A 57,671-nucleotide genomic window follows, 5' to 3' on the forward strand; every position below is an offset into this window, starting at 1 on the left:
GCACGCCGAGGAACGCGGGAGCGTCGACGTCCTCGAGCGTCGCAGGTCGCACGGGCAGGTCCCAGCCGTCGCCGCGGGGCGTCGCGAGCGAGTCCGGCAGGGCGCGTACCCCGGTCCAGCGGGGGTCGCCGGGCGGCACGACGCCGCCGAGCTCGCCGCGGGCGAGCGCGCCGGCGTCCGGGCCGGGTGCGTCCGCAAACGGCACCTCGACCTCGCGGGGCACGCGCCCGACGCCGGGCGCGAGGACGGGCCACCCGTCCTCCCAGACGACCGGGAGGAGGAACGTCTCGCGGCCGAGGTTGTAGTGGTAGCCGCCGTAGGGTCGCATGCCGAGGCAGACCGCCCACCAGCTGCCGTCGGCGGCCTCGACGAGGTCGGCGTGGCCGATGCCGACGACGTCGACGTCGTGGCCGAGGTGCCGGTGCGTGAGCACCGGGTTGGCCTTGTTGCCCTCGTAGGGCCCGGTGACGTGCTGGGCGCGGGCGACGGACACGGCGTGGTGGTACTCGGTGCCGCCCTCCGCGGCGACGAGGTAGAACGTGCCGTCGATCTCGTAGAGGTGCGGCGCCTCGGCCCAGACGGCGCCGCGGACGGCGCCGTTCCACACGACGTGCTCGTCGCCGACGAGCCGCTGCTCGGTGAGCGAGTACTCGCGGACCCACACCTCGGTCTGGTGGAACCAGTCGGGTTCGTGCTCGACGAGTCGGGTGCCGTGCATCCAGGCGCGGCCGTCGCTCGTGAAGAGGATCGACGGGTCGATCCCGGCGACGTCGAGCCAGACGGGTGCGGACCACGGGCCGGCGGGGTCGGTGGCGGTGACGAGGAAGTTGCCGCCGCGGGCGTCGTCGGTGGGGTCGACGAACGTGCACACGACGTAGAACGTGCCGTCGTGGTGGCGGATCGTCGGGGCGTAGAGGCCGCCGGAGGACGGGACACCGGCGTAGTCGATCTGGTCGGTGACGACCGCGCCGACGTGCTCCCACGTGACGAGGTCGCGGCTGCGGAGGATCGGCAGCCCGGGCAGGTACTCGAAGGTCGAGACGACGAGGTAGTAGTCGTCGCCGACGCGGCAGATCGAGGGGTCGGGGTGGCAGCCGGGGAGCAGGGGGTTGGTGACGACGGTCATGCGTCGACCTCCTCGTGGGTGACGGTGACGAGGCGTGCGTCGTCGGCGGTGATCTCGTGGACGGGGCCGGTGAGCCGGACGGTGGCGCGGGGTGTCGCGGTGCCGGGGACCTCGACGTCGTGGCGGGCTGCGGCCGAGACGATCGCGCCGCCTGTGGAGTCGGCGGGCCGGCCGAGGGTCGAGGCGGCGGCGTGGTCGCCGACCCAGATCTCGACGTCGCCGGGCTCGACGACCCGTCGCAGGTCGCGTCCTGCGAACGCGAAGCGGGCTGCGGGGACGTGGAACGTGAGGCGTCGGGCCTCGCCGGGGGCGAGGTCGACGCGCTCGTAGCCGAGTAGCTGGACGACGGGGCGGGGCAGCGACGCGTGGACGTCGCGGCCGTAGACCTGGACGACGTCGGCGCCTGCGCGGGCGCCGGTGTTCGTCACGGTGACGGTGATGTCGAGCGTGCCGTCGGTCGTGGCGGTGGGGCTGACGACGAGGTCGTCGTGCGTGAACGTCGTGTAGGACAGGCCGAAGCCGAAGGGCCGCACGGGCGTCGGGTCGGCGGACGTCACGTCGGACGGTCCGCCGAGCACGGGGTGGAGGTACGTGAAGGGCTGGGCACCGGCGGCCCGGGGCAGGGAGACGGGCAGGCGGCCCGACGGGTTCTCGCGGCCGGTGAGGACGTCGACGATCGCATGGCCGCCCTCCTCGCCGGGGAAGAACGCCTGGACGACGGCGGCCGGTCGGGGGCCGTCGCCGTCGAGCGCCCACGCGAGCTCGTAGGGGCGTCCGGTGAGGACGACGAGGACGACGGGTGTGCCGGTCGCGACGAGCTGTTCGACGAGCTCCCGCTGGACGCCGGGGAGGGCGAGCGACTCGACGTCGTTGCCCTCGCCGACGGTGCCGCGTCCGAAGAGGCCGGCCTGGTCACCGACGACGGCGACGACGAGGTCGGCGGTGCGTGCCGCGTCGACCGCGGGGCCGACGTGCGTGAGGTCGTCGCCGGTGACGTCGCAGCCGCGCTGCCGGACGATGTCGACGCTGTCGCCCCAGGCGTCGGCGAACGCGTCCGCGACGGTCGGCAGGGTGATGCCGGCGGGGGTGCCGGGGTGGTGCGCGAGGACGTGGTTGACGAACGAGTAGCAGCCCATGAGCGCCTCGGCGCGGTCGGCGTTCGGTCCGACGACGAGGACGCGACCGCCGTCGGGGCGGGCGAGCGGTAGCGTGCCGTCGTTCGTGAGGAGCACGAGCGAGCGGGCGGCGAGCGTGCGCGCGATCGCGCGGTGCTCGGCGCTGTCGAGGTCGACGTGCGTGGGGGGCTGGCCGTCGAACGCGTCGGGCTCGAGGAGTCCGAGCTGCTCCTTGGCTGCGAGGACGCGGCGGACGGAGCGGTCGACGTACGCGATGTCGAGCTCGCCGGAGCGCACGGCGTCGGCGAGGGGCTCGAGGTAGGCGTCGCCCGTGGGGAGCTCGACGTCGATGCCAGCGACGAGCGCGAGGCGCGCAGCCTCGGCGCGGTCGGCGGCGACGCGCTGCATGACCTCGAGGAACGCGACGGAGAAGTAGTCGGCGACGACGGTGCCGTCGAATCCCCACGTGTCGCGGAGGAGACCGGTGAGGAGCGCGGGGTCGGCCGCGACGGGCATGCCGTCGACCGTCGAGTAGGAGTTCATGACGGAGCGGGCGTCTCCGTCGCGCAGTGCCATCTCGAAGGGTGGCAGGTAGATGTCGGCGATCTCGCGGGGGCCCATGGCGACGGGGCCGTGGTTGCGGCCCGCGTCGGCGGCGGAGTACCCGACGAAGTGCTTGAGGGTCGCGTGGACGCCGCGGGACTGCAGGCCACGGACGAACGCTGTGCCGATCGTGCCGACGAGGTACGGGTCCTCGCCGACGCACTCGTCGACGCGTCCCCAGCGGGGGTCGCGCACAACGTCGAGGACGGGCGCGAGGCCCTGGTGGATGCCGAGCTCGCGCATCGACTCCCCGATCGACCCGGCCATGCGTCCGACGGTGCCGGGGTCGAAGGACGCGCCCCAGGCGAGAGGCGTCGGGAACGTCGCGGCCTGCCACGCGGCGAGCCCGGTGAGGCACTCCTCGTGGACGATCGCCGGGATGCCGAGGCGGGTCTCGCGGACGAGACGACGCTGCTCGTCCCACAGCCAGGCGGCGCGCTCGACGGGGTCGACGGGCCGGGTGCCGTAGACGCGCGTGTAGTGGCCGAGCCCGTGCCGCGTGATCTCGGGCAGGAGGTCGGGGGCCTTCTGCCCGGCGGTCATCTCGGACTGCATGGGCGCGACGGTGCCGTTCTGGTCGAGCCAGTAACCGACGAGCTGGGCGAGCTTCTCGTCGAGCGTCATCCGTGCGAGCAGGTCGTCGACCCGGGAGGTCGTGGGGGCCGGCGCGGTCGTGGCGGTGGCGGCGGGGGGCGTGAGCGGCTGGGTGGTGCAAGCGTCGTCGGCCACGGTGTGTTCCTTCGATCGATGGTGCGTGGGGGTGGGGCGGCCGTCCGGGCCGGGGCCCGGACGGCGCTGTCAGCCCTTGACCGCTCCGGTGAGACCGCCGACGATGCGGCGCTCGAAGAGCGAGAAGAAGATGAGCGCGGGGATCATCGACAGGGACGTGAACGCGAGGACACGGGCGGTGTCGACCGAGTACTGCGACGCGAACGCCTGGACGCCGAGCGGCAGCGTGTACATCGACTCGTGGTTGAGGATGAACAGCGGCAGCATGTAGCTGTTCCAGCTCGCGACGAACGCGAGGATGCCGACGGTGACGACGCCCGGCACGGACAGCGGCACGACCATGCGGAAGAAGAACCCGAGCCGTCCTGCGCCGTCGATCGCGGCGGCTTCCTCGAGCTCCTTGGGGATGGCGCGGAGGAACGGCACGAGGATGATGACGGTCGTCGGCAGCGCGAACGCGATCTGCGGCAGGATGATGCCGCCGAGGGAGTTCGCGAGGCCGAGGTCGCGCACGAGGATGTAGAGCGGCGTGATGGCGACGGTCATGGGGAACATGAGTCCGGCGGCGAACAGGGAGTACATGGCGTTCGAGCCGCGGAAGCGGTAGCGCGCGATGACGTAGCTCACCATGACGCCGAGGACGACGACGCCGAGGGTGGTGGCGATGCCGGCTACGAGCGAGTTGCCGACCTGCTGCCAGAAGATCGACGACGTGAGGACGTCGACATAGTTGGAGACGACCCACGGTGCCGGCAGTCCGGAGGGGCTCTCGGTGATCTGCGCGTTGGTGCGGAACCCGCCGATGATGATGTAGGCGATGGGTGCGAGGCAGAGGCCGACGAGCAGGTACGCGACGACGTAGGTCATCGGCCCGGCCTTGGCGAGCGCCCCACCGTTGTCGGTGCTGCGGCGCGCCGTGGCGCGCGACGGGGACGTGGCGACGGCGGTCATCGGGCCTTTCCTTCCGTGATCGCGCCCTCGGTGTCGCGTCGGAGCACGAACCGCTGGTAGGTGAGGGCGATGACGAGCGAGATGAGGAACAGGAGGACGGCGACGGCGTTGCCGAAGCCGTAGTTCCCGGCGTTGCGCCCGTTGAGGACCATGTAGGTCGCCATCGTCGAGGTGCCGGCGGTCGCGGCGACGTACTGGCCCCAGATGATGTAGACGAGGTCGAAGAGCTGGAGCGACCCGATGATCGAGAGGAACGCCCAGATGCGGACGGTGGGGCCGAGGAGCGGCAGCGTGATGCGACGCTGCGTCGCCCAGTAGCCGGCGCCGTCGATCGCGGCGGCCTCGCCGAGCTCCTCGGGGATGCCCTGGAGGCCGGCGAGGAAGAGGATGACGGCGAAGCCGATGTACTTCCACGTGATGATGAGCATGAGCGACCAGATGGCGATCTTCGGGTCGGACAGCCAGTCGACGGCCCAAACGGGCAGGCCGATGCGCGTGAGGAAGTCGTTGACGGCGCCGGCGGTCGAGAGCATGAGGCTCCAGCCGGTTCCGACGATGACCTCGGAGACGACGTAGGGCACGAAGATGAGCACGCGGACGAGCGAGCGGCCGCGGAAGCGTCGGTTGAGCAGGAGTGCGAGGCCGACGGCGGCGGGGCCCTGGAGCACCAGGGACATGACGACGATGAACGCGTTGTTGCTCAGCGCCTCATGGAACGTGGGGTCCTGGAGGATCGTCAGGTAGTTCTCGAAGCCGACGAAGTTCGTCGGCTTGCCGTAGCCCTTCCACTTGAAGAAGCCGTAATAGGCGGCGAGGACGACGGGAAGGATGACGAACGCGAGGAAGATCGCGATCGCGGGCCCTGCGAGCAGGGCGATCTCGAGGCGCTTGCGCCAGTCGGCGCCGCGGCCACCCCCGGCCCGACGGGCGGTGCCGCGGGCCGAGGGTGGCGTGGTGCCACCCTCGGCCCCGGCAGGGGTGGACGACGGCGTGACGGCCCGGCGGCGGGTCATGGTGTCACGCGTCGTCACGGTCACTCCTTGGCGGCTGCGTCGACGACGGCCTTGACGACACCGGCGGCGTCTCCCTTGCCGGCGAGCATGTTGACGACCGCGGTGTTGAGGGCGTTGCCGACGTTCTGGCCGAGGAGCGTGTCGAGCCAGACGGTGACGTACGGCGCCTTGTTGTACGACTCGAGGATCGACTTGAGGGCGGGCTCGGTGACGACGCCCTGGGCCTCCTGGCTCGCGGGGAGCGTGTGGAACGCGTTGGCGTAGCCCTCCTGGTACTGCTTCTGCATGAAGAAGTTGAGGAAGGCGGTGCACTCCTTCTTGGGTGCGTCGGCCGAGCAGGAGAAGCCGTCGACGCCACCCATCATGGCGCCGGGGGCGCCAGCGCCGCCGTCGATCGCGGGGAAGGGGAACCAGCCGAGGTCGGCGAGGGGCTTCTCGTCAGGGGTGAGGGAGGCGATGACGCCGGGGTTCCAGGCGCCCATGAGCTCCATCGAGGCCTTGTGGTTGGCGAGGAGGCCGGCGGAGGAGCCGGCGCCCTGCTGCGCGGAGGTCGTGAGGAAGCCGTTGTTGAAGGGCTCGGTCTTCGCGAAGGTCTCGAACTCCTGGGCGGCGGTGAGCCAGCAGGGGTCGTCGAAGGCACGCTCGGCGGCGACCTTGGCCATGGTGTCCTGCGAGCAGGCGCGCAGAGCGAAGAAGTAGTACCAGTGGGCGGCAGGCCAGGCGTCCTTCGCGCCGAGCGCGATGGCCTCGGCGCCGGAGTCCTGGACCTTGGTGACGACGTCGGAGAGCTCGGCGAGGGTCGTCGGGGTGGCGCTCACGCTGGCGGCCTCGAAGAGGTCCTTGGAGTAGTAGATGCCGCCGGGGAGGACGGCGGTCGGCATGCCGTAGACCTTGCCGTCGACGCTGAAGGCGCTGAAGCCGGCGTCGCCGACGGCGGTGCGGGTCGCGTCGGTGATGGCGTCGGTGATGTCCATGACCTGGCCGGCCTCGACGACGTCGGCGAGCTTGCCGCCGCCGCGGGCCATGAAGATGTCGGGGGCGTCACCGGAGTTGAGGGCGGTCTGGAGCTTGCCGTCCATGTCCTCGTTCTGGATGGCCTGGATCGAGATCTTCACGCCGGGGTTGGCCTTCTCGAAGTCGGCGACGGTCGACTCCCAGTAGGCCTTGCCCTCGCCGGTCGTGGAGTTGTGCCAGAACGTCATGCTGACGTTGCCGTCGGCGTCGGTCCCGGGGTTGGTGTCGCCGCCGCAGGCGGTGAGCGCCAGGGTGAGTGCCGCGGCCGTGGCCGCGATCGTTGTGAGCTTGCGTGCACGCATCAGTCGTCCTCCTCGTCGAGTGGGCTGATCGCTGTCTCGCCCACCGTTGAGCGAGTGCGTCATGCTCACCGTGACACACGGTTCCACACGTCGTCAATCGTTATCGATAACGTTTTCGATAACGTTATCCGTGGCGCAGGTCACACTATGCTGTCATCCGCGTCCCCGCTCGGTCCGCGCCTCCCCGAGCGGTACAGTCGGACGCGTGCGAGCCCCTGGACGAGTGACCATCGGCGACGTCGCGCGTCACGCGGGCGTCTCGGTCGCCACCGTGTCCAAGGTCGTCAACGACCGCTACGGCGTCTCCCCCGCGACCGTCGCCCGCGTTCAGCAGGTCGTCGCCGAGCTCGGCTACGAGTCCTCGCTCGTCGCCCGCAGCCTGCGCGGCACCCCGACCCGCGTCATCGGCATCCTCGTCGCCGAGTTCGAGCCGTTCTCGACCGAGATCCTCAAGGGCGCGTCCGAGGCCGCGCTCGGCACCGGCTACGAGCTCCTCGCATTCTCCGGCGCCCTGAGCCGCGCCGACTCCGTCGGCTGGGAGCACCGTTCCCTCGCACGACTCGCGGGAACCCTCGTCGACGGCGCGATCCTCGTCACCCCGACGGTCGTCGACCCCCGCCAGACGATCCCCGTCGTCGCGATCGACCCCCACACCGGACCCGCCGGCCCGCCGACGATCGACTCCGACAACCTCGCCGGCGGCCGCACCGCGACCGAGCACCTCCTCGGCCTCGGCCACCGGCGCATCGGCCTGCTCGCGGGCCGCCCCGACCTTGAGTCCTCCCACCTGCGCGAACGCGGCTACCGCGAGGCGCTCGACGCCGCCGGGATCGCGTTCGACCCGGACCTCGTGCGCGTCGGCTCCTACCGCGCCGAGCAGGCCAGCTCCCCCGCCCGTGAGCTCCTCACCCTCCCCGAACGGCCCACCGCGATCTTTGCGGCCAACGACCTCTCCGCGCTCCGCACGATCGAGGTCGCCCGCGAGCTCGGCCTCCGCGTCCCCGAGGACCTCTCCGTCATCGGCTTCGACGACATCCCCGAGGCTGCGGCGGCCACGCCGCCGCTCACGACGGTCGCCCAGCCCCTCCACCGCATGGGCGCCGAGGCGCTGCGGCTCGTCCTCGACCTCCTCGAAGGGCGCGAACGGGAACCGCACCTGCGACTCCCGACGTCGCTCGTCACCCGCGCCAGCACGGCCCCGCCAGCGGTCTGACGGGGCCGGGTCAGCCCCAGGCGGCCGGCGCGAGCTCGTACGGTGTGAGGTCAGTGAGCTCGTCGGGGTCGACGACCATCTCGTAGACGCCCGCGTCAACCTTCACCATGCCGGCGGCCTCGGCCGCGTCGGCATCGTGCCCGACGGAACTGATCGTCGCGCGCTTGTCGCCACCCTCGTCGACGCCGAGGTCGACGAGCCGCACCTCGACGCCCCGCCAGCGGCCCGTGATGAAGAGCTCGTAGAGCTTGTCGACGTCGGCGCGCGGCACCTCGCAGAACCAGCGGCCCGAGGCCGCCTGCGTGAACTCGAACGCCGCGTGCGGCTCGTGCTCGGAGACGAGGACGACGTGGTCGCCGTAGACCTCAGCGTTGAGGTGCGTCGCCTTCCACTCGGCGAGGGCACCGACGAAGCGCGAAACGCCCGGGAACGTCGTGTGGTGGACGGCCGCGTCGACGGGCTCCCAGCAGCGCGCGACGTCGACGTAGCGGGCGAGGACCTGCTCGGTGCCGTCGGCGTGGACGCGCACGAGCTCGGAGCCCGCGGGGACGCGCGAGTGGACGATCCACGTGACGGGCACGCGATGGCCCTCGACGGGCGCGAAGCCCGTCCCGGTGAACGGGGGGCGGTCGATGAACGTACCGCCGCGCGCCTCACGTGCGGTCGCGTCGGTGCCGCCGACGGCGTCGGCCGTGCGGACCTGCGGGCCGGGCGTGAAGCGCAGGACGTCGACGTACGCGTCGTCGACGGAGAACGGCGAGGCTTCGAAGCCGAGGGCGTGGACAGCGTGAAGGTCGGCGGGCGTCGTCGCCCACGTGACGTCCGCGACCGGAACCGCGAAGCCCGCGACGCGGTCGTAGCCGAGCCGCAGGTAGGCGTCGGACATGCTCGGGGTGATGGCCTTCTGGTAACGGGTCACGGATCCTCCGTCGTCGGGCTGAGCTTCCATCCTCCCGCATCCACGCCCCGCGCGTCCGGGAGCCGTCGCGCTCCTTCGGGACCCACCGCGCTCCTTCGGGACCCGCCGCCCTCAGGCGGGCAGGGGCGCGGTCCGGCCGAGGTCGAGGCGGAGGTCGAGCTCGCTGCCGGGCACCGGCGCGAGCGCCGGGGGTCCGACGACGACGGTGACGCGCCCGACGCTCACGACGTCGACCGTCGCCTCTGCGACGCCACGACGTACGTGGACGGCCCGAACGGTGCCGCGGAACTGCGGCCCGGCGCCGGGCGCCGACCCGGCACCGACGACGCGCAGCGCGCCGGGCGCGAGCGCGAGCGCGCTCCCGTCGACGTCGAGGCGGGCCTCGTAGCCGAGGAACGACGCGACCTCCCAGGTCGCGGGCTCGGCCCACAGCTGCGCGGGCGTGCCGACCTGCGCGAAGCGGCCGGCGCGCATGACGGCGACGCGGTCGGCGACGGTGAACGCCTCGTCCTGGTCGTGCGTGACGAAGACGGCGGTCGTGCCGGTCGTGAGGAGGGCTGCGCGCAGGTCAACGGCGAGCCGTTCGCGCAGCTCGCGGTCGAGCGCGGAGAGCGGCTCGTCGAGGAGGAGGAGGCGCGGGCGCGGAGCGAGGGAGCGGGCGAGGGCGACGCGTTGGCGCTCGCCGCCCGAGAGGGTTGCGACGGCGCGGCGGCCGTAGCCGGTGAGGCCGACGACGTCGAGGAGCTCGTCGACGCGGGCCGTCGTCTCGGTGCGGGTGCGGCGCGGGGCGCGTCGGCCGTCGACCGTCGTGCGGCCCTCGAGCCCATACGCGACGTTGCCGGCGACGTCGCGGTGGGCGAAGAGCTGGCCGTCCTGGAACATGAGGCCGAAGCCGCGCTCGTGGACGGGTGTGCGTGCGAGGTCGGTGCCGTCCCATGTGACGCTGCCGTCGGCGAGAGGTTCGAGGCCGGCGACGGCGCGCAGGAGGCTCGACTTCCCGCAGCCCGACGGGCCGAGGAGCGCGAGGATCTCGCCGCGCGCGACGTCGAGGCTCACGCGGTCGACCGCGCGGACGGGTGCGGCGCCGCGGGCGTCGGGCGCGTAGGTGACGACGAGGTCGCGCACGGCGAGGCCGCCGGGTGCTGGCGTGGTCATCGTGGTCTCCGTGGGGTGGTCCGTGGTCACAGCTCTCCTGCCGTGTCGCCGCGCAGCCGTTCGGCGAGGAGCATGACGGCGGCGGTGACGAGCGCGAGGACGGTCGCGGCGGCCATGGCGGTGCCGAGGTTCTCGGTGCCGGGCCGGCCGAGGAGGCGCACGATGACGACGGGGAGCGTCGGCGCGTCGGGCCGTGCGAGGAACGAGGTGGCGCCGAACTCGCCGAGGGACGCCGCGAACGCGAAGCCGATCGCGAGCCCGAGCGGCCGGGTGACGAGGGGCAGGTCGACGGTCCGCACGACGCGTCCGGGGGGTGCGCCGAGCGTCGCGGCGGCCTCGTGCTGGCGCGGGTCGACGGCGCGCAGCACGGGCAGGAGGAGGCGCACGACGACCGGCACGGCGACGAGCGCCTGCGCGACGGGCAGCAGCCAGCCGGTCGTGCGCAGGTCGACCCCGAGCACGGGCCGCGTCATGGTGACGAGCAGGCCGAATCCGACGATGACGGCGGACACTCCGAGGGGCAGCATGACGACGGCGTCGAGCACCGCGAGCGAGCGTCGGCCGGCCCGTGAGCGGGGGCGTCGGGAGACGACGAACGACACGAGCCCGCCGACGACGACCGCGATGGTCGCGGCGACGGCCGCAGTCGTGAGCGACGTGAGGGTCGCCTGCCACACGGTCACGGTGAGGCCGGTGCCGGGCCCGGCCTCGGCGAGGCGCCGGTAGGCGTCGAGTGTCCACGTGCCGTCGGTCGTGCGGAAGGACCGGGCGACGAGCGTCGCCATGGGCCACGCGAGCAGCCCGACGACGACGAGGCCCGTCACCGTCGTCGCGAGGACGTCGGTGCGGGAGCGCCACGTGAGGGGACGTTCGCCGCGCGGCTCGGCGTGGAGAGCCAGCGCGCGCTCGCGCGCGGTGCGGGCGCGCGCCGAGACGAGGAGCGCGGCCGCGACGACGAGCATCTGGAGGACCGAGAGGACGGCGGCGGTGCGCAGGTCGAGCAGCTGGGTGGTGCGCGTGTAGATCTCGGTCTCGATCGTCGCGTGCTCGCGCGAGCCGAGGACCATGACGACGCCGAACGCCGTCGTGCAGAAGAGGAAGACGAGGGCGGCCGCGCTCGCGATCGCGGGGACGAGCGCGGGCAGGGTCACCGTCCGCAGGACGCGGGCGGGGCTCGCGCCGAGGGCGCGCGCGGCTTCCTCCGCGCGCGGGTCGAGCCGCGACCAGAAGCCGCCGACGGTCCGCACGACGACCGCGTAGTTGAAGAACACGAGCGCGCAGACGATCGCGGCGAACGTGCCGTCGAGCCCGAGGCCGCCGAGCGGCCCGCCGGGGCCGAGGAGCGCCCGGAAGGCGACGCCGACGACGACGCTCGGCAGGACGAACGGCACGGTGACGAGCCCTCGCACGAGCGTGCGCCCGGGGAACCGTCGGCGGTAGAGCACGTAGGCGCCGGGCACGCCGAGCACGACGGCGACGGCGGTTCCGGCGAGCGCCTGGACGACGGTGGTCGTCACCACGCGCCAGGTGCGGGGCTTCGCGAGGACGTCGGCGACGCCCGCGAGGTCGAGCGCGCCGGCCGCGTCGGTGAGGCCGCGCACGAGCATCGCGACGACGGGCCACACGAAGAAGAGGCCGAGGAACGCGAGCGGCACGGCGGCCGCGAGCGCGAAGGAGGCCCTGCGCCCCGCCGTGGCCCATCCCAACGACGGCCACCGCTCCAGGGGAGCGGCGTCGGGAGGGATGAGCTCGCCGGCGGGGCGCGTGCGGGGGACACGCACCTCACCGGGGACGGGGCGCAGGGCGGTCATGAGGTCTCAGCCCAGGACCGTGTCGGTCCAGTCGGAGATCCACGTGTCGCGGTCGCGGGCGACGACGACGGGGTCGACGGGGATGGGGTTCTCGGCGAGGGCGCCGTGCTTCTGGAACGACTCGGGCAGCGCGACGTCCGGGTCGACGGGGTACATGTACGCCGTGTCGGGGAGGGTCGCCTGGAGCTCGGGGCTCAGCAGGTAGTCGACGACGGCGCGGGCACCGGCGGGGTTCTTCGCGCCGGCGAGGACGCCCGCGTACTCGACCTGGCGCGTGCACGTCGCGGGGAGCGACGCGGTCGTCGTGCCGCCGTCGTCCGTGAGCGTGTAGGCAGGGCTCGAGGAGTACGAGAGGACGATGGGCCGCGTGCCGTCCTCGGCCGCGCCCGTGAAGTCGGAGTAGTAGGCGTCGGACCAGGAGTCGGCGATGCGGACGCCGTTGTCCTTGAGCCGCGTCCAGTACTCGAGGTAGCCGTCGGCGCCGTACTGGCTGACCGTGCCGGCGAGGAAGCTGAGCCCGGGCGTCGACGTCGCAGGGTTGGTGAGGACGACGAGGTCCTTGTAATCGGGCTTCGTGAGGTCGTCGAGCGTCGCGGGGACGGGGACGTCCGGGTTCTTCTCGAACCACACGGAGTCGACGTTGATGCAGACGTCGCCCTGGTCGACGGGCGTGACGGCGTCGCCGCCCGCAACCTTGAGCGGGACTGCGGCTGCGGGGAGCGCCGGGGAGGTGTAGGCCTCGAAGACACCCGCGTCGATCGCGCGTGATGCGAACGTGTTGTCGACGCCGAAGACGACATCGCCGAGCGGTGCGTCCTTCGTGAGGATGAGCTGGTTGACGAGGGTGCCGCCGTCGCCGACCTGGACGACCTTGACGTCGAGGCCCTTCTCCTTGAGGTCGGCGATCTGCTCCTTGCTCAGCTCGTAGGAGCTGTGCGTGAGGAGCGTGACAGGGCCGCTCGCGGGCGCTTCGCTCGTCGAGGCGGTCGCGCCTGGGGTCGTCGTCGAGGCCGGGGTGGGGCCCGCGGACGCGCAGGCCGCGAGGAGCGTCGCCGAGGCGAGCGCGAGCGCGGCGAGCCGCACGGGGTGGCGGCGGGTGGTGCTGGTCGTGCTGTGCAACGTGATTCCTCCTGTGGTGCTAGGAGGGGTCCCGTCGTCCGTCACGGCAGGCCGCGTGGACGACATGGTGAGATGTCCCGACTTCCTCCACCGGTGCTAACCGGGTCAGGTTCGAGGGTCTGCGGTGGTCCGCACTCTCAGCGCTCACGGCTCCCCGCAGCGCTCCCCTGTCGTATCGGCACCAGCATAGTCGGGATCCGCGGGCCGTCCCTCTGTGCACGACCTCCGAACTTCTCCGACGGATTGATGGCTTCCGCCCATCGGAGCGGCGGAAGCCGTCAATCCGCGCGTCTTCTTCAGGACTCGATAGCCCATCCGTGCGCGTCGCACGTCCGGATCGGCTATCGAGCGGCGCTCGGTTCGGTCCGATAGCCGATCCAGGCACGTCACTCGTACGGATCGGCTATCGAGCGGCGCACCGGCCGGGACGCCCGCTCGTCGTCGGGACGCTAGCGTGGGGTGAGGTGCCGACGACGGGTGCGGCACGCCGACCTGCGATGGAGGACACCGTGGCTGACGAGAACAAGGAAGCGCTGCTCGAGAAGGTCATCCTGCTGGCCGCGTCGGCCGGGACGGCGTGGGTCGCGCAGCGTGCGCTCGCTTTCGCGTGGAAGCGCACGACGGGTAAGGACGCGCCGCGCAACGCGCTCGACACGGACGCGCCGAACTCGTCGATCATCATCTTCGCGGCCGTCACGGGTGCGGTTGCCGCGGCGGCGAAGATCCTCGCGGACCGCGGCGCGCGCCGCGTGACGCGCCGGATCAGCGCAGGTCGTCTGCGCTGAGGCTCGCGACTCCGGTCAGCCGACGGCGACCGCGATGCGGTTGTTCCACGGGTCGCTGAAGCGCAGGACGGCCCCGTCGTCGGCGTGCTCGACGCCGCCGTGGGCAAGGCGGTCCGCGAGCGCGCCGATCTCGTCGCGCGTCGGGACGAGGATCGACACCTCGCCGAGGCCGAGCTGGACGGGCCGCGGCCCGGCGCCCATGGACCGCCACGTGTTCATCGCCATGTGGTGGTGGTAGCCGCCGGCGGAGACGAAGAGGGCTGACGTGCCGAGGGTGGCCGTGGCTTCGAAGCCGAGGGTGTCGACGTAGAAGCGGTGCGCGGTGGGGACGTCGCCGACCTGCAGGTGGACGTGCCCGAGCATCGCGGCGGAGTCCTCGGGCCGCTCGAGCGCCGTCTCGGTGAGGTGCTCGCTGAGGAACGCGTTCGGGTCGATGTAGAGGGTGTCCATCTTCACGTGGCCGCCGGTCCACTCCCACTGCTCGCGGGGGCGGTCGACGTAGAGCTCGATGCCGTTGCCTTCGGGGTCGTCGAGGTAGAAGGCCTCGGAGACGAGGTGGTCCCCGGCGCCGGTGTAGAGCTGGGGTGCGTGGGTGGCGACGCGGGCGAGGGCGCCGGCGACGCCGGCGTGGTCGGCGAAGAGGATGGCGGTGTGGAAGAGCCCGGCCTCGCCGGGGCGACGCTCGGGGAGGTCGCGAGCCTCGCGGAGGACGACGAGCGGCACGGTGCCGCGTCCGAGCGTGACGATGCCGTCGCGGCCGTCGGCGGCTGCGCGCTCCATGACCTGGAGGCCGATGACGCGTGCGTAGAAGTCCGTCATGCGGTCGATGTCGCGGACGTAGAGGGTGACGGCGTCCATGTGGGTCGCGGCGGCGAGGCGGTCGGCTGGGGCGAGGGCCGACGGGTTCGCGGCGGCGGCGTGCGCGAGGCGGTCGTTCGCGGCGGGGCCGGACGGGGTTGCGGTGCTCATGGGTGCTCCTCGGGTGGACTGCTCCCTAGTCTGCACCCATTTACTTGAAGCGTCAACTATTGAAGCGGCAACTTCCCGTCGGGCGCTCCCGCTGCGTCGACCGTCACGCTGCGGGCCCGACGGTCACGCACAACCGTCAGGCCCGCACACCTCTCCCGCGCCACCGACCATCGCCAAGGCGCCCGACGCGAGCGCGCCCGGCGCCGCCGGGCCTGCGAAGAGCTGCGTCGGCGCGACCGACGGGTCGGGCGCGGGCGCGCCGAACGCGTCGAGCATCGCGGCGTCGCCGCGGGATGCAGCCTCGGCGACGGGTGCGACACCGTCGAACATCAGCGAGTTCTCGTGGCCGCGCGGGGCGGCATGGACGTCACTCATGGATCCTCCGTGATCCTGGGGGTCAGTCGGTGGTCGCGCGCTCGGCGACGATCTGGCCGAGGATCTGCGCGAACGCCTCACCGGGCTGCGCGCCGGAGATCCCGTACCGTCCATCGACGACGTAGAACGGCACGCCCGTGATGCCGAACGTACGGGCCTGCTCGATGTCAGCGGCGACCGCGTCCGCATGGCGGCCGTCCGCAAGCGCGGCGCGCACCTCGTCGGCGTCGAGGCCGACCTCCGTCGCGAGGCGCACGAGCGTGTCGACGTCGGCGACGTGCTCACCCTGCGCGAAGTACGCCTCGAAGAGACGTTCGAGCATCTCCGCCTGGCGGCCCGCGGCCTTCGCCGCGTGGAGCAGCTCGTGCGCGCGGAGCGTCTTGGTGTGGCGCAGGCGCGCGAAGTCCATGGTGAGGCCCTCGGCGGCGGCGGTCGCGGTCATCTGGCCGAGCATCTGCTCGACCTGCGCGGCGGGCAGGCCCTTGTGGTGGGCGAGGAAGTCGATCTCGGAGCCCTCGAAGTCCACGGGGGTGTCGGGGGCGAGCTCGAAGGAGTGGTACTCGATCTCGACGGGGACGGCGGCGTCGGTCGCGGCGAAGGCCTCGATCCCGGCGGCGAGCCGGTGCTTGCCCAGGTAGCACCAGGGGCAGGCAATGTCGGACCAGATGTCGATCTTCAGCGGCTCAGCGGCCGCGGGCTGGGTGCTCACCCCCAGGGAGCGTCGGGCGAGCCTGGGGTATTCCCCGTCCACAGGTTCGCGCCCCCAGGAGCGCGCCCGACGTCTGGCACCTATCCTGACGGAACCTCTGGATGAAGGACGCACTCATGAAGACAAGGACCTCGCTCGTCGCCGGGCTCGCCGCAGCGGCACTGTGCCTGCCGGTCGCAGCCCCGGCTGTCGCGGCACCATCGTCCGGATCCGCGACGTTCGCCGCCCAGGTGCCCTCTGCCCAGGCACCGTCCGCACGCTCGGGCAGCGTCGGTGGCGCGGCGTCGGCCAAGCTCGGCAAGCCGAGCTACCGCAAGCTCCAGACGACGAAGAAGCGCACGTCGGTGACCGTCCGGGTGACGAAGCCGCGGTACCAGAAGGTCGCGCTGCAGCGGAAGGACTCCGGTAAGTGGCGGACCGTGTCGACGACGCGCGCGCCGCGGGCTGGCTCGAGCGCGAAGGTGACGCTCCGCGTGCCGGCGAAGGCCGGCAACCGCGCGTACCGGGTGGTGCTCGGCAAGAGCAAGCACAACAAGACGGTCGTGTCGAAGTCCTTCAAGATCTTCCAGTCGGACTCGAAGAAGCACGCGAAGTACATCGCGAAGGCGCGCAGCTACATCAAGAAGTACTGCCCGACGACCCCGATCTACATCGACTCCCCCAGAGTCAAGGACAGCTGGGCGATCGGCATGGCGTGGACGCGCTGGAAGGCCACGCCTCGCTGGACGGGCAAGGGCTGGGTCTACGACTGGAAGTGGACGCAGACGATCGAGCTCGCGTCCGGGCAGGACGCCGGCCAGCTGCGTCACACCGCGATCCACGAGTGCGCGCACATCGTCCAGGCACGCCCGATCGGCAAGAGCGAGGCCGCGTATGACGCGTCGAAGAAGGCCGAGAAGAAGATCTTCGCGAAGGGCGCCGCGGACCCGCAGGAGCAGCAGGCGGACTGCATGGCGACCGCGATCACGGGATCGACCCGCTACAACTACTACACGAGCTCCTGCAAGGGATCACGCGCCAAGAACGCGAAGTCGATGTGGAAGAAGTGGGGCCTCAAATACCAGAACCCCGAGCGCAGATGGACGACGCCCGCTGGGTGATCTGACACTTTCCCTGGCTGGCAGGTGGCCCCACATCTCGGCTCGCTGAGCGCAGCCGCCCGGGCTAACGTGACCCCACGGCACTAGCGGACAGGGCGGACCACCATGACAACACGCATGATCTCGGCGCTGACGGCGACTCTTGTCGCCGTCGCACTCGCAGGCGCGGCGCCCGCAGCCGCCGCGCCTCCGCCGGACCCGGACGGGCTCGCTGACACGGTCGCCGCAGGAACGACAAGTGCGGCGCGACCGCTGGGTGGCACGACGGTGGGTGGGGCGTCCGCGGCGCGCTCCGGCTCGTCGGCGGGCGCGTCCGCCTACGTCGCGGGCCTCCTGCGGCGGACCGCGACGATCGCGGACGCACGGGACGATGCATCGCCCCATGCCGGGCAGCGGTTGGTGAAGGTTGTCGCGACCCAGGATGTCGTCGGCCAGCGACTGCGCGCGACCCTGACGTTTGCGGGGGCGCCGAGCGCGTCCCAGAACTCGCTCGCCGTCGTGTGGTTCGGCGAGTGGAGCGGTTCGACGTGCGTCGCGCGTGCTGTGCTCGGGGTCGAGGCCCGCCCAGGAGGGGCGACGACGGGCCAGCATGTCGGCGCGGCAGGCTCGACGGGCACGTTCCCCGTGACCCGCTCTGGCAGCGGCACCGCGGTGACGTTGACGTCGGCGGCCGCGAGCACGTTCCGGCACGCTGACCTCGAGTGCGCGTACGTCGTCGTGCAGAGCGCGGACGGGGCCACCCGCTACCAGTCGTTCTATGCGGAGAAGCTCGAGGAGGTTCACGCGCCACGTCTCGAGGTGACGGGCGGAGAGCCTGTGCAGGGAGCGCGGGCAGGCCGGTGGACGACGCTGCGCCTCAAGGTGCACAACAAGGGTCAGGGTGACGCGCAGAAGGTACGGATCAGCGCCAAGGGCTCCGGTCTGACGATCAAGAGCGCGAGTCGTTCGCTCGGCACGGTCACGGCCCGCTCGAACGAGGCTGTGGTGTACAAGGTGCGGCTCAAGGGCGCGAAGTCCCGCAAGGTGACGTTCACGGTGACGTCGTCGAACGGGTCGCGGGTGACGAAGTCCTTCACCATTGCCCGCGAGCCGGCGCCACGCCGGTACTCGTCACTCGCGGGCAGGTTCTTCTGGGGATATCAGCCGTCGACGATGAGCTCGACGTCCGGGTGGGACAACATGACGATGCGGTTCCTCAACCGCTCCTGGGTGTACATCGGCGACGCGAAGGGTCGCACGCCGTCGTGCAGCCGGTCCTCGACGTCGTGCAAGCGGTACACGTACGACGCGCGCCGTGGCATCGCGAAGATCGGCTCGCAGAAGTTCAAGGTGACGACGAAGGGCTTCTCGTACAAGGTGGCGAAGGGCGATGCCGCGTCGCGCTTCGAGCCTGCGACGCTGCCAAAGCGAGGGACGCGGCTCTCGGCGAACCTCGTGCACCAGAACTGGTCGGGCAGTTGCCTGTTGCAGTGCACCACGTGGACGGAGCGGCTCGTGCTCACGAAGAGCGGCAAGTTCGTGAGGTCCCGCACGTCGCTGGGCAGCTGGCCCGGTCTCGATCTGTTCTGGAGCTCAACGCCCCCGAGTCAGCGAGGGACGTACAAGATCACGCGCGCGGGCGTCATCGAGATGCGTTACGCGAACGGCAAGAAGAAGCGTCAAACGATCGCCGTCGGGCACGACGTGCGCGGCATACCGTCCGCGGCGAGCGGGGGCATCGTCATCGGTCTGACCAACTTCTACCACCAGGATTAACACCGGCGGCGCGCGGGCTCACGGCCCGCGCGCCGCACGAATCCACTCACCCGAGGGGCGCTCCCGGCCGGCGCGTGGACGAGTCGCGTTGTGAGGCTCCTTGGTGACTCAGAGGATCTCCCAGGCTCCGTCTGCCTCGATCGTGACGACCGACGGTCCGCTGCGGAAGTATCGGTTTCCCGAGTACCGGCCGATCTCGTTGACGTGCGTCTCCCACGTCAGACGGCCCCCGAACCTCTCGTCGCGGTGGTACTGCTTGACGATGAAGTTGCTCCTCCCGTAGTGGGCGACACCCTTCGTCACTGCCGCCCCGTCATAGAGAAAGACAGCATCGCCAACTCCGGAGGTCGGCAGCGCGGGTAGCGAGCTGACCGGTGCGACGGTGATCGTCCACGCCCCGTCGGCGTCGATCTCGAGGATGCCCGTCTCGTCGTCGTACGGGCTCAGGCCGGTGGCGGTTGTTCCGCTGTATCTGCCGATCTCGTTGACGAGCAGGTCGCCGTATCCGAAGTCCGCGGTTCGTGCGCGGACGACGAAGTTGCTGCTTCCAGAGTGCTGCGCTGTGACGACGACTGCCTTCCGGCTGCTGTCGAGCGTGATGATGTCATCCCCGTAGCCTGTGTAGGTCGTCGTGGGGAACGTGCCGAAGCTGGCGTCGTAGAACGATGCTACGACCGCACTGGGGGACGTCGTTCGTGAGGTTGTCGTGTACCCGCTGCGCGCTCCTGTGACCGTCGCGCGGATGCGGTGTCCGAGATCGGCGGGGCAAAGCGTGTAGGAGGGCCCTGTCGCTCCTGCGATGGTGGTGCCGTCGCGGGTCCACCGGTACGTGAGGGTCGTGGCGGCAGGGGACCACTGGCCCGTGGCGACCGTCAGTCTCTCCCCCACGGTGGCGCTCCCAAGAAGGCGCGGGGTGCTGGCTTTGAACGATGCGCGCTTCACCGCAACTGTGCGCGCTGACGTGCGCGTCACGGTCTTCGCACCTGCCTTGCGCGCAGTGACCTTGACGGAGATCCGCTTGCCCACCTGCTTAGGCTTCAACGTCAGCGTGGAGCGCGTCGCGCCGGGGATCGGCTTGCCGTTCTGCAGCCATCGGTACGTGAGCTTCGTGCCGCGAGGCTTCCATGGGGCGCTCTTGACCCGGAGCTTCTGCCCGACGATGGCCTTGCCCGCGACGGACACCTTGGGTGCACTGATCTTCGCTGCGGCGACGGTCACGGTCGGCTTGACCTCGGCAGCGAACGCGGGTGCGCCGACCCCGCCCACCGCGAGCGCAAGTCCAAGCGCCCCGGCCAGAATCTTGTGAAGCATTGGTTCCTCTCCCTGTTCGAACCCTGGGGTACTGCTGTTCGCACGCTAGCGCCAGCCACCGACACTCCGAAGCGCACGACCGCGCTAGCCGTGAACATCACGTCACTTCTTCAAAGTGCGACAGTCGGCCTTGCGTCTCGCACGCCCGTTCACGCCCGCGCACGTACTCCCAGGATGCTTCGTGGGTGTGCTCGGGCGCTGCCCCCACAACCTTCGCGGCGCCTCCCTGACGACCTGCGCTCGCGCTGGCTCAGCCGAACCCGACGAGCGCGTCGTACGCCACGAGGACGACGACGGACACGACAACGCACAGCCCGAACCACAGACCGCCAAGGTCGACGGGACGACGGCCCTTCGCGTCCACGTCGAGGAGCCTGACGACGTCCGACTCGACGACCGTGTACGCCGCCGGCACATGACCGGCCATGGCGTGGAGATGACGGGACTCGGCGAGGGCAGCGCGCCGGGAGCCAGCAGGCGCCGCGGGCTGCACGTTGAGGTCCGTCATGTCCGTGATATCGGCCGCGGGACGGCGCGGCTTGAGCGTTCTGGGTGAGGAGATCGCACCCGTGAGAAGGCTCGCGAAGGTGTGGCCGATCCAGAAGGCCGAGCAGAAGATCTTCGCGAAGGGCGCCGCGGACCCGCAGGAGCAGCAGGCGGACTGCATGGCGACCGCAATCACGGGGTCGACGCGCTACAACTACTACACGAGCTCCTGCAAGGGATCACGCGCCAAGAACGCGAAGTCGATGTGGAAGAAGTGGGGCCTCAAGTACCAGAACCCCGAGCGCAGATGGACGACGTCCGCGTCGTAGCCGACTGACGGCTTGGACCCCGCGCCCCGTCGCTGACCTCCCCGAGGTCGGCGGCGGGGCGTCGGCGTTCCCGGCGTGACGCGGTGAACACCGCGAGGGGTTGCCTGGGATCCACTCACGTGCCTATTTTTGTACTGACCAGTCAGTCCAAAGAATGTCGCGGGCCAGACCCGCCGGAGAAGCCACATGGACACCTCCCCCACACCCCGCGCCGCGATCCTCGCCAAGGCGCTGCACCTCGACGGCCCCCACGGCCCCGTCTACGGCCCGCTCGACATGCACGTCGCCGCGGGCGACCTCGTCGTCCTCCAGGGCCCGCAGGGCTCAGGCCGCACGAGCCTCCTGCTCACCCTCGCCGGCCGCATGAAGCCGTCGCGCGGGACCGTCCAGCTCACGGTCGGCGGCCATGACCTGCCCCGTGAACGTCGCGCCGTCCAGCGCCTCAGCGCGATCGCCGGGTTCGCCGGCATCGACGACCTCGAGCCGTCGGTCACCGTCGGCGACACTGTGCGCGAACGCCTCGCGTGGCAGGCGCCCTGGTACGCACGGACTCCGCGCCTCACCGACACGAAGCTGCGGACGCTCGCCGCTCCGGTGTTCGGTCCGCGCCCCGTCCCCGCGGCCTCGACGCTCGTGCGCGACCTCGACGAGGTCGACGCGATGCTCCTGCGCATCGTCATCGCGCTCACGGCACGCCCCGAGCTGCTCGTCGTCGACGACCTCGACCAGGTGCACGACACCGCGCGTCGTCAGATCGTCTGGGACCGCCTCGCGGCGCTCACGACGGCGCCACCAACGACGGCGGGCCTCACGGTCGTCGCGTCGGTCGCATCGGCCGGTGAGGTCGACGCGATGACGTGGCCCGTCGAGCCACGCGTCGTGCGCCTCACCACCGGACCTCAGCTCAGCGCGGACGACACGCCGCACCGCGGCGCACCACACCGGGTCGCGGCCTCCAGGACCCCCGCGCACGCCACACCCACCACCTCCCCCACCGACGAGGAGCCCCTCGCATGATCTCCCTCACCTCGACGGGCACGGAGCTGCGGCGCTTCCGCCGCGGCGCGCTGCCCAAGCTTGCGCTCGGTGCGCTCGTGCTCATCCCGTTGCTCTACGGCGCCCTGTACCTGTGGGCGTTCTGGGACCCGATGGGGCGCATGGACAACCTGCCGGTCGCGCTCGTCGTCGAGGACGCGGGCGCGACGGTCGACGGCGAGCGGCTCGACGCGGGCGCACAGGTCGCGGACCGGCTCACGGACTCGGGCGACCTGCGCTGGGAGCGCACGGACGCGGCGGCGGCGCAGGTCGGTGTCGAGAGCGGCGACTACTACTTCGCGGTGACGATCCCCGCAGACTTCTCGCAGCGCATCGCGGACGTCGCGGGCGACGCACCGGAGGCGGCGAGCATCGCGGTGACCTACAACGACGCGAACTCGTTCCTCGCGACGACGCTCGGCCGTTCCGCGATGGAGCAGGTGCAGACGGCGGTGCGCGAGGAGATTGGCGCGCAGGCAGTTGACCAGGTCCTTGTGGGCCTGGGCACGGCGCGCGACGGTTTCGCGACCGCGTCGGACGGCGCGCTGCGGCTGGGAACGGCGGCGGGCCAGGTCGATGACGGCGCGCAGAAGCTCGCCGACGGTGCGCAGAGCGCTGCGGACGGCGCGGGCTCGCTCGCGTCGGGCCTCCGCGACCTGCGCGACGGCGCGGGCAGCGCGGCAGCGGGCGTGACGAAGCTCGACAAGGGTGCGCAGTCGCTCAGCGCGGGCTCGACGACGCTCGCGACGGGCGCGACGACGCTCGCGACGGGCGTCGGGGACGCGCACGAGGGTGCGACGTCGCTCGCCCAGGGTGCGGACAAGCTCGCGGAGGGCGCGGCAGCGTTGTCGCAGGGTGCGGACAAGCTGGCGTCGGGCTTCACAGCAGACGGCGGCCTCGTCGCGGGCGCCGCGCAGGTCGCCGACGGCGCGGACACGCTGGCCGACGGCCTCGAGGCCGCTGCGCCGACCCTCACCGCCCTGCCGGGGACGCTCTCCGACCTGGGCCAGCTGCTGCAGGCCAACGTTGCGACCCTGAAGGCTCTCGACCCGTCCGGCGCGAACCCGGCGGTGCAGGGCCTTCTCGCGAAGGACACGGCGGCGCTCACGCAGCTCGGCAACGTCGACGGCGCGGCGCTCACGAAGCAGCTCGAGACGGCAGTCTCGGGTGCGCGCACGCTCGCTGACGGCGCCCAGGCGCTGAGCGACGGTGTCGGCACGGCATCGAAGGGCGCCCAGTCGCTCGCCGCCCAGCTGCGCCCGGGCGCAAAGGGCACGACGACTCTGCGCGACGGCATCACCCAGGTGTCGGCCGGCGCGACGAGCCTCGAGAAGGGACTCGCACGCCTCGACTCGGGCGCGGCCGACCTGGCGTCGGGCGCGAGCTCCCTCAAGTCCGGGGCGAGCAAGCTCGCCGCTGGCACGACGACGCTCAAGTCGGGCACGAGCACGCTCCTCGCGGGCACACAGTCCGCGGCCGACGGGGCGTCGGCGCTGGCCGACGGCACGACGACGCTCGCCTCCGGGGCGACGGCGCTGGCCGACGGCACGACGCAGCTCGAGGACGGCGCCGGGACGCTCGCGTCGGGGCTGGTTGACGGCACCGAGCAGATCCCCGACGACCCTGAGTCGCTGCGCACGCAGCGGGCGGACGTCATCGCCGCGCCCGTCGTTGTCACGGACACCGACGTCGCACAGGCCGAGGGCTTTGGTGAGGGCTTCGCGCCGTTCTTCATCTCGCTGGCCCTCTTCGTCGGGGCGCTCATCACGTGGCTGCTCCTGCGGCCGGTGCCGGCGCGGGCGCTCGCGGCGCCTGTCTCGGGTGGGCGTATCGCGTGGGCGGGGCTGTGGCCGGCGCTCATCGTCGGTGTGGGCCAGGTGGTTGTCATGCTGAGCGTCGTCAAGCTGGGCCTCGGCATGCACACGGCGCACCTCGCGGGGGTCGTGGCGTTCACGCTGCTCGTCTCGGCGGCGTTCATCGCGCTGCAGCAGGCGATCATCGCGCTCGCCGGGCCTGCGGCCGGGAAGGTCGTCGTGCTCGCGATCCTCATGCTGCAGCTCGCGTCGTCGGGCGGCACGTACCCCGTGCCCGTGACGGCGGACTTCTTCCAGGCGATCCACCCGTGGCTGCCCATGAGCTACGCGGTCACGGGGCTGCGCCAGCTCATCACGGGCGGCGTGGACGGGCGGCTGCTCGTGTCCGTCGCGGTGCTCGGCGGGACGCTCGTCGCGTCGCTCGCCGTGACGGCGTGGCGGTCGGGACGGATGCGCACATGGACGGTCGACAGGCTGCACCCGGCGATCTCGCTCTGAGCTGTTCCGTCACCGGGCGGATTGTGGGGGCTGGTGCACACGATCCGTGTGCACCAGCCCTCACAGACACCCCCGCGTCCTGAGAGGATGAACCATATGACCTCCCCTTCGCCGCGGCCGATGCCCGCTCGGACCGACGGTCACGCCGCGCGCCGCGCGGGCACCCGTGCGGCGGTCATCGACGCGGCCGTGCGGCTCGTGGCGCGGCAGGGCTTCTCGGCGACGAGCGTCGACGACATTGCGGCGGAGGCCGGGGTCGCCAAGGGCAGCGTCTACTACAACTTTGCGTCGAAGTCGGACATCCTCGAGGCCGCGCTCGGCGAGGGCACGGAGCGGCTGCGGACGGCTCTCGCGTCGGCGCGCGACGCCGTCGCCGACGACGAGCGGATCGACGCGATGGTGCGTGCGCTGCTCGCGGCGGTCCACACCTACCCGGACCTCGCGAAGCTCGTCGCGGCCGAGGTGTTCCGGGCGGAGCGCGAGTGGCAGCAGTCGATCGGTGCGCTGCGTGCCGAGACGATCTCGATGTTCGAGGTCGAGCTCACCGTGAGGCGTCCGGGCGAGGACGTGTCGCTGCTCGCCGCGGCCGTCTTCGGGGCGACGCTCGTGGCGGGGCTCGAGTGGCTCGTCTTCCAGCCGGACAGGACGCTCGACGAGGTGCATGCGAGCGTGCGGGGCCTCACGGCTGGTCTGTAGGCGGAGCGTGACGCTCGTCGCCGCCGTTCCGGCGACGGAGAGCGCGGAACGGCTCCGGTGCGGGCGACGAGATGCCCGAGATGCCTCAGCCGAACCCGACGAGCGCGTCGTACGCCACGAGGACGACGGCGGACACGACGACGCACAGCCCGAACCACACGCCGCCAAGGTCGACGGGACGACGGGCCTCCTCGTGGCCGGAGAGGAGCACGGGGATGTCAGACTCGACGACGGTGTACGCCGCCGGAACGTGATCGGTCATCGCGTGGAGGTGACGGGACTCCGCGAGCGCAGCGCGCCGCGAGCTGGCAGGCACTGCGGGCTGCACGTTGAGGTCCGTCATGTCCGTGATATCGGACGGGGAGAGGCGGGGCTTGAACGTTCAGGGCGATGAGATCGCGCCGGTGAGAAGGCTCGCGAAGGTGTCGCCGATCCAGGACGCGATCGCGGGCCCGTAGGCGATGAGCGCGACGACGCCGAGCGCCGCGAGGCCGAGGCGGAGCAGACCTGTCGCGAGCTGCCGACCACGGCTCGCCAGCCTCTTGGACATCTTCGCCGTGCCGCGGCTGGGGTCGTGCATCTTCGTCGCGCCCCGCCTGCGTCCGTGCGCCTTCGGCGCCCGCGCGTCCCGCGGCTGCACGAGCTCACGGTCGAGGACGGAGGCGACCGCCGCGACGTCGAACGGTGTGAGCCGTGGCGGCAGGCTCAGCAGCCACGGCCCCAGCTGAGCCCGCCCGACGACGGTGGTGGGCCCGATCTGCACGGGCTCGACGTCGTGCGCGACCGTCGTGAGCGCGCCGCGCGCTGCGGTGCGATGCTCGGGCCGCAGGAGCGCCGCGACGGACGCGGCCTGGAGGCCGACCGCGTCCGTCTCCTTGGTGCGCGCGTACCCGTTCTGACGGAGGACGCCGCCCTCGGTCGTCACGGTGCCCGTCCAGTTCTTCGCATCGATGACGACGACGCCACCCGGGCCGACGGCGACGTGATCGATGTTCGCGAGCTGCCTGTCAGGCTGACGAACGTCGTGCAGAAGCGTCCAGCCGTACCGCTCGAGCGCGCCGAGCGTGTGCGCGACGAGCCGCTCCCCCTCCGCACCCTGCGACCACGTGCGCTGCCGCTTGAGCGCCCGCTCAAGCTGCGCCTGCGCGGCCGCGTCCGTCTGGTCGCGCAGCTCCTGCTCACGACGAAGCGCCTGGGCACGCCGGGCCGAGCGGGAAGCAACCTCCTCCGCGCCCCGGCCCGGAAGGGTGGGGTCGGTCATGTAGTGGGGATCGGCAGGTTGAGGTTGGGGCGTGGGTTCGACGCCCCTTCTGTTGAGCGCGACACTCCCTTGTGTACCCCTCCGAACTGCGACAACATCGACGCAGGTCAGCCCCGAGGTAGCGGAGGTGATGATGAGTTCGCGGTGGGACAGTTCGTTGTCTGTGGCGGAGGCGGCATCGCAGTGGAGCGAGATCGTCCGCCGCGAGCCTCCTTCGGACCACCCTCGGCAGGTCGACTATCTGCCGGTCGAGACCGTGATGGTCGCCGCGGCAAGCCTTGTCGTCAACCGACGGCGCTACGGCGGGGCGAACATCTCGTCCGTCCCAAGTCCTCTCCCGGAGCTCGCGATGCTCCTTGGCCGTAGTACGTCGAGCCTCCTGTACAAGCTTGGGAACCTCGACGGCTCACGACCGAACGGCGCAGCACGCGACCGGGAGGTCGGAGCGCTGCTGCAGGATGAGCCGCGCCGGTTCGCACGCCTCCTCACCGATGTCTTCGCAGGTGCGCGCGTCGCCGGGATCGGTACTGACCAGCTCCCGGACTTCTTGCCGCCGACCTTCTGGGAAGATCGCACGCTTCTTGCCCGTGGCAGCCTCGGCGGCAGCCCTGTGGAGTCCATGCTCACCCAGGTGCTCGACGACGCGCTGGGGCCGACCGAGCGTGCAGCGCTGGCGTCGATGAGGGTCGGGCAGATGCACTTCGCCCGAGGAGTCGTTGCCAACTGCCGCGGCCGTTGCGTCTTCTGCGGCCTCGCGACGCCCGCGGGAGGCCCGCAGATGCTCGTCGCAAGCCATATCAAGCCATGGCGCGACAGCGATGACAAGGAGCGCCTCGATGTCCGCAACGGCATTGCGGCCTGCCCGACACACGACCGCGCGTTCGATGTCGGCTACATCTCGCTCGACGAGGACTTCCGCGCGCTGGTATCACCTGAGCTCAAGAACATCGATCCTCCCACGCCTCTCGGGCGCATCGTCTCGGAACTCGACGCCTTTCCCGGCCTTTCCTCGCCCGGGCTCATGCTCAAGCCCCCGCTGGCGCGGTATGTCGCGCACCACCGAGAGCACGTGTTCCGAGGCTAGGCGTCAACTTCCTTTCGGACGGAGGTAGTTGTAGATCGCCCCCGCGATCGCTCGCCCCAACGGCACTGGCACAGCGTTGCCGATCTGCTTCGCAATCTCGGTCTTCGAGCCATGCCACACGAAGTCATCGGGAAAGCCCTGGAGCTTCGCCGCCTCATAGTGAGTGATGGGTCTGTCCTCGGTCGGATGGAGGTAGCGCCCCTTCTCGGGCTTGAAAAACTCCGTCCGGATCGTCACCGACGGGTGATCGAGCCGAAGGCGTCCCATGACATCACCGCTGCCTGCGTCGTGCCGGTCCCAGGAAGGGGTCGAGAGGTACTCGATCGTCGCTGGCCGCACCTGGCCGCCGTCGTGCACCGAGACGCGGAACATCTCCGCGATCGATCGGGGAGAGCCGCTCGACACAGGAACGCGCTGATCGCTCGAGGGCCTCACGTCGAGGGATCTGCCCGATGCCACACCCGCCTCGACGACCCGATAGGCCCCGAACGGCTTGAGCTGGCCCTCGTCGCCACGGTAGTCAGCGGACTTCGCAATGATGAGGCTGGACCCGTCCTCAAACCTGCAGAGGTACCGGCCACGGAGGTCCTTCCGGTTGCCCTCTGGGGGGATCGCGCGGTACCTCGCCAACGAGACGGCCTCAGGGTTGCGGGTGATGTGAAGCTCGCGCGTGCGGAACGGTCCGGGTTGGGTACCGAAGGGCTCCCCCAGATCCCGCTCGCGGCCGCCGGGAAACTCGACTCCTTGCGTCGGCGACGGCGACCCAAGGACCTCGCTGGCTGACCGCCACTGCGGAAGTCCGGGAGCGTCCAAGAGCGCCGCCACTGTGTCTGTTCCCGGCCGCGGCCGAGCATGCGTCGGCACGGGGTAGTGAAAGGTCTGAGGCAAGATCCCCGCATCGGTGCGAACTCCGATGACGATGGCGCGCCGCCGCGCCTGCAGCGCCCCAAAGTCCGCGGCGTTGAGCAACAGCCGGCGCGCCTCCTCTACCTCATCGCCGCCGCTCCAGTTCCCCGACGGAGGTACAAGTACGTAGTCCTTGAGGTCGCCCTCCCCGATCCTCGCCCGAAGGTCGGCAAACTCGGGCGAGCGGACGAAGCGGTCGACGTTCTCGATAACGAAGACCTTGGGCCGGGTAGCGACGACGACCCTGATGAACTCCTGCCATAGGGAGTTGCGTTCAGCACCGGTCTTCTCGCGGTTGAGCCCCGAGAATCCCTGGCAAGGCGGACCTCCGACAACAACGTCGATCACACCGAGGCTCGAGTCAGGGAGCCACCCCGTGATGTCACCACAATGAACCACGGGGCCCGGCCCGCTTGCCGCCCGACGGGAGCCGGCCCCGAAGTTTGCTGCGTAGGTGGAGGCTGCGGCCTCGTTCCACTCGACCGCGCCGACAGTCCGGAACACCGGGCCATCGCCATCATTGGGCTCAAAGCTATGTAAGCCCTCGGTGAGCCCGCCGCAGCCTGCGAAGAGATCAAGGACCCGGATCAGCTCGGACGAAGGTCGGGTGGCAGACACCCGAGGATACTAGCCCAGCAACAGCCGGCCCCCGCTGACCTGGAGGAACACGCGAACTGCCACATCCCAAGCCCCTAGCCACTCAACCCGAACAGCCCCAGCGCCGATGTCTCTCTTGACGAGCCATCCGGCTGAACGCGCCGGAATGTCGGTGGCTCGTGAGAGTCTTCGGAACGGAAGCGCAGGCTAGGAGCTGGCACCTGTGGGGACCTCCAACGGCGGAGGGCGGGAGCGGGCACCTGGCACATCGAGTACCAGGGAGAGCAAGTCGTGAACGGCTGGGAGAGCGGCAACTCGCCGCTGACGGACCTTGTATGGCGGCAGACTGACCGATGCCTCGACGTCTACGCGAAGGACGCAAGCAGGGTCGAGCAGGACGCGAACAACGAGCTCCGGATAGCGGAAGGCGGATATAGCAACCGCCAGATCCACGAGCTGCTGCAGAACGCGGTCGATGCGGCTCGCAGCGGCGGCCACCGGATCGAGGTCCGGCTCACCGACAACGCGCTCTACGTCGCGAACGACGGGGCGCCGTTCACGGACGAGGGGGTCCTGGCCGTCATGGCGTCGGATCTGTCGCCCAAGGGGGACGACCGGATCGGCCGATTCGGCATCGGGTTCAAGTCGGTCCTGGCAGTCTCGCGCGAACCCCAGATCTTCAGCCGGTCAGTCTCGTTCGGGTTCAACGCTATGTGGGCGCGCGACACGATCATCGACGCCGGGTACAAGTCTCCCCGCTACCCGACGATGCGACTGGCGCAGGTCCTAGACCCCAACTCCTCCGCAGCCGCCGACCCGAACCTCGCGGAACTGATGCCCTGGGCGTCGACCATCATCAAGCTACCACTCGTCGGACAGCATGATCTTTCGTCACTGCTTCGGAAGTTCCCCCGAGACTTCGTCCTCTTCTCGCCGCACATCACGAACATGGCGTTCGTCGACCAGACGGCCGAGGGCCGGAACGGCACTCGGGGAACGTCGACGTCCGTGAGCCAGTCGGTGGCGACAGACGGGCTCGTCACGCTGAAGGTTGGACCCGAGACCAGCACGTGGGCACTCGCCAAGGCCCAGCACCGCCCGAGCGTGCGGGCGATCGAGGACGCCGGGCGCATCGCAGGTCGCGACGTCGTCGACGTCCAGTACGCCGTCCGCGTTCCTCACGATCCCGGCGAGGGAAGCTTCTGGGCGTACTTCCCCACCGACTCCCGCACAACTCTCTCTGGCTACATCAACGCGCCCTGGCGCCTGAGCGACGACCGTACGCAGCTGCTCGCCGGAGCTTTCAACGAGGAGATCCTCACCCAAGTACTGCCACAGCTCGTCGGCCGCGCACTGCCTGCCCTGACGACAGAAGCCCGCCCCGCCACCGCGATCGACGTCCTCCCTGCCCGAGGCCGCGAGGCGCGAGGATGGTCCGACGACATCGCCAACGAACCGATCTTCCGACACCTCCGAACGGTTCCGTCGGTCCCTGACGGGACCGGGCAGCTACGGATTCCCTCGGAGCTCAGATGGCCTGACGAGATCGATGTCGCCTGGTACCGCGCATGGGCGGAGATCGAGCAGGCGCCAACAACCGAGTGGGTGCATCCCGAGACCACCACATCCGACGAGCGAAGGCTCAAGCTCTCACGCCTCATCGGCCCTGCGAGCGATATCACTGGCTGGCTCGAGTCACTCGTAACCGATCGGACGGCCTCTGCTTCCGCGGAAGCAATCCTTCTCGCGGCTCGGATCGTGGCAGACAGCGACCGCCTCGACGCGAGCAAGGGCGCCCGGATCAAGGCGGGGGTCGCTCGAGCTCGGCTGATCCGGCTCGAGGACGGCACGTTCAAGCACCCCGAGCGAGGCCGCGTCTTTGTCCGAGTATCAGGAGACGAGGAAGGGCACGACTTCGTCGACAGCGAGCTGGCCGCGCAGCCGGACGTGCGTGCAGCGCTCTCCGCACTCGGAGTCGTCGTCTTCGATCGGTCCGGGGAACTCCACGCGCACCTTCGGACCGCAACCTCCCGCGAGGCCATGTCGAACCCTGCGCGCCGCGGAGAGGTGTGGTCGAAGATCTGGCACACCACCAGGGAGATGCCGCTCGATACGGCCGCCGCGATCATCCGTGAGGACCTTGGAGGGCTCGTCGAGAAGCGCTGCTTCGTCCGCACTCACAAGGGCGATTGGCGTGCGATCGACAGTGTCTTCCTCGCGGGTGCGATCGTCCCGCCTGATGGCCGGCGCGACGGCGATCGCCTCATCTCGCCGTCGTTCCACGAGGCCGATGACGCTCTGCTCCGCGAGCTCGGCGCAGTCGCTGCCCCGACGCGTCGCACCAGCACCCCCCGTGAGCCCTGGCGCGCCAAGCACGAGGAGGCTCTCCAGGACCACTTCATCGCCAAGCAGTCCGGAAGCAAGCCTGACCGAGAAAAGATCATCGTCAGCGGGGCCGAACCACCATGGCCGCTCGAACCGCTGGCGAGCATGAGCGACGCCGCGCGTGTCGCTGCCACGACCCACATTCTGTCGTTGGGCGACTCCCCATCATGGACAGTTCGCCACTCGACGAACACCTCTTATGGAACCCTCAACGCCATCGCTCCTGAGATCTGGTTCCTCAGGCGGCACGCGCTCCTCGACACACCATTCGGCCCCCTGCGCCCGAAGCGCACGATCCGAGCCACCGACGATGAGTTCGGCGTCCTCCCGACAGTCGATGTCTCGGATCGCATCGCGAAGCTCTTGGAAGTTGGAGACGGCCCCGACTCTCTCGACCAAGAAGCCTGGACGAGCCTCCTGACGAAGGCGAACCAATGGGTGGCGGACGACGCGGACGACCGCCGCCGTGCCGAGTTCTACACCTGGCTTGGTGGGCAGATCGATACTCCTGAGAAGCTCGTAGCTCGCGTGGGCCACACACGCCGAGCGACCACACCCGAATACATCGGGGTCACCGACGACGAGTCCACCTACCGTTCGATGCTGGACGCTCAGGTCCCGGCTCTCTTTGTCGGATCGGGCGACGACGTCGAACGCCTTGTCGAGTACTTCGGGATGCGCCACGGCAAGGACATGCTCCAGGAGGAGGTCGTCCCCGAGCCTGTTGGCGACCCGGTGCACCTGCTCGATCTCTTCCCCACCATCGATCTACACCTCCGGGACAACGAGGAGCGCTCCCTCCGGGTCCAGCGTTGCACCCGAATCGTCAAGATGGTCGCGACGCCGGACGGTCAGAAGGCGCGCCCTCTCCCCGCCCTGCGAGAAGGAGAACTTCTCTATCTCACCGCGACCACCCCCAAGACACAGCTCCTCCAGATCGCACGCGTGCTCACCCTCGAGCACCTCAATGACCGCGAAGCGGACCGCCTGCTCGAGCTCATTCGCACCCAGGAAGCGAACGAGCATCGCCAGCGGATCCGCATGGCGACCGGCGATGATGAACGGCTTGTTGCGGCGGTCGGCGCTGAAGCACTCCGCGGGTCGGTGCCTCACCAGGCGCTCGAAGCGATTGAGGAGAAGGAGGGGGCGGCCTCGCCCACCCGCCTCGCCAGGCTCGCTCGAGCCACCCATGGCGTCGAGATTCTGGCAAAATTGCGGCCCTCTCTCGAGAGCGCAGGGCTGAACCCGCCACGCGAATGGGTGGGGCGCAACGAGTCCCGTCGGTTCTGCGTGGACCTCGGATTCCCCACTGAATGGGCGGGGTTCCCAAACTCGCCACGCCCAGCGATCGAAGTCATCGACGGACCCGCTGAACTTGAGGGCCTTCATGACTACCAAGTCCATGTGATGAAGTTGATCAAAGCACTGGTCAGCGGCATCGATAGTTTCGATCGCGGCCTCGTTGGGCTACCTACCGGCGCAGGAAAGACGCGCGTCACAGTCCAAGCCCTCGTCGAAGCCCTACGGGATCGCCTCGTCGATCAGAGCAAGCCGATCGTCTGGATCGCTCAGTCCGACGAGCTGTGCGAGCAAGCCGCCGAATCGTGGAGCTACGTGTGGCGAGCGATCGGCCCCCGCGCTCCAATGACACTGAGTCGCCTTTGGACGACAAACGAGGTTGCAGCAGCGCCTGGAACGTTTCAGCTTGTTATCGCAACGGTCAGCAAGTTGAATTCGATTGTTTCCCGCCCCGACAACGCCTACGAATGGCTTCGCGACCCATCGGTTGTCGTCGTTGATGAAGCTCACACTTCAATCGCACCGATATACACGAATGTCCTTGAGTGGCTCGGCCGCTCTTCTAGAGGAAAGAAGAAGCGCGGATCCCTCATTGGCCTAACCGCCACTCCCTTCCGCGGGGCAACCACCGACAATACGGAACAGACTGAGCGACTGGCGAAGCGGTACGATCAGAATCGGCTTGATCGCGGCGCCTTCCTCACCAACAATGAACTACTCGAGCTCCAAGACATGGGGGTTCTTGCCCGGGTCCAGCACAAGCTGCTCGACGGTATCGACGTAGACTTCAGCGACGTCGACGTCAAGGTTCTGGACGAAATGAAGTGGCTCCCTTCTACTGTGGAGGACCAGCTCGGCGCAAGCCTCGATCGAACGCTACGCATCGTCGATGCGATCGAGGCTCACCCCGATAACTGGACGACCATCGCCTTCACTCCTACCGTCGAGAGCGCGCGCACAATTGCGGCACTTCTTACAGACCGCGGCATTCCGGCGGCGTCGATCAGTTCCAACACTGACGCCAACATCCGCCGCCACTACATCTCGGAGTTCAAGGCCGGCCGCATTCGCGTGCTCACAAACTATGGCGTGCTAACACAGGGTTTTGATGCGCCGAAGGTTGACGCCGTCTACGTGACCCGACCCACCTTCAGCCCAAACACATATCAGCAGATGATCGGCCGCGGCCTCCGTGGCAAGGAAAACGGCGGAACGGAGGAGGTCCTCATCGTCAATGTCAAGGACAACTTCGCCACCTACGGTGACCGGCTCGCATTCAAGGAGTTCGAGTACCTGTGGCAGCGGTAGAGGCCGCGCTCGACGCCGAGCAGGAGGAAGCCGCGCACATCGATGCCGACGTGCGCCAGGTGGTGATCGCAGGGCCTGGCGCGGGAAAGACCGAGACGGTCTCCGCGCTTGTGGCGTGGCTCGCCGAGGAGGAGGGCGTTGATCCCTCGGAGGAGATTCTCGTCCTGAGCTTCTCCAACGCTGCCGTGCATGCAGTCGGACGGCGCCTCCGCCATCTCGACGGCCCGTCCCCGGAGATTCGCACCGTGGACTCGCTTGCTCGCGAGGTGATCCTCGATCTCTTCGACGACGACCTGCCGGCAAACCTCGATCGCCGGATTGCGGTCGCAACTCGGCTGCTGCGAGCCGAGAGGTGGGACCGGCTCGATGGGCTGGCGCACGTCATCGTCGACGAGGTCCAGGACGTCGTCGGGACCAGGGCTGAGCTCGTTCTCGAGCTTCTCCGGCAGCTTCCTTCCGAGTGTGGGTTCAGCCTCCTCGGCGACCCGGCGCAGGGAATCTACGACTTCCAGCTGACCGACAAGGCCCCGATGTCGTCAGCAGAGCTGCTGTCGACGGCGGCGCAGCTGGGCGAGGTCCGCCAGGTCGTGCTCCGTGGTCAGTATCGCGCGCGGTCCAGGGACACTGTCGCCGCTGTGTCGCTTCGCGACGCCGTACTTGCGGGCGACCCTTTTGATGCAACTGGCGGAAGGATCGCGGCGACTGTCCCGGGCGGTGCGGTCGAGCAGGTAGCGCCGCTCGCAATCCGTTGGGGAGGGACGACAGCGTTCCTCACGAGAGACAACGGCGAGGCGCTGCTGGTCGCCGGGGCCCTGGCCTCGGCGGGGTTCCCTGCCGAGCTTCGCCGGCCTGCGCATGCGCAGGTACCAGCGCGCTGGATCGCCGAGTCGCTCGCGGATCACCCTTCACGGACGATCGACCGTGAGACGTTCCTCGCCGCACACCCCCACAGTGACGGCGACGACAGGTGGCGCGCGCTCCGGCGGGTCGCTGGTGGGTATGCGCACGAGCTCGAGATCTCACGCGTCGCGGCAGCCCTTCGAACGCCCCGGCGGCTCCCACCGGAGTTGCTGGCGGAGCCGGTCGCCGACATCGTCGTCTCGACGGTTCATCGGTCGAAGGGACTCGAGTACGACAACGTCGTCCTCGTCGATCCGCGCGAGCACCGCCATGCGGATGAGTCGCCCGCAGCGGAAGCCCGCGTCCGCTATGTCGCCCTCACCCGTTCACGAGACCGCATCGTTCGCGCCGCAGGCGAGGAGGCTCGCCATGTCTTCATGAACGGACGGTCCGGCCGATGGGTCCGTAGCGGTTACAAGCGGACTCATACGCTCGGGTTTGAGATACGCCACGGGGATGTCGATGGCTCCGTTCCAGCCCCAGGGAGCATCGCGACGCAGCGCTATCTCGCGGAGGTCGTCGCTCCGGGGGACTCCATCGATCTGGACCTCGCGCCGTCACTCTCTACCTTCGATCTGCCGGTCTACTCGATCGGGCATCACGGCACCGTCATCGGATTCACATCCGTTGCGTTCGGAGAAGCACTCGCCATGACGGTCGGTGATGCGCGGTGGCGTGTCGACAACGGTCGGGTTCCCTGGCCACGACTCGCGGATGGCCGGGTTGCCCAGGTGGCGACTGCGGCGGGCCTTCCCCAGGACGACGGCCCTACAGGCAGGCATGGGCTGTGGCTTGCGCCAGCTCTGACCGGACTGCTCACCCTGAAGTGGAAGGACAACGATGACGACTGACCTCTCGCCCTGGTACGAAGCGCGCCGCTATATGGTCGAAGCACTCACGGCCGACCTCATGGGGTCACCGAGCAACGATGTCATCCACGAGGACCCCCTCGAGGCATTCATCGTCGGGGTGCTGCACCCTGCAGCGGACCATGCCGACCTCGATGCCGAGGCACCGGCCGACCTCGAGGATGCGACCGAACCGGACGGTGCTGGAAGTGCAGACCCCGGAATCGCTCTCGCTCGTCGCAAGCGCCCTGCTTCCATGGGACTGACATTCGCTGTGACCGGTGGCACGACGCAGCTCATCGTGGAGATTGACGCGGCTCGCTACGTCGCACAGGACGCTGAGGCTGCGCCACCGTCCGAGGCGCCGGACAGAACACTGCACCGTAGGGGCGGGCACGACTCCCGGCCGTGGGCACGCGAGGCGATCCACGAGAGCGTGACGATCGCCATCACCAGCGGCGTGCAATCCATCCTCGTGGTGCCCGGACTCGAGCTCCGAGTCGTCACTCGACCGCTGCGCCATGACTCACGAAGCATGACGCTCGCGCTCGTCAACTCGACTCCGACCAGCGGTACCGATCGAAACGCTGGCGAGTGCTGGTTCCAGCCCCAGCTCTCGGTCTCGGCTGTGGGGGGCCACTTCGCCGACCGCCGGCCGCACAACGGACGGCGCCTCGACGATGACGAAAGAAGCGGTGACCTTCTCTATCGCGACCAGCAGAACCTCGCGACAGGGCACGCGTGTTCGGTGACTTGGGCCGAGGGGCCATCGGTCGCACACCTGACGACGACGTTCTTTCCCGAGCACGACCTCCCGCTGGCGAAGGCCGACCGTGCGGACCTGCCCACGCTTGCGATGCCCGTGCTGGGTGCAAGCGATGACCGCACCCTTCTGCATGAGCTCGTCGACAGCTACGAGCAGTGGGTTACCAACCTCGGCACCCGCCAGGTCGACGGGAAGGATCATGCCGAGGCTGCCGCGCGCCACATCGTGGAGGCACGCCGCGCCATCGACAGGATGAGAGCGGGTATCGCGCTTCTCGACTCAGATCCCGACGCAGCGCAAGCGTTCCGCATCATGAATCTTGCGATGCAGACCCAGCGCAGCCGTCAGGATATGTTCCGCGGCGGAGAACAGGTCCCCTCGGACAAGAGCCATTCGTGGAGGCCGTTCCAGCTCGCGTTCATCCTCGTCAACCTTGTCGGGACGGCCGACGCAGACTCCCCCGAGCGCAAGCTCGCGGACCTTCTCTGGTTCCCGACCGGAGGAGGTAAGACCGAGGCCTACCTCGGGCTCATCGCCTTCACGATCCTGCTCCGTCGCCTGCGCGGCTTGCCGGGCGAAGGTGGCGGCGTCGCCGTCATCATGCGCTACACACTGCGCCTTCTGACGATCCAGCAGACGGAGCGTGCCGCTGGCCTCATCTGCGCCCTCGAGGAGTGGCGGCGCCACAACCTGCCGTCGTCGGCGCCTATCTCGATCGGTGTCTGGCTCGGACAGGGTGCGACGCCCAACAACGTCTCTGACGCAGCAACGGCCTTGCGCCGAACGGACAATGCCGAGGACGCCGGCGAGGGAGACCCACGGATCATTCTTCAGTGCCCGTGGTGCGGGACCGCACTGCCGTCGAGTGCCTACGACGCCGACAAGCGCAAGGACAAGCTGACGATCTCGTGCGCGGCACCCACCTGCGAGTTCCGCGATGGGTTGCCCATCCACGTCGTCGATTCAGACGTCTACCGTGAACGGCCCTCGCTGGTCGTAGCGACCGTCGACAAGTTCGCAATGATGACCTGGAACGCCGACGCAGGAAAACTCTTCTCGACCGACGGGACCTTCGCGCCGCCGGACCTCATCGTCCAGGACGAGCTTCACCTCATCAGTGGACCTCTGGGCAGTCTCGTAGGCCTTTACGAGACTGTCGTGGAACACCTGGCGACGGGGGCCGCTGGCCCCAAGCTCGTGGCCTCCACCGCGACGATCAGGCGTGCGTCGGAGCAGGTACAGGCGGTGTTCGACCGAGAGACCCGGCAGTTTCCGCCGCCCGGGATCGACGCTGGCGACTCCTACTTCGCCGTCGATGCGTCGCCTGAGGAAAAGGGAACCCGAAAGTACGTCGGGGTCATGGCCCCAGGCACGAGTCATGCGACTCTGCTCATCCGGACGTACGCGGCGCTCCTCCAGGCCGGCGCCACCATGGAGGCAGCCCCGGAAGTCCGTGACGCCTACTGGACCCTGCTCGGGTACTTCAACAGCCTCCGCGTGCTCGGCGCAGCCTTCATCCAGGCGATCGATGACGTACCCGACAGGATTGGTGTCGTCGCCAACTCTCTCGGGAAGACACCACGAGCAATCGCGGTCCCCCGAGAGATGACGTCTCGCAAGAAGTCGAGCGAGATCCCGCAGGAGCTCAAGATACTCGGGACAAGTTATCCGTCCGAAGGCAGCCCCGCAGTTGTGCTGGCCACCAACATGATCTCGGTGGGGGTCGACGTCGACAGGCTCGGTCTCATGGCTGTCATGGGGCAGCCACAGACGACGGCTGAGTACATCCAAGCGACATCACGCGTGGGCCGTCAGGTACCGGGACTCGTCGTCACCATGTTCAACGCCGCTCGCTCGCGTGACCTTTCGCATTTCGAGTCGTTCACGAACTACCACCGTGCCTTGTACAAGCACGTCGAGGCGACTGGAGCCACGCCGTTCGCACCGCGCGCGATCGATCGCGGCCTCCACGGCGTGCTCGTGGCGCTCGCCCGCCACACGATCGACGGGTCCTCCGCCGATACGAGCGTTGCCGTCCCGGTCGACTCCGGGAAGTTCGACGACGTCGTCGACATCATCCTGCAGCGAGTCGGAAGCGTCTCTCCCGAATCACGTCGCGACGTTCAGCACGCATTGGACGATCTCATCGACGCCTGGACCGCTGGTGTCGACACGAACGACGTGCGCAAGTACGCCGGCTGGTTCGGGGCGGAACACGCTCTGTGCGTGCCCGCAGACGGAAAGAGCCGGGGCGCCGACTCCGACGACGCATTCCCTGTCCGCGATGCCCCGTGGCAGACCCTCACAAGCCTGCGCAACGTCGATCGCGAGAGCAAGCTCTATCTCGCCAGCAACCCCAGGAGGAACCGTGGCGACGACTGACATCGGCAAGGCTCGGCAGTCCCAGCTGATTCTCACCTACGGCGTGGGTTCGCTGATCCCGGCCGGGGACCAGAGTTTCATCATCTGTGGGATCGACTCCTGGAACGAGCGGTTCGCCACCGAGGTCGAGGAGCCCCGGCTTGCAAGATCTTTGGGTGTCGCAACGTTTAAGGCGCCGCCCGCCGGGGGAAAGCGCGACATCCCAGTCTCTCGGTTCCCGCTCGTCCACTACTGCTCAGGCTGCCGTCGGCTCGGTCGCCCTTGGGAATTTGGAGGCTCGGCTCGCGACGCGGAGTGCAAGAACTGCGTAAAGCCACTGACGCCTTCCCGTTTCGTCGCGTGCTGCGAGGCGGGCCACATCGAGGACTTCCCGTACTTCCAGTGGCTGCACCGCGGTCAGACGCAGGAGTCCGATGAGCACACGATGTCGCTGAAGACCCGCGGCATGTCGTCGTCGCTCGCCGATATCGAGATCCACTGCACGTGCAACGTTCGCCCCGTCTCAATGCAAGGCGCCTTTGATCGATCGGCCCTGCTCCCGATCAAGTCGTGCTCCGGCAGGAGGCCGTGGCTGCCCGGCGCGGAGCCCGTTGAATGCAGGCAGCAACTCAGAACGCTTCAGCGAGGTTCGGCCAACGTCTGGTTCCCGGCGACGAGATCTACCATCTCGATCCCGCCATGGACCGGTCCGACCGCCGAGCTTGTCAGCAGGCTCTGGCCGGTGCTGGAGAATCTCCACGGCGAGGCGCTTGTCAACGCGGTCGAAAGCACCTCGAAGCCCAAGGGTGTCCCGACCCAGGCGGTCGTGGCACTCGTCGAACGCCGGCGCGGTATTGCCTCGCAGGCACAGCCGACCGAGTCGGAGTTGCGTGCGGAGGAGTACGCCGCCCTGGTAGCGGGGAGCCCGGGCACCGGCTCCGGCGACAACTTTGTCTGCCTCGAGGTCGACGTAGACGACGAGATCGCACACCTCGTCGCACAGGTCAGCTCAGTCCCTCGGCTTCGCGAAGTACGCGCACTGCACTCCTTCAGCAGAGTGACCCCGACCGAGGCCCCCGAGAACCGCGGAGCACTCTCGCTCGAACCATGCGCGTGGCTTCCGGCGGTCGAGGTGCTCGGCGAGGGAATCTTCGTCCGCTTGGATGAGTCCCTGGTCCGCGCATGGAGCGAGAGCCCGCATGCCCAAGGACGCGCCGCGATGATCGCCACAGCTGCAGCGCGTGCAGAGTCCCAGGACGACCCGATCAAGCTCTCGGCCCGGTATATCGCGATCCACTCGTTGGCGCACGCGGTCCTGCAGGAGCTGAGCCTGGACGCTGGCTATCCGGTGTCATCGCTGCGCGAACGAGTCTATGCGGAATCGGATCAAGCTGGGTTCCTCATTTACACGGCATCTTCCGACTCCGCTGGCAGCCTCGGTGGTCTTGCGGCTCTCTCGAAGACGGAACGGTTCGCAACGACTCTGCGCAACGCGATCGACCGCATCTCCTGGTGCTCAGCGGATCCCGTGTGCTCGGAGTCCCGCGGGTCAGGTGCCGACGGCCTCAATCTTGCGGCGTGCCACGCGTGCCTCCTCCTGCCCGAAACAAGCTGCGAGGACCGCAACAGCCATCTTGACCGCGTGTCCGTCATAGGGACGTTGAGCGACCCGGAGGTCGGTCTTGTCGGCGTCCTGGAGTAGCGTATTAGCGCGAACTAGTGCGCACTGAACGGTGCACGCTGGCTGAGGACAGGGCGAGGTACAGGGTGACGGCAGTGGTGGGCGACGAGCTCGATGAGGCAATGCGGTCGGCAACTGCTCTGATCGTGTCGTTGAGCGAGACGCCGGCGACCCCGAGCGAGTTCGACAAGCGAAGCTCGATCGATGCTGCCTCCGTGGGCTTCCGCGACGCCTCGTGGATCGCCGGGATCGTCGAGATCCAGGACTGGCTCCGGCTCGACGAGCCCCTTGATCTCGACGATGGCGCCAACTATGTCGTGCGCCGTCTGCTCCAGGGAATCGCGCCGTCGACGTCGCTCGACAGGCTGGTCTCAGAAGCGGACGATGCCGTTCTCACGTTGCATGGGCTCGAAGTGCTGACGTCTCACCTCGAGCGAGCCGCAGCCCTTCGTGATCGGTTCCTCGACGACCTCGAAGTTCTCGGCCGCAGCGCTGCGACAGCGGACTGGGTCACTGCGTGGGAGGAGATTGCCGAAGCCTCACTGTCAGGACCCATCCGGGCGCGCGCCACGACCTGGGCGATCCGCGACTTTGCAATCCGTGCGGAGAATGGACAGCTCGACCTGAGCCCGACGTACCAGCGCGGTGACGTGTGGCCCTCGAAGGATGCCCAGCTCCTCATCGAGTCAGTGCTTCGGGGCATCCCGCTTCCGTCGATCATCGTCCTCGACCCCCGCACTAGCTCAGCCGTCAACTACGAGGTCGTCGACGGGAAGCAGCGACTCTCGACGATTCTCAGGTTTATTGGCCGGCACCCGATCGCGCTCCAACAGCTCTCCGACCTCACCCAGGCACACCCTGCACACCCGTGGCTCGAGACGTTCTCGACCGACTATCCAGCGTTCCGTCAGCTCTGGCGTCGCGTGATGGGGCGAGCCCTCACCCTCACGCAGGAGAAGGAACTCTACTTCCCGTTCAAGCTCGCTCCCGACCTTGGCCTGTCGCATGGCGCCTCAAGCCCACTCGCAGACTTCGCGGGTCGCTACTACACGGAGATCGCTGACGAGACGGTTGACGTCGCAGGCTCTATCGGGCCGATCCGAGAACTCTTCGAAGGCCCGAGCGACTACCAGATCCCCGTGATCGAGTACACCGAGGCCAGCCCCCGGCAGATCCACGAGGTCTTCAACATCTACAACCGCCAGGGAAAGCACCTCAACGCTGAGGAGATCCGGAACGCGGTTTACCACGACATCCCGCTCATGCGAGTCCTGGCAACTGCAGCCGGGGACCGCACCGCACCACTGCGAGCCTCACGCTTCAACGAGAAGCCCACCGACTCCCTGTCATCGATCGAGCAGATCTTCGACGACTACGGGGTGAGCCGATCGCGGTTCAAGCGCACGAAGATCCTGTCGTGGATCATGGCGACGAGTTTGATCTCGTGCACCGGGCCCGACGGCGCCCCGCGCAGGCTTGCGACGGCGCAACAGATCAACCACCTCATGGAAATCGCCTCGGACCCCGGCCACCCCTTGGGAGGCCGAGGCAAGGCGAGCGAGGCCGTCGGCCTTATCGCTTTTGCTCTCCAGACGCACCATGGGATGCAGAACTGGGCACCCTCGTTCCGAGGCGCCCGCGGATGGCAGGACCTCACTCTCGTGGCGAGCGTCGTACCCCTGGTACTCGCAGCCCCCGTGCTCGGTCCCGAACTCCCCGACCGGATGAGACTCCACGAGGACAGGCTCGCCGAGCTCTCCGCGACCAGTTGGTCAAAGCCACGCAAGACACAGACCAACGTGCAGTGGGAGTTCCAAGCACGAGTGGCGCTCGAGATGCTCTCGGTACTCGACGTCCCCAATGAGGCCGCGCACGTGGGCGCCGCGTCACTCTTCGGTGACACGTCGATCCCTGGGCTGCGGGCAATCGCTTCCTCGGACTAGCGCCGAAGGAGGTGTTCGAAGAGCGATGGGCTGCGAGATCGAAGGGCTGATCGACGGGCCACCCGGCGAAGGCATCCCCGCTAGAGCAGTTTCTTGATAGCAGTCAAGATCTGCTTCAATCCGTCCAGAGTCACGGTTCCTCCGCCCCCCGACGGCGTCAATCGGCTATCAAAAAGATCCGCGCGGTACGGGAGGTTCGCTTTGGTGACGATTCTCTGCGCCAATTCGGGCATGCTGCCGATGTGGTCAATCCCCAGCCTCTTGGAGACGTCCACAAAGAGACTCTTGTATACCGAAGACCCAACACCGAGGCCAGGGTCAGAGACTCCCACCAAGTGCGCGATCGATGTAATCAGCGCTCGCTTTCCGCTCATTCGTCTAACCTATCCCAGAGGCCTACCAGCCCGATAGTCGTCGGGCAGGCGCACAACCAACGGCCGCCAGAGTGACGGTCCACTCGGATCGCACAGCACCGGGCCGACCGACAGGGGAAGATCCAGATGGCCGTCGAGGATAAGGCGCAGCCACGGAGCCACCGCCCCGCCTCCAGCCCCGCCGAGGCGATCCTCCGTCTTCACACACTCACTGGCACCGCGCCGAGCACGCGCGGCGAGAAGCGTGCGCTCGTCGCGCTCAGTGACGCCATGGGCCTCTACGCGGAGATGACTGTCACCACCGCTCACCTCGGCGAGGTCATCGCGTCCGCATTCGACATCCCGTGGATCGCCGAGCTCCACACGCACAGGAACACAGTCACGCTCGACGGCCTCAACCACCTTCTCGAGGCCGCGACTGACGCCCGGCGGATCGGCGCGCTCCGCCCGCTCCCACCGAAGGCCACCGCGACCCTAGTCGGGCTCGAGTGGGCGGGCTTTCAGCCGGCGATCTCCAAGATCGAGGCCGTCACGCGCATCGCAGCGCTCACGGGCGCTCCGCGCGAGACTCTCGGGCCGGGCAGCAAGGAGCGGAAGTCGGTTCTCACGAACCTCGCCGACCGTCTCCTGCCTGGAGTCGCGCTCGACAGGTCGACAAAGACGCGGCTCGGCCGGAGCCTCGCCGAGGCGCTCGAGGTCGGCTGGACCGACGAGTGCAGCTCGACCGGCGAGACGATCTCGCTGCTCGGGCTCAACACGATCCTCGCCGGAGCCGAACGCCGGCTGGGCAGGCTCGGGTCCTCGCTCGCCACGAGCATGGTCACGGACGCCGAGGCCGAGGGGGATGCCCTCGCGGCCGCGCTCGCGTCGGAGATCCGTCGCTGGCCGTGGGACGGCCGCGACGCCATCACCTGGCTGCGCAGCAACGGCCTCCGTGGGGCCAACGACAACGAGTGGCAGGGCTTCTACTTCGAGGCCCGAGCGATCCTCACGCTAGAGAAGCTCTTCCCGCCGCCCGCAGATCCCCCGCGAGCACAGTTTGGCGCGACGACCTTCGACTACACGCTCTACAGGGCGTGGGACCTCAAGGCGCACACCGCGGTGCAGCAGTTCCCGACCGAGGGCCGGGAGACGCGCGAGCCGTCGACGGTCGTCCTCAACGACCAGGAGGCGATCCGCACGTCCGTGGCCGAGCAGGGCCTCGGGTTCATCATCATGTCTGGCACAGCGGTCATGGACGAGGACGGCGAGTTCGTCGAGTGGCAGCGCGAGCAGAAGGCACTCGCCGGTGTGAAGACCGCGCGCTCCAACAGCGGACGGTCGCGCATGCGCAAGGCCGCGTTCGTCCCGACCCGGATCGAGTGCTTCTGGATCCCGGACACACCGACGCTCGACGCGGCAATCGCTGCGGGCGCGCTCAAGCACCAGTCGCAGGGCCGGCAGGCACCCGTCGGAGACGCGGCGACCGGCCGGGAACGGCGGCCCAAGTACTCGATGAACCTCGCCCTCGCGCGCGAGCGGCTGCTCATCTCGTCGCACTCGGTGTAGGCGCTAAGATCCGCGCCCTCCGTGCCGACGTGGCGAGCGCCACGCACAGGGGGATGACTTTCTGTGGACGACGCGACTAGCCTCGAAAAAGCTGCTAAGCTGAGCTTCAGCTCGTACACCTGTTCAGCTGCTCGCTCCGTGCGACCGCCGCTCCACCGCCTCGGAGACAGTCATGCCCACCGCCCCCACCTCGGCTTTCGCCTACATCGACCTGTTCGCAGGCATCGGCGGGTTCGCGGCCGCCCTCGAGTCGTTCGGCGGGACGGGCGTCTACTCGGTCGAGATCGACGAGGCCGCGGCGGCGGTCTACGAGCGCAACTGGGGCCACTCACCTCTCGGCGACATCACCAAGGTCGCGAACGACGAGGTCATGGCTGTTCCCGCTCACGACATCCTCGCAGCAGGCTTCCCGTGCCAACCGTTCTCGAAGTCGGGTGCGCAGCGCGGCATGGACGAGACCCGCGGCACGCTGTTCTTCAACATCATGAAGATCATCGAGGCGCACCACCCGACGGTCGTCATCCTCGAGAACGTCCGGAACCTCGCCGGCCCCCGCCACCGCCACGAGTGGGAGGTCATCATCGACCTCCTCCGCGCCGAGGGCTACCGCGTCTCCGAGGCACCCGCCGTCTTCTCGCCGCACCTGCTCCCGCTCGAGCGCGGCGGTCGCCCGCAGGTCCGTGAGCGCGTGTTCATCACCGCGACGTACGACCCGGACCACATCCTCGACCACGACGACGTCCCGGTCCCCGTCAAGCACCTCTCCGAGCGGGGCGACGAGGAGTGGGACCTCACGCAGGACCTGCCGCTCGCGACCGAGGTCGACGACCCCCGCTACGCACTCTCCGCTGACGAGATCAAGTGGATCGACGCTTGGGACGACTTCGTCCAGCGCATCTGGGAGGCCGAGCGCGAGAAGCACGGCGACGCTGCGAAGCTCCCCGGCTTCCCCATCTGGTTCGACGAGTGGGCAGACCTCGACACCCTGAAGATCGACGTCGGCGTCCCCGCATGGAAGGCCAACTTCCTGCGCAAGAACGCCGAGCTCTACACCCGGCACAAGGACATCCTCGACGCCTGGGGCACGCGCCACCGCGTCCACGAGTTCCCGCCGTCGCGCCGCAAACTCGAGTGGCAGGCACAGGGCGCGGCATCCCTCTGGGACTGCGCGCTGCAGCTGCGGCCGTCGGGCATCCGCGCCAAGCGGATGACGCATCTGCCGGCGCTCGTCGCCATCACGCAGACACCGATCCTCGGTCCGCTCCGCCGCCGGCTCACGCCCCAGGAGGCGGCTGGCCTCCAAGGGCTGCCGGCGAAGTTCGATTTTGGCACCCAGCGGGATGCGCAGACGTACAAGCAGCTCGGCAACGGTGTGTCCGTCGGCGCCGTCTGGCACGTCCTCAAGGCACACGTCGAGCGCGACGCGGCGATTCTCGAGACCACCGAGGCCGGGCGCACCATCCTCAAGGCTGTCCGAGACGACGCACCCAAGACGCCCGACGAGGTCCTTCCTATCGCCCTGGCTCGCGGACAGCAGCGCTACGCCGACCGCAACGCCGAGACGCGACTGCTGTGACCTCGGCGGCGGTGCCGCAGCACGTCCCCGCGCACCCCGGTGCGAGCGGGCCCGCCGTCTCCGCCCGCATGTCCGCCGCCCGCCGGCGTGACACCGCCCCTGAGCTCGCACTGCGCCGCGCGCTGCACGCACGCGGTCTCCGCTACCGGGTCACCTACCCGGTCCCCGGCAACCGTCGGCGCACGATCGATGTCGCATTCACGCGCGCGAAAGTCGCGGTGTTCGTCGACGGCTGCTTCTGGCACGGCTGCCCCGAGCACGGCACACAACCGCACGCCAACGCCGGCTGGTGGGCGACGAAGCTCGCGGCCAACGCAGCCCGCGACCGCGACACCGACCGCCTGCTCACGGACGCGGGCTGGACCGTCGTCCGGGTGTGGGAGCACGAGGACCCCGACACGGCGGCGGACCACATCCGCATCGTCGTCTCAGCGAAGTAGGCGGCATGGGTCGACCCCGGTACCGATGATTCCCCACCACCGGCACCGGGGTCGTTCGATCGGCTTCTAGCCGAGGTTCTTGCAGATCTTGCACAGCGGGTATCCGCCGGTGCCGGAGACCTTGTTGTAGGACGGGATCTGCTTGCCCGAGACGCAGTCGTCGTGATCGTGGTGCACGTCCGGATCACTGATGTTGCTCGAGTGGTATGCACGAACCTTCATGGTGTTCACCTCCCTTCGTCGTGGAGATCCCGACCATGTCACCAGCGTCCGACATTCCGCGCGGTGCGCAGCGAGGTGACGACTCGCGCCTATCGGCTCGTAGCGCCTCTGCTCATTGCATGAGAGTGCGACGGGCGTCGTCGCTGCATGGCGTCTACCCCCTCGGCGTCACGACAACCCGCTTCACGATCAACCAAGCCTCAGCCCGCAGCATCACGACGATGCGCGCCCTGCGCCGCCTCTTCCGCACCGGCAACCTCCACGCGCGCGCCTCCGGCGAGCTCGCAACGCTCACCGACGCCGTCACCGGCACCGAGATCGCCACCTACTACTCGTGCGCGATCTGCCTGGATGTCTTCGAGGACCTGTCGTGCCCCAACGCCAAGGACTGGTGCATTGACTGCTGCCCCGAACCTCACCCCTGACCAGCAAACCCCCCAGGCAGGTCCTGCAACCCTCATCAGCCCCGGCACGCTGCCGTTACGCTCGCGCCGTCGCTGTCGGACAGATTTCAGGGGCTGTCATGCTGCAGAGGATCAGGGTTGTCGTCACTCGTTCGGTTGCGCTCGTCGCGGCGTCGGCGCTCGCGCTGACGCTCGGCCTCGTGGCGGCGCCGTCGGCCGTCGCTGCTGACGGCGCGACCACGTCCGTCACGGGCACGGTCGTGGACACGTCCGGAGATCCGATCGCCGGCGCCCAGGTCACCGCGTACACGCGCGACGCAGCACTCGACCCGTGGCGCGTCTCGACCACCACGACGACGGACGCCGTGGGCCGCTACGAGCTCACGCCCCTGCCCGTCGGGCAGACCCTGCGGATCGGCTTCACCCACGACGACTTCCAGGCCACGTTCTACGACGGTTCCGACATCATCGAGGCCGCCGCCGACGTCCTCACGGCGGCCGAGCCGACCGTCCTCGGGGCGACGACGCTCACGCCCGGGGCCCACCTCACCGGCCGCGTCGTCGACGACACGGGCACGCCCGTCGTCGGCGCGAGCGTCACCACGTACGTGTGGAACGGCGCGGCCTGGCAGGACGTCGGCACCGTCGACGTCGACGACGTCGGCATCTTCACGGTGACGGACCTCGTGCTCGACGGCCGCTACCGGCTCGAGATCGTCGGCCCCTGGGACTCCCCGTTCCTGCCCGCCAACCTCGGCGGCGCCTGGGGCAGCGACGACGCCGACGCGATCGTCACCACCCAGCCCTCAACATCGGTCGGCGACGTGGTGCTCACCCGCGCGACGACGATCTCCGGGCGCGCCACGACCGACGGCACCACCGGCCTCCAGGGCGTCGGCGTCACGGCCTACACGCGCGACGACAACGGCGACCTCGTCTGGACGGAGTCCGCGACGACCGAGGCCGACGGGTCGTTCACCATCGAGCGCCTCACCCCGGGAAAGTCGTACGACGAAGTCGCGGACGTTCAAGGTCGTCAAGACCAAGCCCAAGGCGACCGCGAAGGTCAGTGGGAAGTCCTTCAAGAAGAGCCCCCGGCCCAAGGCCACCGTGACCCTCGGCCGACTCACCACCGGCGGGTACGCGACCGGCAAATTCAAGGTGTACGTGCGCACAAAGGTCGTCACGACCGTGACCCTCTAGTCGCGGCACAAGGGCAAGATCACAGTGACGCTGCCGAAGGCAGTACGCCCCGTCGATCAAGCTCAAGGTTGTCCTCACGGACTCGTCGACCGTCAGCTCGTCGACGTCGAAGACGGGGACGGTCGAGACCCGCCGCCGACGGCCACGATCACGACCTCACCACCCCGCCCCGCGCGCCAGCTCGAGCGCCTGCGCCTCGAACCACTGCCCCGCGGCCGGTCCGCCCTGACACTCCCCGTCGGACTCCCCGGGCCGCTTCACCCACACGAGAGCGTCGAGCGCGGCATCGTCGGGCAGGAGACGTGGCCGCTCCCCGAGCGCACGCCCCGGCGGGTTGCACCACTGGCCGTCAGAGCCGTTGCCGTTGCGGGACGTGTCGACGACGAAGTGCGTGCCGCCCGCGAGCGCCGCGACCTTCTCGCCGTACGCCACCGAGGCCTCGGTGCTCTGGTAGTTCGAGACGTTGAGCGCGAAGCCCGCGACGTGCTCGAGGCCGACGAGCTTGAGACGTCGGGCAGCTTCCTCCGCCGGCAGCCACGCGGAGTGGCCGGCGTCGACGTACACGCGCGCCCCTGCGGCATTGAGGGCCTTCGCCGCGTACGCGAGGTAACCGACCCGGTCGCCCTGCCCGTCGCAGTCGCCGAGCATCGGCAGCGCGTCGGGCTCGAGCACCACCCACGGCTCCCCGACGATCGCGTCCGCGACCGCGTCGACCCACCGTGCGTACGCGGACCCGTCGACGCCGCCGCTCGAGTGCTGACCGCAGTCCCGCCCCGGCACCGCGTAGACGACGAGCAGCCCGAGCGTGCCGTCGTCACGCGCACGCGTCGTGTAGTCACGCACCTCCGCGGCGGCCGCCGCCGGGTCCGTGCCCGTCACCCAGAACGCTTGCGGCGTGCGCGCGATCTTCTCGAGCAGGGCCTGTTCCTCGCCGCTCGCCGCCGCGGCGGCTGACGCCGCACGCGTCGTCGGATCGAGGTAGAAGCCGGTCGCGGCAGTCGCGGCAGTCGCGTCGGGCGCCGCCGACGACGACGCCGACGGCGTCGACCCCACCTCCGTGCCGCACGCGTGACCGTCGAGCGTGAACGACGACGGCCGCCCGGCCGACGCCCCCGCGCCGACGAAGCCCAGCGTGATCGACCCGCCCCGCGGAACCTTCGCGTTGTGCCCCGCATCCCGCACGCGCACCTCCGCACCCGACCCGCCGGCAGCGGGCTCGAGGAGCACACCGTTCCAGAGGTTCGCAACCTTCTCCTCGCCCGCGAACCGCCACGCGAGCTCCCACCCGTCGAGGGCCCCCGCACCGTTGCGCACCGTGACGTCCACCGTGAAGCCGTCAGCCCACGAGTCGCGGACGACGTAGTCGACCTCGCACGCCGCAGCATCGGCCGGCTCGGTCGGGCCCGTCGGGGACCCGGTCGGGATGCTCGGCGTCGTAGGACTCGCCGCAGGTCCTTGAGCAGGCTCGTCCCGGCCGCCGACGAGCACGCCCACCAGCACACCGACCCCCACGAGCACGACGCCGAGCGTCACCCCCACGATCCACCGCCTGCGCCTGCTCATCTGCACCCTTCCCCGGTCCACCAGCTTCCGCTGAGTTCTTCGGCGTCTTCGACGACGAGGTGAAGGGCGGGGCGGGCTGCTCCTCACGCCGCACCCTCCCGACTCGTAGGCCCGCAGCACCGCTCGATCGTGCTGGAACCCTACGAGTCCCCTCCCTCCCGACATCCCGACTCCACGGGGTAGAGGGCGCAGCGGACCCCAGCGCGGTTCAGGGCCGTCCTTCGCCATGGCGCCGCCGTGTCCGTTCGTTCGCACCGAACGTTCGGCGCGAACGAACGGACATGCGGCGAGGCGTCGTCTCCGTCACGCGGGCCCAGCCGCGGTGTCGCGCGACCGGGCGCTTCGCTCCCCGCCCGCTGTCCACAGATTGGCGCTTCCGCATGCGTTCGTCCCGAACGCGCTCTAGGTTCGACGACGGACCGACGACGGAGGACGCCCCATGCCAGCAGCACGACCAGCACGCGCACTGACCATGTCAGCGGCCCTTGCGGCCACGGTCCTCACAGTGGCCGCGTGCACGGGCGGCACGCCCACGCCCGTACCCACGACGCTCGCGACCCCGGCGCCGACGACCACCGCGCCAACGCCGTCGCCCACGCAGACCGAGGACCCCAACCCCGCCGGGCTCAAGCCGCTCCCCGCTGACGAGATCGATGCATCGTTCGTCACGATCGAGAACTTCTTCAGGGCGTACGAATACGCGCTTACCAGTGGGGACACCGCGCCCCTCGACGCGCTATCCACGCAATCGTGCAAGTTCTGCTCCGGGATGGGTGAGGACTTCCGCAAGTTCTACGCAGCCGACGCCTCCATGACCGGGGGCAAGTTCACGATCCACGAAGCGCGGCTTCTCCCCTCCGACGGGCAGGAGCGCCTCGTCTGGCGGCTCGACGTCAAGCAGTCATCGATCGAGTCTCTGATGCCAGACGGGGAGACTGTGACGGACGCTGGCTTCCGAGGCCCCCTCCTCGTCGAGGTCACCACCCGTTCACCGCTGAAGATCTCGGGCGTCGACACGAAGCCCGAGAAATGAGCTGGGACGCCGAACGACCGCGTCCGGCCATTCGTATCACAGCGACACTCGCATCTTCCGTCGTGCTGCTCGCGACCACCTGCTCACTCGCGTGGGGAGCCGTCGAGGCAAGCGACCTGGGCTGGTCTCACACGTCCACTTCGATCCGCCCCGACGCTCCTCTGGTCCCACGCCCCAAGGTCGACGACAAGCACAGGGATGAGATCGATGTGACCGCGGCTGACCCCGGTTCCCCCGGCGTGCCGCCCATCGAGCCCCCACCCCCGGACGTCATCACACAGACCCTCCCGTGGGAACCCGAGGACTGCCAGATCATCACCATCCCCCTCGCCGAACCCAACCTCCGCGCGCAGTGCGCCAATCCCGCAACGTTCGTCTGCCCCGAGGGCACCACGGGCGTCACCGCCTACAAGTACCGCACCCGCCCCCTCGGAACCGATGAGCCGTGGTCCGGCTGGCGTCTCCTCAACGGCCCCTGCACCCCTATCGGCGACCCCACCGACGACCTTGCCGACGCCGTCGCCCGCGAGCTCAAGACCCTCAAGATCCCGCCCAAGCACGCCAAGATCGCACCCATCACCGACTGGTTCGCCGTCCAGACCCCCATGACCTACTACACCGACGACACCCCCGAGCTCCTCACCACCACGGTCCTCGACACCCAGGTCGAGCTCGAGCTCACCCCGTCGTCGTATTCCTGGGACCCCGGCGACGGCAGCACACCCCTCACCACCACCGAACCCGGCGCCCCCTACCCCGACCAGACCATCACCCACACGTACACGAAGGTCGGCACCTACCGCGTCACCCTCACCACCACGTGGACCGGCCGCTTCCGCACCCCCGGCACCCCCTGGCGCCCCATCGCCGGAACCGGCACCACCACCCACACCACCGCACCCTTCGAGACCCGCGAGATCCGCTCCGTCCTCAGCTGACGGCACACCACCTCGGGCCGGGAGCGCCGTGATGTCCGCGACTGACCCAGCCGCGGGCCCGGCTGATCAGCGCCCGGTCCCCTCCATCGACTCGTAGCACCCCAGCACACGCCCCGCGTGTGCTCAGGCGCTACGAGTCGCCCCTCGTGAACGACTCATAGGCCTCCTGCACCATTCGATGGTGCAGGAGGCCTACGAGACGCGGGAGGTGCGAGGCGTCAGACCGTGCGGCGCCGCGCCACGAGGACGAGCACACCCGCCGCTACGAGCGCAGCCGCGAGGCCCAGCCCGACGAGGCCGCTCGCGCCCGTCGCCGGCAGGTCGTCCTCGTCAGGTGCCGCGGTCGCCTCCGGCGTCGGCTCGTCCGTCGTGCCGTTCGTCGGCTCGTCAGTCGCGTCGTCCGTCGGCTCCCCCGTCGGCTCGTCCGTCGCGTCGTCCGTCGGCTCGCCGCTCGGCTCCCCCGTCGGCCCGTCGGTCGCGTCGTCCGACGGCTCGTCGGTCGCGCCGTCCGACGGCTCGGGCGTGGGAACGACAGCGGGTGCCGCGACGGCGAGCCGCACGGTGCGGTCCACGGCACCCGCTGCGTTCGTGCCGCGCACGACGACGTCGAACACGCCCGCTGTCCTCAGCGTGCCCGCGATCGTCGCGGTCCCGTCCCCGTGGTCGGTGAGCGTCAGGCCCAGGAGCGTCGTCGGAGCGGACAGCGCCCGCACCCCGAACGCGACCGAAGCAGGAGCGGTCGCGAGGACCGGTGCGACGGACACGAGCGTGACGTCCGGCGCGGGACGGCCCGCGAACGCAGCCGTGAACGACACCTCGCCCGTGGCCGGGACGCGGATCGGATCGGCGGCCGTTCCCGCACCTGAGAGGCCCTTGCCAGGCGTGACGCCCACGACCGTCGGCGCCTCGGTCACGACAAGGCGCACGCGTGCGCTGCCGGGGAGCGACGTCGCGCCCCATGGGTCGACGGTCGCGCCCTCACGGACCTCGACGACGAGCTCGCCATCGACCGCACCAGGAGCGAGCGTCACGGCAATCGTGTGACCGGTCGCGGTCGGCGTGACGACGACCCCCGCGACGTCGACGCCCGACGTCGTCACGTCGTCGGCGTCGAGGCCCTCGGCGCCCGCGACGGGAGCACGCCCAGCCGCATCCTGGACGACGTCGAACAGCACGGTCGCCCCCGGATGCACCGACTGCGCTGCGCCACCAGCGGGCGTCACCGTCGTCGTCGCGCGCGGCGCCTCGACGACGATCCGCACGGTCCTCGACACCGGCGCAACGGCATGCATGGCGCGGACGGTGACGTCGTACGTCCCGGCCGTGGTCGGCGTGCCGGCGATCGTCGCGGTGCCGTCGGCGCCCGTCGTGAACGTCAGCCCTGGCGGGAGCGGGGACCCGATCTCGAGCGGGGGAACTGGCAGGCCGGTGGCCACGACGTCCCACGACACGGGGTCACCCGCGCGCACGGTGGCGTCCGCAGGGACCTTGGTGAACACCGGCTCGGCCCACGGCGTGACCGTCGCCGAGCCGGCCCCGTTCGTCGCCCCGAACTGGTCGAAGACGGCCCCGTCACGCACTGTGACGACGACGTCGGAGCCGGTCCAGTCCTCGAGGTCGAGCGCGACCGTGTATGCGCTGCCTGAGCCTGTGACGTCGAGGTCCCTCACCGTCGCCCCGGAGACGACGATGTCGTTCGCGTCGAGCCCCGTCACAGGCCACTGCTGGCCGTCGCGCGTGAAGGTGAGGTCGTAGCGGAGCGTGGAACCGTCGAGCGCGACCTGCGGCGTGGCGCCGGCCTGCGGGACGACCTCGACCTCGGGCCGCGTCGGTGCGCCGACCGCGAGCTGAAGCAGCTCGGACCCGAGACCGAAGTCGTTCTGGGCCGTGAAGATCAGCGTCGCCGGTCCCGCGACGGTCGGGGTCCCGACGAGACGCAGCTCGGTCGTCCCGACGAGGGTGAGTCCCGCGGGCGCTCCGAACCCTGTGACGGGGACGCTCGAGCTCGCGACAACGACGTCGACGGGGTAGCCGACGCGCAGGCCCGTCGGCGGCGTCACCGTGATGACGGGCGCCGCCCCCGCGCGGATCTCGAGGTCGCCGCGCCCGACGATGATCGTGTCGGGGCCGACGGTCTGCCGGACGACGATCTCCGAGGTGAACGTCCCGGGCTCGGGGATCGCGCCTGACACGTGGATGGAGCCCCCGCGCACGTCGACGTCGATGCCGTCGATCGCCGGTTCGATGCTCACCGTCGAACCTGCGGGCACCCATCCGGCGTTGCGGTCGACGGGGCCTCCCGCCAGGACGGTCAAGGAGGTCGACGGGACGGGGACCTGCATCAGCACCGTGAGCGTGAACGACTTCTCCCGTGTCACGCCGTACGTGTCCGTCGCCGCGACCGTGAATGCGAACGTGCCCGCCGATGTCGGCGTGCCCTGGAGGAGGCCGGCCGTGCTGAGCGAGATGCCCGACGGCAAGCTGCCGGAGGAGATCGCGTGGGTGAGGCTCGTCGCCCCCGAGGCGCGCACCCACCGCTCGAGCGCCGACGGCAGTGGCTCGTTGACGAGCGCGCCGCGGAGCTGCGCTGCGCTGGACCACGATGGCGCGGCCATCCGCACGTACTGGACCTGAAGAGTCGCGCCCACGCTCGGCTGGCCCCACGTGTCCGTCGCGACGCCCGGCGGCACGACGAGCGTGAGCGTGCCCACCGCAGACCCGGTGACGTCCGAGGTGACGCGCAGGACGTTGCCGACGACGGTGACAGTCCCGCCGCCGCTCACCCCGGCGGCCGACGGCGGGCCGGTGAGCGACGCCGGTCCGACGCCCGAGCGCATCTCGACGTCCCACGAGACCGTCCTCGCGTCGGCGGAGATGAGGATCGGGTTGGCGCCGACGACCGTCGGCGTGGGCGCTGCCGGCCGCGCGCCGCCGAGCGGCGTCGACGTGATGTCAGCGATGCGGAACGTCACCGCGGGGGCGGAGGCGTTGCCGTTGCCGTGGCGGAACTCGACCGTGAGCTGCGTGATGTTGCCGAGGTCGGCGTTGCCCTTGAAGCATGCGGTCTGACCGCTCGCGCACGCGTAGTTGAAGACGAAGCCGTGACTGGGCGTCGGCCCGATCCCGGAGTTGTACGTGCTGGTGCCGCCGTTGTCGTCGGTGACCCTCGCTGTGATGGAGAGCGCCATGTAGTCCCGGCCGCCCTCGACGTCGAAGAGGTCGAGGAACAGCTGGCCGTTCGTCGAGGCGAGGAGGTCCGTCGGGCTCATCGTGTACGTGAGCGCCACGAGCGGCGTCTCGTTGCTCCCCCCCTTGTTCAGGCGGACGACGCCGAAGCCGCCGGACTCACCGAACGTCGAGTCACCGACGGTCGCGACCGAGCGCGCGTCGCGGACCGTCCCGGCGAAGTCGTCGAACGCGACGGCCCCGACGGCCGTGGCGGGCACGGCGACGGCCGACATCCCGATGGCGAGCAAGACCGCGAGCGCTGCGCGTGCAGTACTTCTATAACCCCGTGTGACGTGCATGTTCTCCCCATTTTGCGACGCCACGTCAGGTGGCGGTCCATCGTGGCACGCGCGGCCCGACCTGCGAAAGAACTCTTCCCGATCGTTGGACAGGAATCTGCGCGGCTGCCAGTGACATTTCCCGGATCACCGACGAAAGGTCGCGTCTCGCGCTGGCACCGCATGCTTTGCTGGGACGAGACCGCCTGACCCCAGCCCGGGAGCGCACCGTGCCGAACCGTCTCGCCCATGCCCTGTCCCCGTACCTGCGCCAGCACGCGTCGAACCCCGTCGACTGGCACGAATGGACCGACGAGGCCTTCGCCGAGGCGCGCGAGCGCGACGTCCCCGTGCTCCTCTCCATCGGCTACGCGGCCTGCCACTGGTGCCACGTCATGGCCCGCGAGTCGTTCTCCGACCCGGACGTCGGCGCGCTCATGAACGCGGGCTTCGTGAGCATCAAGGTCGACCGCGAGGAACGCCCGGACGTCGACGCCGTCCACATGGCCGCACTCCTCGCCCTCACCGGCCACGGCGGGTGGCCCCTCACCGCGGTCCTCACGCCCGACGGCCGCCCCTTCATCGCCGGCACGTACTACCCGCCGGCGCCCGTCGGCGGACAGCCGTCGTTCCGGCAGCTCCTCGACGGCGTCCAGGCCGCCTGGCACGGGCAGCGGGAGGCCGTCGAACGTCAGGCGGACGCGCTCGCCGCGCACCTGCGGCGCACGTCGGCCGCGGACCCATCGCGCGTCGGGACCCTGCCCGACGCGTCCGTGCCCGACGATCTTGCGCCCGACGTCCTCGTCGAGACGCCGTCGACCGGGCGGATGCCCGGGCGCCGGGCGCCCGCCGCCCCGGGACCGGACGATCTCGCCGCCGCCGTCGAGCATCTGCTCGACGCCGAGGATCGCGTCCACGGCGGCTTCGGCGGCGCCCCGAAGTTCCCGCCGTCCGCAAACCTCCTCCAGCTGCTGCGCCACCACGGCCGCACGGGCGACGTGCGTGCGCTCGACCTCGTGCGGCGGACCGTCGTCGCGATGACGTCGGGCGGGCTCCACGACCAGCTCGGCGGCGGCTACGCCCGCTACACCGTCGACGCGACGTGGACCGTCCCCCACTTCGAGAAGATGCTCACCGACAACGCGCAGCTGCTCGCCGTCCTCACGGGCCTGTGGCGCGCGACGGGTGAGGACTGGGTGCGCACGACCGCGCTGCGGCTCGCGGAGTTCCTCGAGCGCGACATGCTCACCCCTACCGGGTTCGCGACATCGCTCGACGCCGACACGGACGGCGCCGAGGGCACCTTCTACGTGTGGACGCCCACGCAGCTGCGCGACGCGCTCGGGGACGCGGACGGCGCGTGGGCGGCGGACGTCTGCTCCGTCACCGACGCGGGCACGTTCGAGCACGGCACGAGCGTCCTCCGCCTCGACCCGTCGGTCCTCACGGCCCCCTCGCGACGGATTGATGGGTTCCCCCCGTCCGACGGGGGGAACCCGTCAATCCGTGGGGGTCGGGACGAGACGGACGGTGAGAGGTGGACCCGCGTGCGGGGGCTGCTCGCCACCGCACGTTCCGCGCGCACCGCCCCAGCCCGCGACGACAAGGTCGTCGCCGGCTGGAACGGCCTGACGATCGGCGCGCTCGCCGAGGCCGGCCGCACCCTCGACGCCCCGCACCTCGTCACGCTCGCGGCACGCGTCGCCGACGCCGTCGTCGATCGCCACCTCGACGGCGACGTGCTGCGCCGCACGAGCCTCGGCGACCGCGTGAGCCCCACCGAGGCGACGCTCGAGGACCACGGCCTCCTCGCCGACGGCCTCCTCCAGCTCCACGCCGCCACCGGCGACACCCGCTGGTACGAGGTCGCCGCGCGGCTCGTCGACCGGCTCCTCGACCGCTTCGTCAACGGCGACGCGTTCTACGACGCCCCTCCCGCCGGCGGCGGGCCGGCGCTCGTCGTCCGCCCGGGCGACCCGACCGACGGCGCGTCTCCGTCGGGCCGCTCGGCCGCGGCCGGGTCGCTCGTGCGCCTCGCCGCGCTGAGCGGCGAGCACCGTCACCTCGCGGCCGCGCACGCTGCCCTCGCGCCGTACCGGGCCCTCGCGCACGGCGCGCCGCGCGCCGCCGGGTGGGCACTCGCGGTCGCCGAGGCGCTCGCCGACGGCCCCCGCTGCGTCGTCCTCGCCGGCACGACCCCCGACGGGCCCCTCGCCCGCACCGTCTGGGCAGCCACCGCCCCCGGCATCGTCCTCACGCCCGTCCCTCCCGCGACGGAGTACCCGTCCGACGTCGAGCGCGACCTCACGCACGTGCCCGCGCACGCGGACCGCGGGCCCGTCGGCGGCGCGCCCACCGCGTACGTCTGCCAGGGCACGACGTGCTCCCTCCCGCAGACGACGCCCGGGGCCCTCGCCGCACTCCTCACGCCCGCCGACCGCATTCCTACGACACCTCCCCAGGAACGCGGCGTCCCGACGCCCCACAACCGGTAGCGTTCGGAGAGCTGGCCGCCGCCGGCCGCGCCGCCACCCCGACAAGCCCGGAGCCATGAACCTCACCCGCCTCGCCCCGCTCGCGACCGACGTCCACC

General features: G+C 69.8%; 45 protein-coding genes, 1 pseudogene and 1 riboswitch (2 of these 47 cut by a window edge). Of the genes and pseudogenes, 23 read left to right on the forward strand and 23 right to left on the reverse strand.

Going from position 1 to position 57,671, the window contains the following annotated elements; translation table 11 throughout:
- The 5 genes from IGS67_RS06580 to IGS67_RS06600 all read right to left on the reverse strand — a co-directional run.
- Nucleotides 1-1,126, reverse strand: partial view of a glycoside hydrolase family 43 protein gene (locus tag IGS67_RS06580; RefSeq protein ID WP_192279010.1) — the 5' portion only. It extends 455 nt beyond the left edge of the window; only the first 1,126 of its 1,581 coding nucleotides appear in the window; it begins with the start codon at nucleotides 1,124-1,126; its stop codon lies off the left edge, out of view.
- Nucleotides 1,123-3,468: a beta-xylosidase/alpha-l-arabinosidase gene (locus IGS67_RS06585; protein ID WP_192279633.1), complete on the reverse strand. Its 2,346-nt coding sequence runs from the start codon at nucleotides 3,466-3,468 to the stop codon at nucleotides 1,123-1,125. Before IGS67_RS06585 ends, IGS67_RS06580 begins: the two co-directional genes overlap by 4 nt.
- A 174-nt stretch (nucleotides 3,469-3,642) precedes the next feature.
- Nucleotides 3,643-4,524 (reverse strand): carbohydrate ABC transporter permease, encoded by an 882-nt coding sequence (locus tag IGS67_RS06590; RefSeq protein WP_192279012.1) that lies wholly within the window; start codon nucleotides 4,522-4,524, stop codon nucleotides 3,643-3,645.
- Complete coding sequence (locus tag IGS67_RS06595; protein ID WP_192279635.1) at nucleotides 4,521-5,537, reverse strand: carbohydrate ABC transporter permease; 1,017 nt, start codon at nucleotides 5,535-5,537, stop codon at nucleotides 4,521-4,523. The genes IGS67_RS06590 and IGS67_RS06595 overlap by 4 nt, the downstream gene beginning before the upstream one ends.
- Nucleotides 5,538-5,557: 20 nt before the next feature.
- Nucleotides 5,558-6,853 (reverse strand): extracellular solute-binding protein, encoded by a 1,296-nt coding sequence (locus tag IGS67_RS06600; RefSeq protein ID WP_192279014.1) that lies wholly within the window; start codon nucleotides 6,851-6,853, stop codon nucleotides 5,558-5,560.
- A 205-nt stretch (nucleotides 6,854-7,058) separates the two neighbouring features.
- On the opposite strand from IGS67_RS06600, the gene IGS67_RS06605 reads away from it, so the two are divergent.
- On the forward strand, nucleotides 7,059-8,066 hold the full coding sequence (locus IGS67_RS06605) for a LacI family DNA-binding transcriptional regulator (RefSeq protein ID WP_328741864.1): 1,008 nt from the start codon (nucleotides 7,059-7,061) through the stop codon (nucleotides 8,064-8,066).
- Between the two features lie 10 nt (nucleotides 8,067-8,076).
- On the opposite strand, the gene IGS67_RS06610 is transcribed toward IGS67_RS06605, so the two are convergent.
- The 4 genes from IGS67_RS06610 to IGS67_RS06625 all read right to left on the reverse strand — a co-directional run bounded on the left by IGS67_RS06610 (nucleotide 8,077) and on the right by IGS67_RS06625 (nucleotide 13,070).
- Entirely contained in the window at nucleotides 8,077-9,015 is a 939-nt protein-coding gene (locus IGS67_RS06610; RefSeq protein ID WP_192279018.1) for a hypothetical protein, read from the reverse strand.
- 81 nt (nucleotides 9,016-9,096) lie between these two features.
- Nucleotides 9,097-10,140, reverse strand: a complete 1,044-nt coding sequence (locus IGS67_RS06615) for an ABC transporter ATP-binding protein (RefSeq protein ID WP_192279020.1) — start codon at nucleotides 10,138-10,140, stop codon at nucleotides 9,097-9,099.
- Nucleotides 10,141-10,166: 26 nt separating this feature from the next.
- Nucleotides 10,167-11,951, reverse strand: a complete 1,785-nt coding sequence (locus IGS67_RS06620; RefSeq protein ID WP_192279022.1) for an ABC transporter permease — start codon at nucleotides 11,949-11,951, stop codon at nucleotides 10,167-10,169.
- A gap of 6 nt (nucleotides 11,952-11,957) precedes the next feature.
- Nucleotides 11,958-13,070: a thiamine ABC transporter substrate-binding protein gene (locus IGS67_RS06625; RefSeq protein ID WP_235977970.1), complete on the reverse strand. Its 1,113-nt coding sequence runs from the start codon at nucleotides 13,068-13,070 to the stop codon at nucleotides 11,958-11,960.
- 65 nt (nucleotides 13,071-13,135) lie between these two features.
- Nucleotides 13,136-13,249, reverse strand: a riboswitch (TPP riboswitch).
- A gap of 330 nt (nucleotides 13,250-13,579) precedes the next feature.
- Here IGS67_RS06625 and IGS67_RS06630 point away from each other — a divergent pair.
- On the forward strand, nucleotides 13,580-13,855 hold the full coding sequence (locus IGS67_RS06630) for a DUF4235 domain-containing protein (RefSeq protein ID WP_192279026.1): 276 nt from the start codon (nucleotides 13,580-13,582) through the stop codon (nucleotides 13,853-13,855).
- A 15-nt stretch (nucleotides 13,856-13,870) separates the two neighbouring features.
- Here the strand turns inward: IGS67_RS06630 and IGS67_RS06635 are convergent, their stop codons facing one another.
- The 3 genes from IGS67_RS06635 to IGS67_RS06645 form a co-directional block, all read right to left on the reverse strand.
- The gene (locus IGS67_RS06635; RefSeq protein ID WP_192279028.1) at nucleotides 13,871-14,824 is read right to left on the reverse strand and encodes a VOC family protein; all 954 of its coding nucleotides are present in this window, start codon (nucleotides 14,822-14,824) and stop codon (nucleotides 13,871-13,873) included.
- A gap of 123 nt (nucleotides 14,825-14,947) precedes the next feature.
- Complete coding sequence (locus IGS67_RS06640; protein ID WP_192279030.1) at nucleotides 14,948-15,199, reverse strand: hypothetical protein; 252 nt, start codon at nucleotides 15,197-15,199, stop codon at nucleotides 14,948-14,950.
- A gap of 22 nt (nucleotides 15,200-15,221) precedes the next feature.
- Nucleotides 15,222-15,908, reverse strand: coding sequence for a DsbA family oxidoreductase (locus tag IGS67_RS06645; protein ID WP_192279032.1), 687 nt, complete (start codon nucleotides 15,906-15,908; stop codon nucleotides 15,222-15,224).
- Between the two features lie 116 nt (nucleotides 15,909-16,024).
- Here IGS67_RS06645 and IGS67_RS06650 point away from each other — a divergent pair, with 116 nt between their 5' ends.
- On the forward strand, nucleotides 16,025-17,008 hold the full coding sequence (locus IGS67_RS06650) for a hypothetical protein (protein WP_192279034.1): 984 nt from the start codon (nucleotides 16,025-16,027) through the stop codon (nucleotides 17,006-17,008).
- Between the two features lie 105 nt (nucleotides 17,009-17,113).
- Nucleotides 17,114-18,763 (forward strand): hypothetical protein, encoded by a 1,650-nt coding sequence (locus tag IGS67_RS06655; protein WP_192279035.1) that lies wholly within the window; start codon nucleotides 17,114-17,116, stop codon nucleotides 18,761-18,763.
- Between the two features lie 108 nt (nucleotides 18,764-18,871).
- Here the strand turns inward: IGS67_RS06655 and IGS67_RS06660 are convergent, their stop codons facing one another.
- Both IGS67_RS06660 and IGS67_RS06665 read right to left on the reverse strand, forming a co-directional pair.
- The gene (locus tag IGS67_RS06660; protein WP_192279036.1) at nucleotides 18,872-20,074 is read right to left on the reverse strand and encodes a hypothetical protein; all 1,203 of its coding nucleotides are present in this window, start codon (nucleotides 20,072-20,074) and stop codon (nucleotides 18,872-18,874) included.
- 250 nt (nucleotides 20,075-20,324) lie between these two features.
- On the reverse strand, nucleotides 20,325-20,582 hold the full coding sequence (locus IGS67_RS06665; RefSeq protein WP_192279037.1) for a hypothetical protein: 258 nt from the start codon (nucleotides 20,580-20,582) through the stop codon (nucleotides 20,325-20,327).
- A gap of 31 nt (nucleotides 20,583-20,613) precedes the next feature.
- Between IGS67_RS06665 and IGS67_RS06670 the strand changes: the two genes are divergently transcribed.
- From IGS67_RS06670 to IGS67_RS06685, 4 genes are all read left to right on the forward strand, one after another.
- Nucleotides 20,614-20,889 (forward strand): hypothetical protein, encoded by a 276-nt coding sequence (locus tag IGS67_RS06670; protein ID WP_192279038.1) that lies wholly within the window; start codon nucleotides 20,614-20,616, stop codon nucleotides 20,887-20,889.
- Nucleotides 20,890-21,075: 186 nt separating this feature from the next.
- Nucleotides 21,076-21,906: an ATP-binding cassette domain-containing protein gene (locus tag IGS67_RS06675; protein WP_192279039.1), complete on the forward strand. Its 831-nt coding sequence runs from the start codon at nucleotides 21,076-21,078 to the stop codon at nucleotides 21,904-21,906.
- Nucleotides 21,903-24,236: a YhgE/Pip domain-containing protein gene (locus IGS67_RS06680; RefSeq protein ID WP_192279040.1), complete on the forward strand. Its 2,334-nt coding sequence runs from the start codon at nucleotides 21,903-21,905 to the stop codon at nucleotides 24,234-24,236. The genes IGS67_RS06675 and IGS67_RS06680 overlap by 4 nt, the downstream gene beginning before the upstream one ends.
- Before the next feature lie 96 nt (nucleotides 24,237-24,332).
- The gene (locus IGS67_RS06685) at nucleotides 24,333-24,932 is read left to right on the forward strand and encodes a TetR/AcrR family transcriptional regulator (RefSeq protein WP_235977971.1); all 600 of its coding nucleotides are present in this window, start codon (nucleotides 24,333-24,335) and stop codon (nucleotides 24,930-24,932) included.
- Between the two features lie 85 nt (nucleotides 24,933-25,017).
- Here IGS67_RS06685 and IGS67_RS06690 read toward each other — a convergent pair whose 3' ends face one another.
- Nucleotides 25,018-25,275, reverse strand: a complete 258-nt coding sequence (locus IGS67_RS06690) for a hypothetical protein (protein ID WP_192279041.1) — start codon at nucleotides 25,273-25,275, stop codon at nucleotides 25,018-25,020.
- A gap of 39 nt (nucleotides 25,276-25,314) precedes the next feature.
- Nucleotides 25,315-26,193, reverse strand: coding sequence for a nuclease-related domain-containing protein (locus IGS67_RS06695; protein ID WP_192279042.1), 879 nt, complete (start codon nucleotides 26,191-26,193; stop codon nucleotides 25,315-25,317).
- A gap of 31 nt (nucleotides 26,194-26,224) precedes the next feature.
- Between IGS67_RS06695 and IGS67_RS14335 the strand changes: the two genes are divergently transcribed.
- The gene (locus IGS67_RS14335; RefSeq protein ID WP_192279044.1) at nucleotides 26,225-27,277 is read left to right on the forward strand and encodes an HNH endonuclease; all 1,053 of its coding nucleotides are present in this window, start codon (nucleotides 26,225-26,227) and stop codon (nucleotides 27,275-27,277) included.
- Between the two features lie 3 nt (nucleotides 27,278-27,280).
- Here the strand turns inward: IGS67_RS14335 and IGS67_RS06705 are convergent, their stop codons facing one another.
- The gene (locus tag IGS67_RS06705) at nucleotides 27,281-28,801 is read right to left on the reverse strand and encodes a DNA cytosine methyltransferase (protein WP_192279046.1); all 1,521 of its coding nucleotides are present in this window, start codon (nucleotides 28,799-28,801) and stop codon (nucleotides 27,281-27,283) included.
- A 270-nt stretch (nucleotides 28,802-29,071) separates the two neighbouring features.
- Between IGS67_RS06705 and IGS67_RS14340 the strand changes: the two genes are divergently transcribed.
- From IGS67_RS14340 to IGS67_RS06730, 5 genes are read left to right on the forward strand one after another with little or no spacing between them, the layout of a single operon-like run.
- Nucleotides 29,072-33,772, forward strand: coding sequence for a DEAD/DEAH box helicase (locus IGS67_RS14340; protein ID WP_192279048.1), 4,701 nt, complete (start codon nucleotides 29,072-29,074; stop codon nucleotides 33,770-33,772).
- Nucleotides 33,760-35,523: a UvrD-helicase domain-containing protein gene (locus IGS67_RS06715; protein ID WP_192279050.1), complete on the forward strand. Its 1,764-nt coding sequence runs from the start codon at nucleotides 33,760-33,762 to the stop codon at nucleotides 35,521-35,523. The genes IGS67_RS14340 and IGS67_RS06715 overlap by 13 nt, the downstream gene beginning before the upstream one ends.
- Nucleotides 35,513-38,668, forward strand: coding sequence for a helicase-related protein (locus tag IGS67_RS06720; protein WP_192279052.1), 3,156 nt, complete (start codon nucleotides 35,513-35,515; stop codon nucleotides 38,666-38,668). The genes IGS67_RS06715 and IGS67_RS06720 overlap by 11 nt, the downstream gene beginning before the upstream one ends.
- A complete protein-coding gene (gene drmB, locus IGS67_RS06725; protein ID WP_192279054.1) occupies nucleotides 38,655-40,349 on the forward strand; it encodes a DrmB family protein in 1,695 nt (564 codons plus the stop codon). The genes IGS67_RS06720 and drmB overlap by 14 nt, the downstream gene beginning before the upstream one ends.
- 17 nt (nucleotides 40,350-40,366) lie before the next feature.
- Nucleotides 40,367-42,271: a DUF262 domain-containing protein gene (locus IGS67_RS06730; RefSeq protein WP_192279056.1), complete on the forward strand. Its 1,905-nt coding sequence runs from the start codon at nucleotides 40,367-40,369 to the stop codon at nucleotides 42,269-42,271.
- A gap of 80 nt (nucleotides 42,272-42,351) precedes the next feature.
- On the opposite strand, the gene IGS67_RS06735 is transcribed toward IGS67_RS06730, so the two are convergent.
- Nucleotides 42,352-42,546, reverse strand: a complete 195-nt coding sequence (locus IGS67_RS06735) for a hypothetical protein (protein WP_192279058.1) — start codon at nucleotides 42,544-42,546, stop codon at nucleotides 42,352-42,354.
- A 225-nt stretch (nucleotides 42,547-42,771) separates the two neighbouring features.
- Here IGS67_RS06735 and IGS67_RS06740 point away from each other — a divergent pair, with 225 nt between their 5' ends.
- From IGS67_RS06740 to IGS67_RS06750, 3 genes are all read left to right on the forward strand, one after another.
- The gene (locus tag IGS67_RS06740) at nucleotides 42,772-44,193 is read left to right on the forward strand and encodes a hypothetical protein (RefSeq protein ID WP_192279060.1); all 1,422 of its coding nucleotides are present in this window, start codon (nucleotides 42,772-42,774) and stop codon (nucleotides 44,191-44,193) included.
- A gap of 172 nt (nucleotides 44,194-44,365) precedes the next feature.
- Entirely contained in the window at nucleotides 44,366-45,769 is a 1,404-nt protein-coding gene (locus IGS67_RS06745) for a DNA cytosine methyltransferase (protein WP_192279062.1), read from the forward strand.
- Nucleotides 45,766-46,209: a very short patch repair endonuclease gene (locus IGS67_RS06750; protein ID WP_328741878.1), complete on the forward strand. Its 444-nt coding sequence runs from the start codon at nucleotides 45,766-45,768 to the stop codon at nucleotides 46,207-46,209. The genes IGS67_RS06745 and IGS67_RS06750 overlap by 4 nt, the downstream gene beginning before the upstream one ends.
- A gap of 66 nt (nucleotides 46,210-46,275) precedes the next feature.
- On the opposite strand, the gene IGS67_RS06755 is transcribed toward IGS67_RS06750, so the two are convergent.
- Complete coding sequence (locus tag IGS67_RS06755) at nucleotides 46,276-46,431, reverse strand: hypothetical protein (RefSeq protein WP_192279064.1); 156 nt, start codon at nucleotides 46,429-46,431, stop codon at nucleotides 46,276-46,278.
- A gap of 119 nt (nucleotides 46,432-46,550) precedes the next feature.
- On the opposite strand from IGS67_RS06755, the gene IGS67_RS06760 reads away from it, so the two are divergent.
- Both IGS67_RS06760 and IGS67_RS14505 read left to right on the forward strand, forming a co-directional pair.
- Entirely contained in the window at nucleotides 46,551-46,856 is a 306-nt protein-coding gene (locus tag IGS67_RS06760) for a hypothetical protein (RefSeq protein WP_192279066.1), read from the forward strand.
- A gap of 98 nt (nucleotides 46,857-46,954) precedes the next feature.
- A pseudogene (locus IGS67_RS14505) lies at nucleotides 46,955-47,269 on the forward strand (carboxypeptidase-like regulatory domain-containing protein); the annotation flags it as partial.
- Nucleotides 47,270-47,283: 14 nt separating this feature from the next.
- Here IGS67_RS14505 and IGS67_RS06765 read toward each other — a convergent pair.
- From IGS67_RS06765 to IGS67_RS06775, 3 genes are all read right to left on the reverse strand, one after another.
- The gene (locus tag IGS67_RS06765; RefSeq protein WP_192279712.1) at nucleotides 47,284-47,508 is read right to left on the reverse strand and encodes a hypothetical protein; all 225 of its coding nucleotides are present in this window, start codon (nucleotides 47,506-47,508) and stop codon (nucleotides 47,284-47,286) included.
- Between the two features lie 133 nt (nucleotides 47,509-47,641).
- Complete coding sequence (locus IGS67_RS06770; protein ID WP_192279714.1) at nucleotides 47,642-48,022, reverse strand: hypothetical protein; 381 nt, start codon at nucleotides 48,020-48,022, stop codon at nucleotides 47,642-47,644.
- A gap of 172 nt (nucleotides 48,023-48,194) precedes the next feature.
- A complete protein-coding gene (locus IGS67_RS06775) occupies nucleotides 48,195-49,601 on the reverse strand; it encodes a glycoside hydrolase family 6 protein (RefSeq protein ID WP_192279068.1) in 1,407 nt (468 codons plus the stop codon).
- Between the two features lie 439 nt (nucleotides 49,602-50,040).
- On the opposite strand from IGS67_RS06775, the gene IGS67_RS06780 reads away from it, so the two are divergent.
- Nucleotides 50,041-50,634 carry a DUF6318 family protein gene (locus tag IGS67_RS06780; RefSeq protein WP_192279070.1) on the forward strand — a complete coding sequence of 198 codons (594 nt, stop codon included), beginning with the start codon at nucleotides 50,041-50,043 and terminating at the stop codon, nucleotides 50,632-50,634.
- 209 nt (nucleotides 50,635-50,843) lie between these two features.
- Complete coding sequence (locus IGS67_RS14345) at nucleotides 50,844-51,572, forward strand: PKD domain-containing protein (protein WP_192279072.1); 729 nt, start codon at nucleotides 50,844-50,846, stop codon at nucleotides 51,570-51,572.
- 218 nt (nucleotides 51,573-51,790) lie between these two features.
- Here the strand turns inward: IGS67_RS14345 and IGS67_RS06790 are convergent, their stop codons facing one another.
- Nucleotides 51,791-55,099, reverse strand: a complete 3,309-nt coding sequence (locus tag IGS67_RS06790) for a putative Ig domain-containing protein (protein WP_192279074.1) — start codon at nucleotides 55,097-55,099, stop codon at nucleotides 51,791-51,793.
- A 209-nt stretch (nucleotides 55,100-55,308) separates the two neighbouring features.
- On the opposite strand from IGS67_RS06790, the gene IGS67_RS06795 reads away from it, so the two are divergent.
- Nucleotides 55,309-57,573, forward strand: coding sequence for a thioredoxin domain-containing protein (locus IGS67_RS06795; protein WP_192279076.1), 2,265 nt, complete (start codon nucleotides 55,309-55,311; stop codon nucleotides 57,571-57,573).
- Between the two features lie 55 nt (nucleotides 57,574-57,628).
- On the forward strand, nucleotides 57,629-57,671 hold the 5' end (the start) of the coding sequence (locus IGS67_RS06800) for a DedA family protein (protein ID WP_192279078.1). It continues 749 nt past the right edge of the window; only the first 43 of its 792 coding nucleotides appear in the window; it begins with the start codon at nucleotides 57,629-57,631; the stop codon falls past the right edge of the window.

This window comes from Flavimobilis rhizosphaerae (assembly GCF_014852685.1).
GTDB classification, from domain to species: Bacteria; Actinomycetota; Actinomycetes; order Actinomycetales; family Cellulomonadaceae; genus Flavimobilis; species Flavimobilis rhizosphaerae.

Excerpts from the sequence above, each read along its gene's own strand:
- IGS67_RS06740 (WP_192279060.1), top strand. The coding sequence starts at position 42,772 with ATGGCCGTCGAGGATAAGGCGCAGCCACGGAGCCACCGCCCCGCCTCC.
- IGS67_RS06680 (WP_192279040.1), top strand. The coding sequence starts at position 21,903 with ATGATCTCCCTCACCTCGACGGGCACGGAGCTGCGGCGCTTCCGCCGC.
- IGS67_RS06775 (WP_192279068.1), bottom strand. The coding sequence starts at position 49,601 with ATGAGCAGGCGCAGGCGGTGGATCGTGGGGGTGACGCTCGGCGTCGTG.
- IGS67_RS06615 (WP_192279020.1), bottom strand. The coding sequence starts at position 10,140 with ATGACCACGCCAGCACCCGGCGGCCTCGCCGTGCGCGACCTCGTCGTC.
- IGS67_RS06585 (WP_192279633.1), bottom strand. The coding sequence starts at position 3,468 with ATGACGCTCGACGAGAAGCTCGCCCAGCTCGTCGGTTACTGGCTCGAC.
- IGS67_RS06695 (WP_192279042.1), bottom strand. The coding sequence starts at position 26,193 with ATGACCGACCCCACCCTTCCGGGCCGGGGCGCGGAGGAGGTTGCTTCC.
- IGS67_RS06755 (WP_192279064.1), bottom strand. The coding sequence starts at position 46,431 with ATGAAGGTTCGTGCATACCACTCGAGCAACATCAGTGATCCGGACGTG.
- IGS67_RS06760 (WP_192279066.1), top strand. The coding sequence starts at position 46,551 with ATGAGAGTGCGACGGGCGTCGTCGCTGCATGGCGTCTACCCCCTCGGC.
- IGS67_RS06610 (WP_192279018.1), bottom strand. The coding sequence starts at position 9,015 with ATGGAAGCTCAGCCCGACGACGGAGGATCCGTGACCCGTTACCAGAAG.
- IGS67_RS06660 (WP_192279036.1), bottom strand. The coding sequence starts at position 20,074 with ATGCTTCACAAGATTCTGGCCGGGGCGCTTGGACTTGCGCTCGCGGTG.
- IGS67_RS06685 (WP_235977971.1), top strand. The coding sequence starts at position 24,333 with ATGACCTCCCCTTCGCCGCGGCCGATGCCCGCTCGGACCGACGGTCAC.
- IGS67_RS06665 (WP_192279037.1), bottom strand. The coding sequence starts at position 20,582 with ATGACGGACCTCAACGTGCAGCCCGCGGCGCCTGCTGGCTCCCGGCGC.
- IGS67_RS06640 (WP_192279030.1), bottom strand. The coding sequence starts at position 15,199 with ATGAGTGACGTCCATGCCGCCCCGCGCGGCCACGAGAACTCGCTGATG.
- IGS67_RS06790 (WP_192279074.1), bottom strand. The coding sequence starts at position 55,099 with ATGCACGTCACACGGGGTTATAGAAGTACTGCACGCGCAGCGCTCGCG.
- IGS67_RS06690 (WP_192279041.1), bottom strand. The coding sequence starts at position 25,275 with ATGACGGACCTCAACGTGCAGCCCGCAGTGCCTGCCAGCTCGCGGCGC.
- IGS67_RS06675 (WP_192279039.1), top strand. The coding sequence starts at position 21,076 with ATGGACACCTCCCCCACACCCCGCGCCGCGATCCTCGCCAAGGCGCTG.
- IGS67_RS06745 (WP_192279062.1), top strand. The coding sequence starts at position 44,366 with ATGCCCACCGCCCCCACCTCGGCTTTCGCCTACATCGACCTGTTCGCA.
- IGS67_RS06620 (WP_192279022.1), bottom strand. The coding sequence starts at position 11,951 with ATGACCGCCCTGCGCCCCGTCCCCGGTGAGGTGCGTGTCCCCCGCACG.
- IGS67_RS06650 (WP_192279034.1), top strand. The coding sequence starts at position 16,025 with ATGAAGACAAGGACCTCGCTCGTCGCCGGGCTCGCCGCAGCGGCACTG.
- IGS67_RS06600 (WP_192279014.1), bottom strand. The coding sequence starts at position 6,853 with ATGCGTGCACGCAAGCTCACAACGATCGCGGCCACGGCCGCGGCACTC.
- IGS67_RS06590 (WP_192279012.1), bottom strand. The coding sequence starts at position 4,524 with ATGACCGCCGTCGCCACGTCCCCGTCGCGCGCCACGGCGCGCCGCAGC.
- IGS67_RS06635 (WP_192279028.1), bottom strand. The coding sequence starts at position 14,824 with ATGAGCACCGCAACCCCGTCCGGCCCCGCCGCGAACGACCGCCTCGCG.
- IGS67_RS06780 (WP_192279070.1), top strand. The coding sequence starts at position 50,041 with ATGCCAGCAGCACGACCAGCACGCGCACTGACCATGTCAGCGGCCCTT.
- IGS67_RS06720 (WP_192279052.1), top strand. The coding sequence starts at position 35,513 with ATGACGACTGACCTCTCGCCCTGGTACGAAGCGCGCCGCTATATGGTC.
- IGS67_RS06655 (WP_192279035.1), top strand. The coding sequence starts at position 17,114 with ATGACAACACGCATGATCTCGGCGCTGACGGCGACTCTTGTCGCCGTC.
- IGS67_RS06595 (WP_192279635.1), bottom strand. The coding sequence starts at position 5,537 with ATGACCCGCCGCCGGGCCGTCACGCCGTCGTCCACCCCTGCCGGGGCC.